Genomic DNA, 57,671 nt, shown 5'->3' on the forward strand with positions numbered 1-57,671 from the left:
TTATCCGTTTTGACTGACAAAATTGGCTTTGTTGACACAAGATTGTCAGACAATGTCATGTTCAATTAGGTTGCTTATCGTTTCTAATGCAAATAGATTGAGTGTAAATCTGAACATTGCATCTTATAAAAAAAAGATAGGAACAGTATGCAACAACAAGAAGCGGACAGTTTGTCAGAACAAATTGCCAAACACATCGGTGAACAAATCATTCGCGGTGAGTTGGTCGAAGGCGAGCGTATTCAGGAACTCAGAATTGCGGCCGAATTGGATGTGAGCCGTGGCTCTGTTCGTGAAGCTTTATTGATTTTAGAACGGACCCAGCTCATTGAAATCTACCCACGCCGTGGCGCCTTAGTCTCTGAAATGTCGGCTTTACAAGTGCGCTCATTATTTGATATTGCAGCATTATTGTTGGGTCAAATTGTGCATCGTATGGCGGAAACGTGGCGCAGCCATGAAGCTGAGCGTATTCAGTTATTACTTGAACAATTAGACGTGGAAACTCGCCAAGGCAATACTGAAAAGTTTTATGATCTGATTTTTCAGGGCATGGCTCGTCAGCATGAAATGGTGGGAAATACCTACCTGATGCGTTATTACCAAGAATTGTTGCCATCACTCAGACGCAGTTATTTTCTGACACTGAATATTTCACGACGTGAACTACAAGAATCTTTTGATTTGTTTAAATTAGTGACTGATGCAGTTTTAATCAGAAAATCACATCAAGCCACTTTATTTATGGAAGATTTTTGTCGACACTTACGCAACCTTGTGTTGGAATCACTAACACGGATGAAACAAATCGAATTAGCGTGGGCGAGACGTTCACGCCGCTGATCAGGACATTATGCGTTTAAGCAGCTTAAAACTTTCCGGCTTCAAATCTTTTGCCGATAGCACAACTCTAAAATTTGAAGGCAACCGTAGTGCGGTTGTTGGACCGAACGGCTGTGGTAAATCCAATGTGATTGATGCCATTCGTTGGGTTATGGGTGAATCCAGTGCCCGTCAATTGCGTGGTGGTACCATGCAAGATGTTATTTTTACCGGAACGGCAAAGCGTAAACCAGTCGGGATGGCGAGTGTTGAACTGCGTTTTGATAACACCTATGGCAAGTTAGGTGGTGCTTATAATGCCTATACTGAACTAGCAGTTCGTCGTCAGGTCAATCGTGATGGTAAATCCGAATATTTCCTCAATGGCACCAAATGCCGCCGTCGTGATATTACCGATATTTTCTTAGGTACCGGTTTAGGTCCACGTTCGTATGCGATTATTGAACAGGGCATGATCAACCGTTTGGTCGATGCCAAACCTGAAGAAATGCGTGTGTATATTGAAGAAGCCGCTGGGGTTTCTCGCTATCAAGCTCGTCGTCGTGAAACTTTACAGCATCTAGAACACACCACTCAAAACTTAGAACGTCTCGAAGACATTGCATCAGAACTGAAATCTCAGCTGAAAACCTTAAAACGCCAGTCTGAAACGGCGGTGCAATACAAAGAATTAGAAACCCAAATTCGTACTTTTAAGATCGAAGTGTTGTCTTTCCAATGTGAACAAAGCACGCGTTTACAACAAGAATATACGGTTCAAATGAACGATTTAGGTGAAAACTTTAAATTGGTTCGTTCTGAGCTGAATACTTTAGAGCATGACTTATCTTCCACTAATGCTTTATTTCAACGGCTTATTCAGCAGTCCACCCCCTTACAAAGTGAATGGCAACAGGCGGAAAAGAAACTGTCTGAGTTGAAAATGACACTGGAGCAAAAACAGGGTTTATTTGCACAAAATTCGGCAAGTTTGGTGGAGCTTGAAAAGCAAAAAGCTCAAACCAAAGAACGTTTACAGTTATTGGAGTTACAACTGGAAACGCTGCAAGAACAGCAAGATGGATTTGTTGAACAATTACAGCGTCAAGAAAGCAGTAGTCAAGATCAGACTCAACAATTGGCCGATTTGAAAGCTCAGCATCAACAAGCAGTTCAACAATTTGAACAATGCCGTGGGCAAGTCGAAAAGCAGCAACAGCAAAAGCTACAGATGTTGGCGCAGAGTGAACAATTGACCAAAAATATTGGTCGTATTGAGCAACAACGTGAGACTCTGCAACAGCAACGAGGTCAAATTCAGCATCAGGCGCAGCAAGATGAGTTGGAGCAGTATCAGCAAGATAAGCAGCAGCTCGAACAGCAAATTGTACAACAAGAGCTGGTGATTGCCGAAACTCAAGCACAGCTTGCAGCTGCACAAGAACAGCAGGCACAGCACAAAAATACGGTGTTGCAGCTAAAGTCAGAAATACAGGTGCTGTTGTCAGAGCAGAAAAACCTAAATCAATTAATGATTAAAGCTAGTCCAAAGCAGCAAAGCCAGCGTCAACATTTAATGCAGCAGTTGCAGTTGAGCACACAAGGTAAACAGCATGCACAACTGGTCGAGAAATTTTTGTCTAAATGGCTGAGTGCCCAAGTCTTGGGACACAGTGATAATTTTCAAGACGGTATTGCACGTCAGGTCAAAGGCAATCATCACACAGCAGTACAAATCGTTGGATTAGACGCTTTGGCGAGGTGGATTGAAGCACCACAACTTTCGATCTGGCAGCAGGTCGCGATTGCTGAAACATTGACGGTGGCATTGAGCCATCAGGCTAAACTGGCCGCAGGTCAGTCAATACTCACGCTCGATGGTTATCATGTTGGTGCGGATTGGGTGATTGGTCTGAACTATGACGAGGACAGCCAAGCAGGCCAAGGTGCATTGAGCCATCGTATTCGCTTAGATGAATTGACTGAATTACTTGCAGCGCAGCAGCCAAAGCTGACACAACTAGAAGGCCAATTGCCTGAGTTGCAAAATGCCGTACAGGCTTTACAGCAAAGTCTGCAACAGCAACACAGCCAATTAAAAACTTGGCAAAAAGACATTCAAAATACTGATGTTGCCATTGCGAAGGTACAAAGTTCCAATCAGGCTTTTGCTTTACAAAAGCAGCAGTTAGAAGATCAATTGCAGCAACTTGAAGCACAGCTTGAAGAAGATGCCATGCAAAAAGACGATTTGGAAATTGATCTGCATGCGCTGACAATGAAGCTTGAGCAAGCCTTGCCCAATTATAAAACCTTGCAATTCCAAGTTGAGGAATTGAGTCTAGCGCTGGAAAGTGCTCAACAATTGGCATTACACAGTCAGCAAGAATTGGAAATCGTGCGTCGTCAGTCTGTACAGACGAAACAACAGATTGAATTATTAGAAAAAGACACGGTCTTTTTGAAAGCGCAAACTCAGCAAATTATTGGACAGATGGAGCAGGCAAAGAAATTTGTCGATCCGGTACAGTTAGAATTGCCTGCGCTTGAGTCACAGTATTCTGAACAGGCCCAAGTCACTGAACGTTTACAAAAAACCTGGAATGACTGGCAGCTTGAACTCAATAATGTTCAGAGCAAACAACAGACATTGACGGAACAACGCCATTCACATCAACAGCAAGATGAAAAATTGCGTACGCAATTGGAAGAAAAGCGTCTGGCTTGGCAATCCGCGCAGTCTGATTTACAGCATTATTCTGAACAGCTAAAAGAAATGAACAGCGAAATGCTGACAGGTTTAAGCATTGATGTGGTATCCCATCAGCAAAAACTAGAAAAAGCACAGCAGCAGTTTGATAAATTGGGTGCAGTCAACTTGGCTGCGGCAGAAGAATATACTGAAGTTTCTAAACGCTTTGATGATTTAAGCCACCAAATTGATGACTTGCAAAAGACCGTTGAACAACTGCAAGCTGCGATGAAAAGCATTGATCAGGAAACGCGGAAGCTGTTTATGACCACTTTTGATAAGGTTAATGCTGAACTTCAAGCGTTATTTCCGAAAGTATTTAATGGTGGTGAAGCAAGCTTAAGCCTTGAAGATGGTTGGCAATCGGGTGTAAAACTGATGGCACGACCACCGGGTAAACGAAACAGCTCTTTGGCATTATTGTCGGGTGGTGAAAAGGCATTGACCGCATTGGCTTTGGTTTTTGCGATTTTCCGCCTAAATCCTGCGCCATTTTGCGTTTTAGACGAAGTCGATGCACCTTTAGACGATGCAAATGTAGGAAGATTTTGTAATCTTGTAAAAGAGCTTTCAGAACAAGTGCAATTTATCTACATTACACACAATAAACTGGCAATGACAATGGCAACTGACTTACTTGGTGTGACCATGCCAGAACCAGGAACTTCAAAATTAGTGACTGTGAATATTGAGCAGGCCAAAGAATACGGTTTAGCTGCGGAGGCATAACATGGAAATCACCACTATAGCTGGGATTGTAATCGCTGTAATTATCATGGTTGTGGGCATTCGAATGATGTTTCGTAAACCTGCGGATGCAGCGCCATCACTTGACACCGAATTACATATTAATCCTGATAGTCAGCAACCTGTTATTCCGCGCCATGTACGAAATCAGTTAAATACACCTGAAACCACGCCACGTGTAGAGCCGACTTTGGCTGAGAAAAAAGTTACAGCGGTTGAAGCGACTGAAACTGTTCAAGCGAATGTAACGCCAGAAGCAACTGCAACGGAACAAGCAGAGCAGAGCGTTGAGGCTACGGCAAAGACTGAGACGACAACGACGGATCCCGTTTCAGTTGAAAACGCTCAAACTGCAACAGAAGACAGTACTTTGTCTACCGAAGCAACAGAATCTACAACGGTTGCATCTGTAGCCGCCGATGCCAATGACGCCGCGACTCCTGCGACGAACGTTCAGGCAGACGCTGTTCCTGTAGAAAAAGCGCCAGAATTTAGTGTAAATAGCGCAATTGAAAAAGCTGAAATCAGCGATTTTGATGAAGAAAGCAGTATTTTGGATGCGCATTTACATGAACAAAAAATTGTTGATGAAGAAAGTGCTTTAGCGACTGCGGAAACCTATATCGCCTTAAATGTGTTCCCGGATAGCCGTGCCTTGTCGGGTGAAAAAGCATTAAAAGTGTTACTGAAATACGGTTTACGCTTTGGCGAAATGGCTTGTTTCCATCGCTATGATGAAGAAGGTACAAAGTTATTATTCTCTGTATTGCAAATGAATAATGATGGCGCTGCGCAAGGTTTTGATCTTGAAACTTTATCGACTGAAGAAGTAAAAGGTTTGGCTTTCTTCTTAGCGCTGCCACACAGCGATGTACAAAATGCCTTTGATACCATGGATAGCATTTCACGTCTAATTGCCCGTGAAATTGACGGTACTGTGTATGATCAAAATAACCAAGAATTTACACCGCAGATGCGTGAACATTGGCGTCATCAAGCCATTGATTATCGTCAAGGTCAAGCTATCGAAGTCTAAGCGTCTTTGATTGAAACTCACCGAGTGGGTTTCTATAATAGCAACAGATAATGAAATTTGAGGGCGGAGCATGAACCGCCCTTTTTTATGGTGAATGTATGACACAACAATCCACTGTCGTTGCACAGATGCGACAACTGATTCAACTCTTGGCGAAGCATAACCATGCCTACTATGTCATGGACACGCCAGAAATTGAGGACAGTGAATATGATCAACTTTTTCACCAATTAAAAGCTTTAGAAGAGCAATACCCTGATTTAGTACAATCTGATACACCAACTACAAAAGTGGGTGGAAAGGCCTTGTCTAAGTTTGAATCTGTAACCCATGCAGTGCCTATGTTGTCATTAGGTAATGTGTTTAATGCAGAAGATTTATTTGCCTTTGCCCGTCGTGCAGAAGAGCGCTTACCGAATCAAAAAATTGAATATGATGTCGAATTAAAATTTGATGGGCTGGCCATTTCTCTTTGGTATGAAAATGGCATTTTAGTCCGTGGTGTGACACGGGGCGATGGTGAAACAGGGGAAGACATTACCCAAAATGTAAAAACCATTCGTAATTTGCCTAAAGTACTGACCTCTACACAGACTGAAATTCCAAGTCTGCTTGAAGTCCGTGGTGAAGTTCTGATGCCAAAATCAGGCTTTGAAAAGCTTAATGCTGAAAATGAAGCTAAAGGTGAAAAAACCTTTGCCAATCCACGAAATGCAGCAGCAGGAAGCTTACGTCAACTCGATCCTGCAATTGCGGCTTCGCGTCCTTTGGCTTTTTATGCCTATGGCATTGCACAGTGTGAACCACATCATGGGCAAACCACCATGTCTGCAAGTCTTGAGTGGCTGACACAGTTTGGTTTTGCTGTCGGTGAACGTCACTTTATATGTGACAGCATTCAGGACGTACAAGCTGCATATGAGCAAATGATCATTGATCGTCCAAGCCTGAGCGTTGAAATTGATGGCATGGTGATTAAGGTAAACAGCCTGAAGCAACAGCAAACACTGGGCTTTTTAAGTCGTGAACCGCGCTGGGCAACGGCATATAAATTCCCTGCAGTTGCAGCGCTCACGACGGTTGAAAATATTGATTGGCAAGTGGGGCGTACAGGCACTTTAACTCCAGTCGCACGTTTAAATCCTGTTGCAGTCGGTGGCGTAACGGTTTCCAATGTCACTCTTCATAATATTGGTGAAATTCACCGCCTAGATGTCCGTGTAGGCGATACCGTGAGTGTTTACCGTAGTGGTGATGTGATTCCCAAAGTGGAAAAAGTTTGGCCTGAATTTCGACCTGTAGAAACAGTTGAAGTTCAATTGCCCGAATGTTGTCCTGTCTGTTCTTCACCTGTGGTGATGCCCGAAGGTGAAGCCTTGGCACGTTGTTCAGGTGGTTTGTACTGTGCTGCACAGCGTATTGAGGCGATTCGTCACTTTGTATCGCGTAAAGCTATGGACATTGAGGGCTTAGGCGACCGTTGGGCAGAATCTCTTTTACATCTGGATCTGCTTAAAGATGTTGCTGATATTTATAGCTTGCCTGAGCATCGTGAAAAATTACTGACCATTGAAAAAATGGGTGAAAAGTCGGTTCAAAACCTCATCGATTCTATTGAAAATAGTAAGAAAACGACACTAGGCGCATTTATTTATGCACTTGGCATTCGAGGCGTGGGTGAAACCACGGCACGCATGCTCGCCAATACCTTCCAAACCTTTGATGCGATTCGCCATGCAGATCTCGAATCCTTGAAAAAAACGCCAGACGTTGGTGATATTACCGCTGAATGGATTGTCGACTTTTTCCAAGCGCCGCATAACCTCGAAGTGGTTGATCGTTTGTTGGCAGCTGGGATTCATTGGGATGCACCTGTTGCACCAAGTCGTCAGCCGCTGAATGGCGAGAGTTGGGTGATTACTGGAACATTGAGTACCATGGGGCGTGATGAAGCGACGCAAATGCTTCAAGCCTTAGGCGCACGTGTCAGTGGTAGTGTTTCGGGTAAAACCAAATGTGTGGTTGCGGGTGAAAAGGCAGGTTCTAAATTAGAAAAGGCTGAAAAACTGGGTATTCCGGTGATGAGCGAAGACGAGTTTATTGCCTTTGTACAACAGCATAATGCTTCTTAAGTATTGAAAATCAAACCTGAAAAGGTTGTGACTTTTGAACAAACGCCTGATGCATTGCATTGGGCGTTTTTATTTTGCTGCTTAACATGATTGCGTCAGCCTATCAGTTGTTGATGATAGATCAGACATCATTCCTCAACATCACTCACGAAATATTTTGTTAAAGCGTGAATGTATTGAGATACAATTTTAGCCATAAAAAAAAGCAGCTTAGGAGCTGCTTTTTTTTATTCAGTGATCACATTATTCTTGATCAACTTTCATTGGTTTTACATCCATTTCTTGATATGAAACCAACTTGGTTTTGTGTTTCCACTTATAACCAAACCAAATGGCAAGGAATAAGAAAATACCAATATAGGTAGAAACAACGGCTAACCACTCACCATCTAAAACGGCTTGATAGTTCTGACCAAGGACCACGATGGCACACAAAATAAAGGCAAACCAAGGTGCAAATGGGAAGAATTTTGCACGGTAAGCAAGATCTTCCAATTTATTGCCTTGAGCCAAGTAGCCTTTACGGAAGCGATAATGTGAAACTGCAATACCGAGCCACACAATAAAGCCACACATACCAGACATGTTCAGTAACCAGTTAAAGACCGCTTGTTCACCGATAAAGGTGGTTAAGAAGCACAGTGCCGCAATCGCTGTTGTTGCATAAAGTGCATTCATTGGTACACCACGTGAATCTAAGCGACCAAAGACTTTCGGCGCACTGCCTTTACGTGCCATATCAAAGAGCATACGGGTAGAGGAGTACATACCAGAGTTACCCGCTGATAAAATCGCGGTTAAGATCACTGCATTCATTACTGATGCAGCAAAGGCAAAACCTGCTTTTTCATACAGTAAGGTAAATGGTGATAGTGCAATATTTTCAGTAGATGCCGCTTGTAATAAACGTGGGTCATCATAGGCAATGAGTGTACCGATAATGAAAATACACACGATATAAAACAACAAGATACGCCAGAAAATTTGCTTAATGGCAATAGGGATGGTCTTTTCAGGATCTTTCGATTCACCAGCAGCCACACCAACCATTTCAGTCCCTTGGAAAGAGAAACCGGCAATCATGGCTACACCAATCAAGGCAGATAAACCGCCGACAAATGGGGCTTCACCCTTGCTCCAGTTGGCAAATGTTTCTACGCCCGGTGTCAGCATGATTTTGCCAATCATAAACAAACCGATAATGATAAAGGCAACAATTGCGAGCACTTTAACTAGGGAGAAGAAGAATTCTGATTCACCAAAGCCTTTTACGGTCAGTGCATTAATGGCAAAGACGATTGCGAGGAAAATCGCACTCCAGTAGAAGCCCGGAATATCTGGAAACCAGAATTTCATAATGAATTGGACTGCAACCAATTCAAATGCCACGGTAATCGCCCAGTTATACCAATAGTTCCAACCCAAAGCGAAGCCGAAACCACCCTCGACATATTTGGTGCCGTAGGTAAAGAATGCACCCGAAGTTGGATTATGTGTTGCAAGCTCACCTAGACTGGTCATCAAGAAGTAAATCATGATACCAATTAAGCAGTATGCAAGCAGGGCGCCACCCGGGCCTGCATTGGCAATGGTTGCACCTGAGGCAAGGAATAAACCTGTACCAATTGATCCACCAATTGCAATCATGTTGAGATGGCGAGCACCCAACTTACGCTGAAGCTGAGCTGGTTTTTGAGTTTCGCTCATCATTGTTCCTTAAGATTTTTTTGCGTGCTCGCAAACAAGACTTTAAATCCTTGTTGGTCGGCTTTGATTGTACATTGACCGTAATGTTGCTCAATTAAAGTCGGATAATTGAGGAATCGGTTGGCAACAATCCAAAGCTCACCCCCAGACTTCAAATGTCTGCGCGAAGTTTTGCATAGATTTTCACTGGCATTGTAGTCGGTTTGAATCCCTTGATGGAAGGGTGGATTGCTGACTATGGCATGTAAAAATAATGGAGCATCCTCGATTCCTGTGACCGCTTTAATCTCAAGTTGTTCAGGTTCAAGCAAATTTTGTTCAAATGTCATTTGTGTAGACGCTAGTGCAAAGGCATCTACATCCATGGCAAAGATACGATTTTTAGGATTCAGTTTGGCTAAATAAGCACTGATAACACCCGCACCACAGCCAAAATCTGCAATTTTGCCAGAAGTCACCTGTGACAAATAAGGCAATAATGTAGCCGTACCCACATCTAAACGGTTCTGGCTAAATACACCCGGCAGTGCGCAAATCGTAAGCTCACCATTTGGGGTCTCTACTGGATATTTTTGCACCCAATCTTGCAGTGGCTTCAGTGTGACAGTTTTTTCCAATAGGGTTTGCCACATTTGACAGTGACGCGCACTATCAATTTTTAGGGTTTTACCAAAGGGTTGTAATTGTTTTGCTGCGCGTTCAACACCGCCTTTTTTCTCACCCACGAGGAAAATAGACGCACCTTGAGCAAGATGACTTGCGACATTGTGTAATAAATAATTCAGCAGTTCTTTTGATTTCGGAACAAAAATAACCGCTTGATCAAACTGACCTTCAGGAAAATCGACACCAAAATGGACGTTTGACTGTTGATTTTGAAAGTACTGAAAATCATTAAAATTCCAGCACCAAATCGATGGCTTAATATTGTCATTCAATTGACTGAGTAAGTCATCTGTCGGTGCATTTACGAAAAGCACGCGATCTTGTAATAAATCGATCTGTCGTATAACGACTTCACTTGTGAGATCCATAGATTTCTCCATCATAAAAAACACTGCCTAGGGCGGAACCTAGGCAGTGTTCTTTGACAAATGAACTTACTTCTTCACTTCAGGAAGAACAATATTCAAAATAAGGGCAGCGATACCACCAGTGGCAACGCCTGAACTGAAGATATTACGGAACAATTCAGGAAGATGTTCAAGGATTTGTGGTACTTGTGCAACACCTAGACCCAATGCCAATGAAATCGCAATGATTAATAGTGCGCGGCGGTCTAAATGAATGCCTGACAAGATATTAATACCCGAGGCAGCCACGGCACCGAACATGACCATTACAGCACCACCAAGCACGGCTTGTGGAACTGCCTGAATGACACCTGCTACAGCAGGAAGTAAGCCTAAAATAACCAATAGGGCAGCAATCCAAATGCCTACATAGCGGCTTGCAACACCTGTTAACTGAATAACACCGTTGTTTTGCGCAAATACAGAACTTGGGAATGTGTTAAAGATACCGGCAAGGAATGAGTTTGCACCATTCACCAATACACCACCTTTAATACGCTTCATCCATTCAGGGCCATCTACAGCTTGATTTGAAAGCTTAGAAGTCGCGGTAATATCGCCAATCGCTTCCAAAGATGTCACAAGGTAGATAAATGCCATTGGAATAAACAAGCTCCAAGAGAAGCTTAAGCCAAAGTGCATCGGTGTTGGAATTTGAACCAGTGGCGCATCTTTTAAACCATCAAAGTTTAAATGACCCATAAAGCCTGCAAGGATGTAACCCACGACTAAGGCAATGAGGATGGCAGAACTTTTTACCCATGTAATACGCACACGGTTCAATAAAATGATCAGTGCCAAAACGGTACATGACATGATGAGGTTGTCTGTATTGGCAAATGTTTTATCGCCCATGGCTTGATAACCACCACCCATGCTGATCAGGCCTTCTTTAATTAAAGTCAGACCAATCAATAGCACCACAATACCTGTTACCAATGGGGTAATCAGTTTTTTCACCCACGGTAAGATCCGTGACACACCCATTTCAATGAATGAACCTGCGATCACGACACCAAAAATTGCCGCCATAACTGCTTCTACAGGTGTACCTGCCGCAACCATTGCAGAACCAATACCGATAATAGGACCAATAAAGTTAAAGCTGGTTCCTTGTACAATCAGGAGACCTGCACCAAATGGACCGACTTTTTTACATTGTAAAAAGGTTGCGATACCAGAGATCACCAATGACATCGACAGAATCATATTGGTGTCTTCTTTTGACACACCAAGTGCCAAACAGATCAGCAGACCCGGCGTCACAATTGGGACAATAATGGCCAATAAATGTTGAAACGCAGCGAGAAAAGCAATAAAAGGTTTTGGTCGATCATTCAATCCATAGACTAAATCGAGTTGATCTTTTGCTTCGGGAGATTGGTTTAAATCAGACATGCGGCACTGAAAATTAAGGCTAGGTGGCGCTATTCTAATCTGTTTACACAGCTTTACAAAACCAAAAGCGTGCCAGTCGTCAAAAAAAATGCGATTGTCAATAAACTGTCACTACTAAAATCTATATTTTTTCTGTATAATTTGCCCTCAAACTTTAGGCGTATCGAATTCACATGTCAGATATTAAAACTCTCCGTAACATTGCCATCATCGCGCACGTCGACCATGGTAAAACTACTCTTGTAGACAAACTTTTACAGCAATCAGGTGCTCTTGGCGATCGCGCAGGCGAGATCGAACGTGTAATGGATTCTGGCGCTATTGAAAGTGAACGTGGTATTACCATTCTTGCAAAAAACACTGCAATCAAATGGTTAGACAAGCGTACTAACACTGAATACCGTATCAATATTGTGGATACCCCGGGACACGCCGACTTCGGTGGTGAAGTAGAACGTGTAATGTCAATGGTTGACTGCGTACTTCTTCTTGTTGACTCTCAAGAAGGCCCAATGCCACAAACTCGTTTTGTAACGCAAAAAGCGTTCGCACGTGGTTTGAAACCAATCGTAATTATTAACAAAGTCGACAAGCCAAACGCTCGTCCAGACTGGGTAATTGACCAAGTATTTGATTTGTTCGACAACCTTGGTGGTTCTGACGAACAGTTAGACTTCCCAGTTGTATATGCTTCAGGTCTTCGTGGTGTGGCTGGTCCATCTCCAGAAGAACTTGCTGAAGACATGACTCCATTGTTCGAAACAATTGTAGACATCGTTGAACCACCAGCGGTTGACGTTGACGGTCCATTCCAAATGCAAGTGTCTTCACTTGACTATAACAGCTTCGTAGGTGTTATCGGTGTTGGTCGTATTCAACGTGGTTCAGTGAAATTAAACACTCCTGTAACTGTAATCGACAAAGACGGTAAAACACGTAACGGTCGTATCTTAAAAATCATGGGTTACCATGGATTAGAGCGTATCGATGTTGAATCAGCTTCTGCTGGTGACATCGTTTGTGTAACGGGTATTGATGAACTTCATATCTCTGACACAATCTGTGATCCAAAAGCAGTTGAAGCTTTACCTGCACTTTCTGTAGACGAACCTACAGTATCGATGACTTTCCAAGTAAACAACTCACCGTTTGCTGGTAAAGAAGGTAAATTCGTAACTTCACGTAATATCCGTGAACGTCTAGATCGCGAATTGATTCACAACGTAGCATTACGTGTTGAAGATACTGATAGTCCTGACCGTTTCAAAGTGTCTGGTCGTGGTGAGCTTCACCTTTCAGTTCTTATTGAAAACATGCGTCGTGAAGGCTTCGAAATGGGCGTATCACGTCCACAAGTAATCATCAAAGAAATTGATGGTGAAAAACAAGAGCCATACGAAAACGTAACTTTTGACGTTGAAGAGCAGCACCAAGGCGCTGTAATGGAACAAATGGGTCACCGTAAAGGTGAAATGACCAATATGGAAGTTGACGGTAAAGGCCGTATCCGTATTGAAGCAACTGTTCCTTCACGTGGTTTGATTGGTTTCCGTTCTGAATTCTTAACAATGACTTCAGGTACAGGTATCATGACTTCAAGCTTCTCGCACTACGGTCCAATGAAACAAGGTACTGTTGCGAAACGTCAAAATGGTGTGTTGATTTCTATGGTTCAAGGTACTTGCTTGGGCTATGCACTATTCAGCTTACAAGACCGTGGCCGTCTATTCGCTAAACCTCAGTTAGAAGTTTATGAAGGTATGATCGTTGGTATTAACTCACGTTCAGACGACATGACTGTTAACCCAACTAAAGCGAAACAGCTAACTAACGTACGTGCTTCTGGTACTGATGATGCGTTGACTCTTGTTCCGCACATTGAATTTACGCTTGAACAAGCGCTTGAATTCATTGAAGACGACGAATTAGTTGAAGTAACACCTAAGTCAATCCGTATCCGTAAACGCTGGTTGACTGAAAACGAACGTAAACGTAACCGTAACGGTTAATTTTACAGTTTCAAAAAAACCGCTGACTTAGGTTAGCGGTTTTTTTATGCATGGGTGTTTTGAATAAAAATGCAAAAATTGAATGACTTTATTCATTTGATCCGACATACAAAATTTTGATAAATCCTTTTTAATAGAGTGAATTACTATAGTGAAAAATGTTTTGTGTGAATTTTTATACATGGCATTTAGAATCCAATAAAAACCAAGTAAATTAGGTGGAAATAGTTATACAGATATAATGTATACTTCGTCACAAAATTAAAGCTGAAAAAAATTTCTGGAGATCACATGAGTATTATTCAAGAATTTAAAGAATTTGCCGTGAAAGGCAACGTGATGGACTTGGCTGTCGGTGTCATCATTGGTGGTGCTTTCGGTAAAATCATCGATTCCATGGTAAAAGACATTATCATGCCTTTTATTTCTTGGATCCTTGGTGGTGAAGTTGATTATTCAAATTGGTTCTTAGTATTGGGCGATAACCCAAACAATTTAACCACGCTAAAAGCAGCACAGGATGCAGGCCTTAATGTTTTGGCTTACGGTAACTTCTTAACTATCTTAATCAACTTCTTGCTTTTGGCATGGGTCGTATTCTGGTTAGTGAAATTGATGAACAAATTGCGCCGTCAAAAAGTTGAAGAGCCAGCTCCAGAGGCGACTCCAGAAGATATCGAATTACTTCGTGAAATTCGTGATGAATTAAAACGTAAAGGTTAATCCTTTAGCATTTAAAACGGCACTTTGAAGTGCCGTTTTTATTAGGGTGTGTTGACATTTACAGCCGATAAATTGAGCTAAAGAGGCAACCATATAAATATACAAGCTAAAGCAACAGCGCTTTGATAGTTACGTTTTATAGCCAAATCCTAAAAACTATAGAACAATAGAGATATGGGATATTCAAAAGATTTTAAAGACAAAGTCATAGAAATTATGATTCGAGATGAAATGTCTGTGCGAAAAGCAGCACAGCATTTTAACATCTGTATACAAACGATTCAGAACTGGAAAAAGTCCACTACAAACAAACCTATTCCTGGCCGTCCAGCTAAAATTAGCAGAGAGCAAATATTGAAGGATGTTGAACAATATCCTGATGATTATCAGTATGAGCGAGCTGAACGTTTAGGAGTAAGCACTCATGCGGTATTTAATGCATTACATGCCGCAGGAATATCGCGTAAAAAAAGACGTTAAAGCATCCTAAAGCAGATCAAAATCAACGTCAGCAATTTCAAAATCTCATAGAGTGTTTAGAAGGGAAATTGCCTCTGATTTACATAGATGAAAGTGGTTTTCAAAGTGAAAGTACCAGAACTCATAGTTATAGCCTTCAAGGAACACGTGCTGAAGGTGAATTTAACTGGCAGTTGAAGAATTGCAGTAATGCGATCGGTGCAATTATCGAAAATAGATTGTTGACAGTTGGTGTGTTTAATTGTTCTGTGAATACAGAAGTATTTGAATGTTGGATTGAACAGGATTTATTACCTAAGTTGAAAGAAAGCAGTGTTTTGATTATGGACAATGCGACCTTTCACAAAGGGAAAAGACTTCAGGAGTTGATACGTTGTGCAGGCCATTACATTGTGTGGCTTCCTAAATATAGTCCAGATTTAAATCCAATAGAAAATATGTGGTCACGAGTCAAGGCGATTCGAACTAAGTTTAGAGTTAAAGATATTGATAAATTATTTAAAGATTACTGTAATGATTTATTTGGTATTTAGCTATAGCTTATCGTATCTTGTGGCAATTCCTTTAAATTGTTTTAATCTACAAAATGCATTTTCAACTAAATGTCTGATTTTATACATATACCAGTCCATATCATCATTGCTAGATTTGGCATTTGATCTTCGAGGAATGTTTGCTTTCGTATTACTTTCTCTAATTTTCTTTCTGAAACTTTCTGAATCATAGCCTTTATCTGCACATAGCATTTCTGACTCTGTTAAATCTAATTTTGATACAAGATCAGGTGCAACCTTAATATCATGTGAAGTTCCATCTGAAATAATAAATTCAATAGGATTACCATTTGAATCGATTGCTAAATGTATTTTTGAACTATTACCACCAATACTTTTGGAAATACTTTGATTCTTAATACCAGCTGAATGTTGATGCGCTCGTACATGGCTCCCATCGATAAAAATCCACTCTTTATCAGCATGCTGGCTGAATAATTTAAAAATATTCATAAACTTACTATTTTTAGACCATCGATTATATTTCTTAAAAATAGAATTTGATTTACCAAACTCTTGAGGTAAATCACGCCAAGGACAGCCTGTTCTAATTCGAAATAAAATCGCTTCAATAAAATTCCGTAAATTTAATTTGAGATAAATATTAAAGTGACGGAAAATAGCAAGTAACTTGGACCAGTGTTGATCATTTAGCATTGTTCGAGGCATAGCGAGTGTAAAATTGGGTTTGGCGATTTAATTTTACTATCTCGCTATTTTTTTAATCAACAAATGTCAACAGATCCTAATCTTAGAATTAAATAAAAATTTGAAAATATATATGGAAAAAATTATAAATATTGTATTGTTAGGCTGCTCAATTGTAATAGTTACAAATGCTTTTGCTGCACAAAATTCTGAAAATAAAGATTTTATAAATTATTTTCCTGAAGCTATGAGAGAGTCTGTTCAAGAAATTTGCCAAAACTTGAATAACACGGATAATGAAAATGGTATTTACTATAGTCGATCGAACTTAGACAAATACAAAATTTTAAGCCTTAAAAATAATCATTATAATATTTATATTTTTAACAGAGATTGGCGTTCTGATGCTGTTAAATTAGTTTTTTTTTGCTAATGGATTATATAAAAGAGATGGGTATAAGATTGCATTAGAAACATCATCAAGACCCAACGATAATAATATTTATGATCATCGCGAATTAACTTGGGTTAAAGATGAGAACAACAGTTATTTAATTAATGATCTTAAAGATAGTGCATCAAGTATTTCTTGGAATAAAACCCTAGGTAGACCTTCAGAATTTTTGAAGAGAATTGATTGTAATATCAATTCAATTCGTGCATATAAAGGTGATGATGAAATTGCACCAGACTATAAAAAATTACCACATGATTTAGCACAGTATGTATTAGAAAAACCATTACATTTAGAAATAGCATATGCTTTTGATGTTAGTAAGGAAATAGCAAAACAAACAGATTCTGAAGCTTATACTGTACAAGTTGTAAAATTTAAAATTAATGACATAAGCAAGTTATCACTAAATCAGCCTGTTTGTATTTTATTCGGGAGGTCTAAAGGTGCTGTGGGACATTTAAAAAAATCCAGAGTCTCCTATTTCAAAAGCATGGTTTTCATATTATAAAGCGAATGTAAATGAGAGAACTACCTTTCCCCAAAAAGGGGATATTTTGACAACTTCAAAATTTGAATGCGATCAAATAACTATTAAAAATCCATCCGAAACTTAATTTCTAACAAATGCCAGCCAAACTGGCTTTTGATCGGGCCATGCAGTTCACGTTCGGGTAGGGTAAATACCGCCTTATCAATTGGACCAACCAGTTGGCCTTTTTTAATGTCGCCAAGCTCACCGCCTTTTTTACCCGAAGGGCATGTCGAATGCTGCTTTGCAATTTTGGCAAAGTCCGCACCGCCTTTGATTTTCTTTTTTAGTTGCTCACATAGTTCTTTATCTTTGACTAAGATGTGGCGAACAATCGCAGACTTCATGCGTTATTTCCTTTCACGGTTTTCTCAGTCAGCATTTTAACCTTTTTTAAAGGCTGACACTCTGGGCAAAACACCGATGCACGTTGCCCTAGTTTGATATTTTGCAAGATGGTTTCACAGTTGATGCACATTTCACCGGCACGTCCGTAGGCGAGCAGAGTTTGTTGGAAATAACCATTTTCGCCCGTCGCATTGGTGTAATCACGTAAAGTCGAACCGCCTAAATCAATTGCCTGTTTTAAAATACGTTTGATTTCGATGACCATTTTTTCAACTTGTTCAAAACTCAAACTCGATGCTGGCTGCGCAGGGTGTATGCCGAGGTTAAACAGGCTTTCCGTTGCATAAATATTGCCGACACCGACTACGATATGATTGTCCATGATCGATACTTTGATACCGGTCTGCTTATTTTTAAATTTTTGGAATAAGTATTCAGCATTAAACGCATCACTCAGCGGTTCAGGGCCAAGCGTGTCAATCAGTTTGCTTTGAGATGATGCATCTAACCATAAAATACAGCCAAAGCGGCGTGGATCGTGATAGCGTAATTGCATATCTTCAAAATGAATCACCAGATGGTCATGCTTTCGTAATGCTTCATGACCTTCACAAATCCGAAAACTGCCAGACATGCCCAAATGCCACAGCATGCTGTCCTGTTCAAATTCAGCCAAAATATATTTTGATCGACGGCTGAGCTGAAGCAGCTTTTGTCCGACGAGTTTTTGAATGTCGTCAGGAATAGGCCAACGCAGACTCGACTGAAAAACCTCAACTTTGAGAACCTTTTCATTCAATAATGGCAATAAACTGGTTTTAGTGGTTTCTACTTCTGGTAATTCAGGCATAAAGGTCGAAGCAATGGATCATTCAAGTTATGCATACTATTGGGTCTAGCCCTACAGAATGCAAGTTTCATCGCGGCCTGAGGGAGTGTATGAATAGGTTGTTGATTAATAATTGTGAGAATAATAAACCAATAAGTCACGATAATGAGTTTAAACAAGAGATCGGAATTTTAAAATTTGAATTTTAAAAAAACATAAGATATTGAAAAATATAAATTAAAAATATTACATAACAATAGATTTATTTAAAATCATTTATTGATAAATTAAAGTTTGGTGAATGATAAAAATAATGCTGAGATAGAACGTGAAAAATTATGTAATTTTTGTGACATTAGATTTCAAGCCTTGTGGCTTGTCTAGAGACTCTCTCCAGATTTAGGTTTTACCATGAAAAAATACAGTCTAGCTCTTCTACCTGCATTTGTTGCAGCAGCCATGACACATGTTCACGCCGCAGAAGCATTCGACACTAAAGGTCAGTACATGCTCGGGGATTGGGATGGTAAACGTACCGAACTTGCACAACAAGGTGTGAAGTTTGAGGCCAATATTGCTGCTGATGCTGCCTATCTTGCCGATGGCGGTCGTAATCCGGGACATTCAGCAACGGTAGCCAGCCAATTGTGGTTAGGTACACAGCTTGATATGGAAAAACTCGCAGGTTGGGATAGCGTGACTGTGCGTGCTGTAATGACTGCTCGTCAAGGTCAAAGTACCTCAGTTCGTGATTTGCAAGGGGATGTTCCTCAATTGGCAAATGCACAAGCCAATTTTGGTCGTGGTAATCAGGACAGTCGCTTAACTGAATTATCGATTGAAAAGAATTTTAAAGAACAAGGTATTAGTGTTAAAGCCGGTCGTCTTGGTGTCGGTATGGACTTTAACGTGATGGCGTGTGATTTTGCCAGCAATGCCTTTTGTGCTGCACAAATGGGTAAATGGCAAGGTTCTATGTGGATGAATACCCCAGTTTCACAATGGGGTGGACGTGTGAAATACCAAGCGACACCAGAACTTGCGGCACAAGTCGGTGTTTATGAATTTAACCCTGACAATGGTAATGCCAAAGCAGAAGGTCAAGGTTGGAGTCTAGATACAGATCATGCTGATGGCGTAACCATTCCCGTAGAATTGGTTTGGACACCAAAATCATTGGTCAATGGCTTACCGGGCAGCTACCGCTTTGGTGCGATGTACAACACTGCAGATAATGTAAAAAATCAAAAAGACATTATTTCGGGTGAAGCAGAAGATCGTACCTTTGGTGGTTGGGTTGCGATTGAGCAACAGTTAACGTCTACAGGTGAAGGCAAACGTGGTTTGCATAGCTTTGCCAATTTTACTTGGCATGATCGTGTCACCACAAAAGTTGATAACTCACAGCAGCTGGGTTTGAAATACATTGGATTGGCCGATCGTTTACCAAACGATATGGTTGGCTTGGGCGTGAACCGTGTGCATGTAAATGATCGACTTTCTGCTGAGAAATTTGATGCAAGTGCGGAATATAATGTCGAGTTGAACTATAGCCATAACCCTACGAAATGGTTGATGATTCGCCCAAGTTTACAATATGTGATTAACCCAGGCTCAACAAATCGGGTTGATGATGCTTTCCTAATTGGTTTAAGCTCTAAGGTAATATTCTAATGTCAAAATAGGTGCTCTATGCAAAGTAAATTTAACGTCACATCATTTAAGACACATTTACTTTGCCTAACGGCATGTATTAGCCAGCAGCTGTATGCAGAAACAGGTTCTACGGAACCTGTTTTACTTCCTGAGATTACCATTGAAGCACCACGAACCAATACCACGTGGTTAAAAACACCTGCATCGGTATACCGTGTACAGCAGGCTGAAAATAATAACAATACGGGTGTGAATCTGTCTGAAACCTTAAAAGGTGTGCCCGGACTACAACTCAATAACCGTGAAAACTATGCACAAGACTTGCAACTGTCTATGCGAGGCTTTGGCGCACGTTCAACATTTGGTGTGCGTGGTATCCGTTTATATGTTGATGGAATCCCTGCGACCATGCCGGATGGGCAAGGACAGACGTCAAACATCGATATGAGTAGCTTAAATCATATCGAGGTATTGGGCGGGCCATTTTCTTCTTTATATGGCAACTCTTCGGGTGGGGCAATCTTAACAACAACCAAGCAAGGTACTGGAAAAGACTCGATCGAACTCGGCTATTCGGGCGGCAGTCATCATAAAAGCCGTGCTGATATTGTGCTGCAAGGTGGCTCAGAACAGGCCAATGAACCTAGCTATGTTGTCAGTTCTTCTTATTTTGAAACCGATGGGTACCGTGATCATAGTGCCGCAAATAAGGTACTTAGCAATGCAAAACTGACTTGGGATCTGGATGATGGTTCCAAGGTCAATTGGATTGTGAATCATGTGGATATCAATGCCGATGATCCACAAGGGTTGACTCGGGAGAAATTGCGTCAAAATCCGAAACAGCAAGTAGCATTTTTAAAGCAGTTTGATGTACGTAAAGAAATTAACCAAACTCAAACGGGCTTAACATGGAAAAAACCATTGAATGATCAGCATGAACTTAATGCAATGGTGTATATGGGGCAACGTGATGTAACCCAGTATCAATCGATTCCTAAAGGTGATTATTCAATCAATTTAGGCTTAGATGAAGATGGAAATCCAATATCATCAACAAGTCAAAGAAACCCTCGCCATGCAGGCGGTGTGATTGATTTTAGCCGTGACTATTATGGAACAGATATTCGCTGGACAGGCAAAGACCTCTTGCCGAATACGCGTTTAACTGCAGGCCTTGCCTTTGATTACATGGATGAAGACCGTAAGGGCTATGAAAATTTTGATGCCAATGACAATTATGGCGTGAAAGGTGATTTACGCCGTGATGAAAATAATACCTTGTGGAATTTAGATCCCTATGTACAAGCTTCGTGGAATTTTTTACCCAATTGGACTTTAGATACAGGGCTACGATATAGCAATGTACACTATGAGTCTAAAGATCATTATCAGCAGCAAGCAGTATATGCAGCAGATAAAGACAATGGTGACGACAGCGGTAAAACTGACTATGACAAAGTTTTACCTTCAGCAGCGTTAAGCTGGAATATTGCACCTCAACTGAATGCCTATGTCAGTTATGCCAAAGGTTTTGAAACACCGACCTTTACAGAAATGGCCTATTCTAAAGATGACGGCATGAATTTTGATTTAAAACCGGCCAGTAGCGATAACTACGAGCTTGGGCTTAAATCACAAAATGCATGGGGGAATTTCACTGCAGCAGTGTTCCAAAGTAAAACCCAAGATGACATCGTCTCTGCAGGAAGTATCAATGGTCGTGCAACCTATAAAAATGCCGATAAAACCTTACGTGAAGGTGTTGAGCTTTCGTGGAATAAACAGCTATGGCGAGATTTAAGCGCGCAAGCAAGCTACAGTTATATCGATGCCACTTTTGATGCCGCAATTCCTGACAGTGATGTCGTCAAAGGCACTTATATACCGGGTATCGCCAAAAACCAAGCGTTTGCCGCACTGAATTGGCAGCCAGATATTGGCTTTAATGCCGGCCTAGATGTTCGCTATATGGATAAAGTCTATGTCGATGATGCCAACAGTGATGCCGCGTCGAGCTATACCGTGGTTTCTGCCAACGCAGGTTATGTGTGGAAACAAGCAGATTGGAAAGTCAAAACCTATGTACGTGCAGATAATTTGTTTGATGAGAACTATGTCGGTTCAGTGATCGTCAATGATGGAAACGGACGCTTCTTTGAACCCGCAGATGGTTTGAATTGGAGTGCAGGATTAAGTGTGACCAAAGCCTTCTAAAAGGAGAGTGATGTGGCGTTGTTATTTCAACCAATTCAGTTTGGAACATTGGGGCTGAGTAATCGAATCGTGATTGCACCCATGTGTCAATATTCTGCCAATGAGCAAGGGGAGTTAAGCTATTGGCATGAGCAACAATGGGCGAATTATGCCTTGTCAGGTGCCGGACTTTGTATCATCGAGGCAACAGCTGTACAGGCAGAGGGGCGCATTAGCTATGCAGACCTCGGCCTTTGGAATGATATGCAACGCGCGCAGATGAAGGCACTATTGGCCAAGGTGAAATCACTTTCACCTATGCCATTTGCTATCCAACTGGCACATGCGGGTCGTAAGGCATCGACAGATAAACCTTGGGCAGGACGTGGACAATTACCCCCAGATCATCCTCAAGGATGGCAAACTGTGTCAGCCAGTGATTTGCCCTTTAATGCCACAGATCATGTACCCCATGCTTTAAGCCGAGATGAAATCCAGCAGATCATTCAAGACTTTGCCGATTCAGCAAAACGCGCGGTAGATGCAGGCTTTGACTTAATTGAGCTACATGCCGCACATGGTTATTTGCTGCATCAATTTATGTCGCCATTGTCGAATCAGCGTAGCGATGAATATGGTGGCAGTCTGGAAAATCGCATTCGACTGACGCTTGAAGTGTTCCAAGCCATGAAAAATACCGTTCCTGAAGATTATCCAATTGGGGTACGTATTTCTGCAACTGACTGGATGGAATATACTGAAGCACCGAGTTGGGATCTAGACTCGGCTGTTGGTTTGTCAAAAGCGCTTGCACAACTAGGCACAGCCTATATTCATGTTTCTAGTGGCGGCTTAGATGTTGCGCAAAAAATTCAATTACAAGCCAGTTATCAAGTGCCTTTCGCTGAAGCCATTAAGCAAGCCGTTCAGGTTCCCGTAATTGCTGTGGGTTTAATTACCGAAGCAATGCAAGCCGAAGGCATCTTACAATATGGCATGGCAGATGCGATTGGTCTTGCTCGTGCAATTCAATATGACCCGCGTTGGCCATGGCATGCCGCTGCTGAACTCGGTGAAAATTTAAAAATTTCTCCGCAGTATTTACGCTGTCAGCCGCATGCACAAAGAAGTCAATTTACGGCTTTCTAATTTTCAAAATTTATAGCGGTCCTATCTACACTCTCAGGTTGAGGGTGTGGATAGAAGAGTCTATTACACAGGATATTTCGTATGGTCTTTGAGGTGATTGGTCCAATCTTTTTTCTTTTGGCCTTGGGATATCTGTCTGTAAAATGCAGTTTATTGAGTAAAGAACAGGTCGGAACCATTGGTGCATTTGTGATTAAGATTGCACTGCCGGCTTTGTTTTTTCAGTCATTAGCTTCTAAAGATTTGCATCAAATTTGGTATCCCGGCTATTTCTTTGTTTATACCGGAGTCACGTTTTTACTGTATGGTATGGCCTATTGGCTATTGTCGACACATTTTAAAAATAATATGTCGCAAACAGCGGTACTGTCATTAGGCGCTGGCATGTCAAATACAGGCTTAATTGGCACTGCAGTGCTAAGCTTGTTGGTCGGTCAAAATGCGATGACCTATACCTCACTAATCGTCATTATTGAAAGTGTGCTGCTGATTCCAACGGTACTGGTCCTTGCGCAATTAGGAAGTTCACAGCAAAAAGCCAATATTGGCGACATCATCAAAAATACCTTAATGACCCTGTTAAAAAATCCACTCTTTGCAGGGGTAATGCTAGGGATTGGGTTTGCAATTTTCCAAATTCGTTTGCCTCATCAAATCAATGATGTACTAGCGATGTTAGGTCAAACGGCTTCACCACTGGCACTGTTTGCAATTGGTGGAGGGATTGTCGGTATGAGCTTAAAGTATGTGAATGCTCAGAGCTTCTATTTGGTGATTTCAAGCAACTTGGTGATGCCTTTACTGACTTATTTAGGCTTACGTTATTTGACCGATGTCAGCCAAGAGATGTTATATGCAGGGACGATTATTGCCGCATTACCGATGCCGACGATTTTTGCCATGCTTGGACAAGTTTATGGCTTAAATGAAAAGACCTTAACGCCTTTGTTGATGAGTACTATCTTGGGCTTTGTCGTAACAGGTGTATTAATCAGTCTGTGGTGGGCGTGATTTTGATCAGCTCAAGATTTGCTTAAACCCATGAAAAAGCCCTGCATGTGCAGGGCTTTTTTTAATGCTCAATTAACTCTTTTTCGCATTGGCTTTAGGTGCTTTGGTTTGTTCAGCAATCATTTTATCCACGGTTGCCAAAGATTCTTTGGCTTGTGGAATATTTTCTTTGGCTAATGCACTGAATATTTTTTTAGCTTCAGGCAAATTTTGCGGGATGATATTGCCATTTACAAACATATTGCCCACCGCCATCAATGCAGGGACATAGCCTTTTTTTGCTAACTCTTGAATGCTATTTAGACCTTGCTGAATAGGCTTTTCATTTTTAGCTTTAAAGCCCGCACTGATGTCATAAAGTGCTTTGGCATGAATCGCAGGGTAGTTGCCTTTTTTAATCAGCGGATCAAGTTTGCTGAGTGCCAATTTATCTGACTCAGGTTTATTTTCTGCAAAAAGTAAAATGGCATAGTCGATGGAGGCATCGTCAAAACCTGCCGAAGATGCGCGTTCTAAATATTGTTTGGCCTTATTGGTGTCTTGTTTTAAGCCCAGTGTGCCCGTTGCATAATTTTTACCTAAAACATAGTTAGCAACAGGGTAGCCTTTGGCTGCAGCCTGTTCATAGAGTTGGATGGCTTTTTTCTCATCCTTCGCTACGCCTTGACCTGTTTGAGTAAGATAGCCCAAATTATAAATGGCCTGAGCATTACCTTTTGCTGCAAGCTTGCTCAGTGTTTGGTAGGCGCCATTCATATCTTTGGCCTTGACCATGGCTTCCACTTTAGCAAATTCAGGATCGACGGCATCTGTTTTAGTTTCAGCAAAAGCGAATTGAGTGCTCATTGCCAAAATGCTTGCAAGTAGGATTTTTTTCATCTTAAAACCTTTTTTAAATCATGCACATAATTCCATTTATGTGTTTTGGTGGTTATTTTTGTCGGTTTTTACATCATAGGTAGATTTACGTAAATGTAAAGTGAGGAATTGTGATTTAAAGCGTTTTTATAAAATAATGTTGATTGCCGTTAGCACTTTAAATGCCATGACTTTATTGCATCAAAAGCCTTTGCAAAAAAGCAGGACTCTGATTTAATCGCGCATTGTTATTTTCTCAGAGGCAGCGCGATGTTTATTAAAGGCATTAAACGCAATTACGATAAAATTAATGCAGATGAATCGATTGCAGATGAAGATAAAATTGATGCGCTTTTGATGAAACTGGGTGCAGAGTTTTTAGTCAGTAAAGAGGATCGTGTTTATATTTTCAAAAAAGGCGATTTAGAAGCTAAATTTGATGCCAAACATGCGCGCGCCTATCATTTTAAAGAATATGTATGCAAAGACATGAATAAGTTGTTTCATGGATTTTGATTAAGATCATGATTTAAAAACGAAAACGTGAGGGGGAATAAAGTTCCTCCTTATTTTTGATTGTTGTGTACTGCAACAGCGTATGTAATTTAAAAAATCTTTATTTTCAAAAGTATAATATTTTCTAAAAATATAAATTGAATAAAATAGATACAAGGCATCTATGATGAATACAGATATACATGATTCATTGAGATGTATTTAAATATGATAAAAATAAGCGCCATCTTGATCCTTGGTTTCGTCTGTTCAATGACCAGTTGGGCTCAACAACCCAAGCTTGTACCGCATCCAATCCATTTAAAAAATGGCAAGCAGTTTTCATTAAATTTGCCTGCGCAGTATGAAATTATTCCTGCTGCCGAAGGTCTCAAACGTGTTCGTTTTTTAGCGCAAGCACCTGATCGCAGAATGTTTGTCACGGATATGTATGATCTAACAGATAATAAAAAAGGTACTGTATATATATTGGATGATTGGAATGCTGACACAGGTAAATTTGGCAAAATCATTCCTTATCTGACCGGTTTGAGAAATCCAAATTCAGTTCAGTTTTATACCGATGCTCAAGGACAGGATTGGCTCTATTTGGCGGAAACGCACCAACTGACACGGCAAAAATTCAACAGAGGTGAAACTCAGCCTTCGAGTAAGGCTGAAGTTTTAGCGACATTTCCTGATTATGGTTTGAGTTATAAATACGGCGGTTGGCATCTGACGCGGACGATTGCAGTCGGTGGAAATGGAAAGATTTATGTGTCGGTTGGCTCGAGTTGTAACGCCTGTGTAGAAAAAGAAAAAGTGCGAGCATCCGTCATCGAGATGAATCCTAATGGTTCAGAGCAACGGATTTATGCGACAGGTTTGCGTAATGCTGTTGGTCTAAAATGGATCGGTAGATTTCTATTTGCAACTAATCAAGGTTCTGATCATTTGGGAAGTAAAAAGCCAGATGAAACTTTTTATGCGCTAAAACAGGATGTCGATTATGGTTGGCCCGCATGTTATTCATGGCAGGGCAAAGTCTTGGCGGATGCTAAATTTAAACGTGCATCAGGCTGTAAAAATGTTCCATCGCCCTATGCTTATTTCCCTTCGCATTCCTCAGCACTGGGTTTTGATTATTTTGATCATCCAGACACAGATGCCACCATTAAAAATGCATTTTTAGTGGCCTTGCATGGCTCTACCGACGAAGCGATTGGCCATGGCTATCAAATTGCAATTATGCGTAAAGGACAAAAACTTGAAACCTTTATGGATGGTTTTTTAGTCGGTAAAAAGGTGTATGGGCGACCTGCTGATATTTATAAGATCGATGAAAAATCTTTTTATTTTTCAGATGATCGGGCAGGGGTGATTTATTATGTGAGGGAAAAAATGAGTGATTAAAAAGCCAAAGTTTTTAGGCTTTGGCTTTGAGTGATTGGATTTAAAAAAATTAATCTTTAATCGTCACGTCGTTTTAGGTATTACCATGAACCCGATGCGCCGCCGCCGCCTGAGCTGCCTCCTGAATCTCGTGAGGAAGATGAGGAAGATGAGGAAGAACTACTTGAGCTGCTTCCTGATGAAGAACTGCTGCTTGACGATGAAGAGCTGTAACTAGAGGAAGAAGACTGACTTGATTCGCTCGTTTTATTGAAAGGATTTAAACGCTCATATTGTTCATCCAACATTTTTTGACGTGCTTTTTCTTGTAAATATTGATTATAAAAAGCGGTGAGATAGGTATTTTCAGTCCCTGCTCTGAATCGATATAAAAACACTGCATATCTTAATAAAAGTAAAATAAAACAAGTGGTTATGGATTTTAATATAATGAATGATATTTGAGGATAGAATTCGATGAAGTAAAAAATGCCGAAGCCAAATAAAGCAAAAATCTGAAGTGGTAAGCTGTATAAAATAGTTTTAAGTAATCTGTATGGTTCATTGAAGGGAAGAAATATAGTCAACATAAAAGGGGCATAAAGAGGAATAGATGCGCAAAGTAAAAATGCAATTTTTCCAAAATTTAAATAACCAAAAATCAAAAGATGAATAAAAATTTCAAAGATAAGGAGTCCAATAAAAGCACCTAAGGCACCATTAGTACCAAATTTAATAATCACTTTTGTGTAACACCAATAGAGTGGGATACACAATAAGAATGATAGAGATATTCCAGCTATTGTTTTTAGAATGTGATCTATTTTTTGATCTTCGTTTTTAGGTTTACCAAGAGTAATTGATTTATCTAGTAACTTTTTTTGTGTTTCTTTAAAGCCATTAAAATAGTCATTATTTTGGAAATTTGGAGCGAGGGTGTGTCGAATTATGCGCCCAGCTTCTATATCAGTTAAATCTCCCTCTAAACCATAACCTACCTCGAACCGCATTTTACGATCATCTTTTGCAACCAAAAGTAGTAAGCCGTTATCGAGCTTTTCATTGCCAATTTTAAGTTTATTGAATATCTCAAGTGCATATTGATCAATAGCTTTTCCATTGGTCGAGGGAATCATCAAAATTTTAAAGTCGATATGCTTTTGCTGATAAAGCTGCTCGTTTTGCTTTTTCAACTGGACAATTTCATCGCGGGAAAGCGAGTTGGTTTGATCGACCACATTGCTATTTTTTAGCTCTTCCAATACCGCTGAATTTATCTCGGCATAAATATTTGGCGATATAAAACAACTGAAGAGAATGAGGCAATTTAATAAGAAAAAGCGAAATGGGAAAGGGATGAGCATTTTTATAAATCTTTATAGTTTGTTGTAATTTTAAATAGTAATCAGAATAAGAGCCAAACAGCTTTTGTAATTTGGCTCTTATTTAAAAATTAAGATGCTTAAGCAGGACGTGCCACATCACCATTTAATGCTTCAGGCAAGGCTAAAACAGTTACATCTAACTCTTCTAAAGCTTCTGGGCGTGCCACAACTAAAGCCACGTAACCATTTTCAACAGCCGCGCTATTGACCACTTGTACGCCTTTATTCAGCTGTTCGCCTTGTGCAGGAGCAGTACCTGTACCTGAAATCGCATGCAACCAAGCTTTCGGTTTGGCTTTAAACCATAAACGTGCAATCACTTCCTGACCCAAATAACAACCTTTGTCATAGTGGACGCCTTCACGCTGATGTAGACGTAACTCTTGAGGTTGGAACACATGTTCAATGGCTTGGTCAATATAGGCCTGACCCGCTTGAATGGCTTGAACTTCCCATGCTGCAATATCCGTCGGCGCCGAAGCAAAAGTCGTGTCATCACCGGCTAAACTTGGAAAAACTGCACCAGTTTCTTCAAGTTTCATCTTAGAAAATGCACCAAATTTTTTAATATGTTTGGTAAATTCTTCGGCTTGATCTGCTGTAGTGACAATAGAAAAACTTTCAGCACTGTGTTTGGTGAGCCATAAACCAAAGTGAATACGGCCTTTGAGGTCGCAGATTGCAGTATAACGTGTTGCATTTTCTTCAAGGCGTTCAACATGCAAAGTCACTTGCCCTTGTAGAAATTTTTGTGCATCGACACCGTTGAGAGAAAAAGATGTGAATGCCATAGACGTTGTCATGACCAGCCTCAGTATAAATTTTAGATATCATTAATCATGTTATTTTGCAGCAAGCCGCAGTGTTAGGCAAACAAAAAGCCCATATTGATACGGGCTTTTGTACAGCAGAGATCGGTCTTAGTGATTGTGTGTAGGCATATCGCTTGCAGTCATATCCATAGTGGAATGATGCGAAGGCGGTTCACTATTACAATCATATTGATCGCCACAAATACGCACGGTTTCCATCATGCCTTGATCTTCATGGTCTAAAATATGGCAGTGCAGCACAAAGTCGCCTTCAAATTTTTCGTATTTACTGCGTACAAAGATTTTATAGCCCTGTTTAACAAAGAGTGTATCTTTCCAAACGCCTTTCATTCCATGATATTGCGAGTCAATATTTCCTGCACCATCTTTATCTGAGCTGCCGATCGCACTGACATCGACACCATTTTCATTCAATATTTTCACCACTTGGAATGGATTGACATGAATATGGAAGGGATGACTGGCAACATTACTGCTTAACTCCCACTCTTGAGTTTGCCCGATTGGAAGCTTGCGGACATAGCTATGGTGGGTATGGTCTTCATCATGGTAGGCATCGCCAAAGCTGATCAAGGTACCTTCTTCGGCATGACGAATACCAAATTTAAAGCTGCCATCTGTATTGAACAGAATGTCAAAGTTGGTGATTTGCTTCGTCATCGTTTTGAGCATTTCATCGACTTCAGCAGTCATTAAACTCGCATGAGAGATAAAGGCTGATAAATCACCCTGTTCGAGCTGTGCAATCACTTCTGGTGCCAGTTTTAGTTGGGTGGCCTGACTTTTTAAAAAGTTAAACGGCGTTTGCTGCGGTAGTTGAGTTGCTTGCACATTGACCCAACCGAGGAGCTGTGTATTGAGTTTTTCTTCTGGTGCACGACGAAGTAACGGACTTGATTCAGGCGCATTAATTTCATCTTCTAGATTCAGCTTGGTATCGTATACACAGTATTTATTGGTGGTCGGGAAGGAGAGCATGGCATCAAAGCGATAACCCGGTTGAAAAATTTCAACCCCTTGCTTTTGGATTTTTCCCATGGTCAAGCCGTCTTGTGCAAGGGTATATAACGGTAATGTTTTCAGTGTTTTAAACTGTGAAGACATCGACTTGCTTTGATACTTTTGACATTCACTAAGGGTTTGCTCTGCGGTAAAGTGCGCAGAATCAGGTAGTTCTTTGATGGTCAAACCAATGGTGTCACGGATACCGCCGTGAATCATGCGCCAGCGGTGGTATTGGTTCTGATCCACCTTAATTTCACCAAACATTTTGCCATTGATACTGGTAAAACGATTTTCATCCGCCCATGAGGTGGGTATATCGAGTTTTGAATAATCTTCTAAGCTATAGATGCAGGGTGTACCATTCACTTGGCTTAAATTGCTGTCGCAATCTTCATTGTATTGAATCTGCTGGAATAGCATGATTTTTTCATGGTCATACTGCTGGGTTTTTTGATTTTTCCATAAGATGTCCAAATCTCCAGTCTGCTGAATTTGCCCCTGACGAATGACAGGTTTTCGCTCTCCCTCAATAATCAAAGGGCCAGCCATGCCACTTGAGACCTGAATCGCGGTTGAACCATGCACATGCGAGTGATACCAAAATGTTCCCGCAGGATGATTCGGTTCGATCTTAAATTCGTAATGAAAATCTTGCTGAGGTTTTAAGCTCAAAAATACGTTGTCACTATTTCCTTGCGGGCTAACCCAAAGACCATGTGTATGTAAATTTGTGGTGTTAAAACAGTTCCCTTGGTTAATATTGGTCACTGGACTTGGACAGGTCTCCGTCGATTCAACAGGGAGGTGATTGACCAGATGAATTTTTAAATTGTCACCTTGTTTCGCACGAATTTGTGGGCCAACCAGTACATCAGAGACACTGCCATCGCTATTTTTCGAGTTCCAGAGTTCAGGTTGAGTCAGATAGCCTCTGACCTGTAATAGGTCATTTTCACCCGTTTCAGGGTCGTATAAGGCTTGGCGTTTATAGGCAATTAGCAGTTCATGCTCACCTTGTGCATTGGCTTTCAAACGTGGTGGATTCGAGACGACAGTCGGTGAGTCCGCTTCCTCTTCTTGAATCGTCGAATCTGTTGTCGATTGGTCGTTGTCGCCACAGGCAATGAAGCTGAGACAGCTTAAGAGGCAGCCAGCCCCAATGATGGTTTTAAATTTTGTCATGATCTTTCCCCAAAGCATAATGACGGTAGAACAGTAGTCGCTGATTTATTTAGCTAAGGTTTTGTATATATTGTGATTATTTTGGCGAGTACAGCGAATTACTGTGCTTGTATGTCGTGCTTTTATTATCTGAGAGAGGAGTGATTCGACGCTATCCCTGCAAATAGGGATAAATTGAGAATTAAGATGAAATAAATGATAAAACAGTGTTTTGATTCACATTGTGACTTTGAGGCGCAATGAGCTAATGAAGTAATTTAATACCTTGATTATTAAATACTAAAATTGATAAGACTGATTTTTAATCAATTTGGTTGATATTTAGATTAAATATTATGCAGTGCAATTTTTCTTAGACTAAAGAATGAGGCGGATTTGCAGCTATTTTTCAAAAAAATTCACATTTAGAGAGAATATTCCAAAGTTAGTGTAACTAAATATTTCAAAAACCCCTATTTTTATATTTAACTCTATGAAATATATGAGATTTGGGAAATGGGTTTTCGGCAGTGTAGTATGCCTATCGAACAAAGATGAATTGTCTATGAAAAAGACAACGCAAAAAAATGAAAGACCGAGGGCAGGAACGCTATGAACAACAACTACCGTAAACCGCTGCAAGGCACCCAGCTAGAATACTTCGATGTACGTCAAGCCGTAGAAGATATTCAGCCAGGCGCATACGCAAAACTCCCATATACATCTAAAGTTCTTGCAGAGCAGTTGGTTCGTAAATGCGACCCTGCAATCTTAGAGCAGTCTTTAAAAGAACTGATTAACCGTAAACAAGACCACGATTTCCCTTGGTACCCTGCACGTGTGGTGTGCCATGACATCTTAGGTCAAACAGCATTGGTTGACCTTGCAGGCTTACGTGATGCGATTGCTGACCAAGGCGGCGACCCGTCAAAAGTCAATCCTGTTGTTCCAACGCAGCTCATCGTTGACCATTCTCTAGCTGTAGAATTTGGCGGTTTTGACCCTGACGCATTTGAGAAAAACCGCGCAATTGAAGATCGTCGCAACGAAGACCGTTTCCATTTCATTGAATGGACCAAAACAGCATTTGAAAATGTTGATGTGATCCCTGCGGGCAACGGTATCATGCATCAAATCAACTTGGAGAAAATGTCTCCAGTGATTCAAAACCGTGATGGTTTAGCTTTCCCTGATACTTGCGTGGGTACAGACTCACATACGCCGCATACTGATGCATTGGGTGTGATTTCTGTCGGTGTCGGCGGTCTAGAAGCTGAAAACGTGATGCTCGGCCGTGCATCTTGGATGCGTCTGCCAGACATCATTGGTGTAGAACTGGTGGGCCAGCGTCAAGCGGGCATTACTGCAACTGATATCGTGTTAGCGCTTACAGAATTCTTGCGTAAAGAACGTGTCGTCGGTGCTTATTTAGAGTTCTTCGGTGAAGGTGCAGACAGCATGTCTGTAGGTGACCGTGCAACGATCTCGAATATGACCCCTGAATATGGCGCAACGGCAGCGATGTTCTACATCGACCAAAACACCATTGATTACCTGACTTTGACAGGCCGTGAAGCGGATCAAGTGAAATTGGTTGAAAGCTATGCCAAAGAAATTGGTCTTTGGGCGTCGGATATGACAGCGGCAGAATACCCGCGTGTACTACGTTTTGATTTATCACAAGTCACTCGTAATATTGCAGGTCCATCGAACCCGCATGCGCGTGTATCGACGGCTGACTTAAAAGCCAAAGGCATTGCAGGAAACTTAGAAGCAGCACGTGCGCAAGAAGCAGAAGGTTTAATGCCAGATGGCGCGGTGATTATTGCTGCCATTACCTCTTGTACCAATACCTCTAACCCCCGTAATACCGTTGCGGCAGGTTTGTTGGCACGTAAAGCAAATGAATTAGGTTTAGTGCGTAAACCTTGGGTGAAATCATCATTTGCACCGGGTTCTAAAGCAGCCGCTTTATACCTAGAAGAAGCAGGTGTACTCGGTGATTTAGAAAAACTGGGCTTTGGTATCGTGGCATATGCATGTACCACGTGTAATGGTATGTCAGGTGCGCTCGATCCAGTGATTCAGCAAGAAATTATTGATCGTGATTTGTACGCAACTGCGGTACTTTCAGGTAACCGTAACTTCGATGGTCGTATCCATCCTTATGCAAAACAAGCGTTCTTGGCTTCGCCTCCACTCGTTGTGGCGTATGCCATTGCAGGGACGATTCGTTTTGATATCGAAACCGATTCACTGGGTAATGACAAAGACGGTAATCCAATTTACTTAAAAGACATTTGGCCGTCTGATGCTGAAATTGATGCATTGGTGAAAGAAGCGGTTAAACCTGAACAGTTTAAGAAAGTGTATATCCCAATGTTTGATCTGGGTGAGCGTGAAAAAGCGGCAAGTCCACTATACGACTGGCGTCCGCAAAGTACTTATATTCGCCGTCCGCCGTATTGGGAAGGAGCTTTGGCTGCACCGCGTACCTTGACTAACATGCGTCCCTTGGCGATCTTGCCGGATAACATCACCACCGACCATTTATCGCCATCGAATGCGATTATCATGGATTCTGCTGCGGGTGAATACCTGCACAAAATGGGCGTGCCTGAGGAAGACTTTAACTCCTATGCAACGCACCGTGGCGACCACTTGACTGCACAGCGTGCGACTTTAGCGAATCCTAAACTGTTCAATGAAATGGTGGTTCGTGCTGACGGCACCATCAAGCAGGGTTCAAAAGCGCGTGTAGAGCCTGAAGGCGAAGTGATGCGTATGTGGGAAGCGATTGAAACTTATATGAATCGTAAGCAGCCACTGATCATCATTGCAGGTAAAGACTACGGTCAAGGTTCGAGCCGAGACTGGGCTGCCAAAGGTGTGCGCCTTGCAGGTGTAGAAGTGATCGTGGCAGAAGGTTTTGAGCGTATTCACCGTACTAACTTGGTGGGTATGGGGGTGTTACCGCTTGAGTTTAAAGCAGGGACTGACCGTAAAACTTTGAAGCTGGATGGTACTGAGCTTTATAGCGTGATTGGTAATATTGCACCGCGTTCTGACCTGACTTTGGTGGTTGAGCGTTCAACAGCAGACGGCAAAAATGAAATCATTAAAGTGCCTGTGACGTGCCGTTTGGATACTGAAGAAGAAGTACATGTGTATGAGGCTGGTGGTGTATTGCAGCGCTTTGCACAGGATTTCTTGGAAGGTAGCTTGAACTGATAATTAATTGATTTCTATATCAAAGAGCCCATATTGTGTGGGCTCTTTTTTTATATTGGAGGGGATGATGGGGTTTAATGATCGTATGGATGAGATCACTGCATATTCATTAAGTTTTATTGAGAAAAGCATATGTTTCAATTGTATAGCTGATGATTATTTGGCTGAAATAATTAAATCAAATGCGACTCAAAAAAAATGCTCATATTGCTTGAGTATTGGAAATAAGAATATTGCATGTGAATACAAACTTGTAGCTCAAAAAATATATGATCGAATATTTCTCTCTTATAAAGATGCGCAAGATACGGGGATGCCTTATGTTGAAGGTGAATGGTTAATAGAACAAGTTTTTATACAAGATGTAATTAATGACTTTGATCCTGGATGGAATGATCAGTTTATAGAAGACTTATGTGAATCTGCCGATCCCAATTTATATTTAGTTCAACATGTCCAAAATGATTGGGTTGGAGTTCCTGAGAGTGCTGTTTTGAGTTATGGGTGGCAAGGTTTTAAAGAACAAATTTTATATAAAACACGCTATCTATTTTTAACTCAGAAATCTTCAGGATATGATGATTTTTATTCGGTTCCTTTAACTTCTATGTTAGATCGATTGGGGGATTTATCTAATAGATTGGGCTTGATTAGAGAAATTCCAAAATATTCAAATTTTTATAGAGTTAGGGCGCATAAGAAAGGTCAAGAATTTACTGAGTTTGAAGAAATAGGAGTTGCACCAAAAAGATTGGCTGGTGCTGGGCGTATGAATCCAGCAGGTATTCCTTATTTTTATATCGCATTTATGTCAGAGACAGCAAAACTTGAAGTGATTGATGATCAGAAATATTGGTCATTGGCTAAATTAAAATTATTAAATAATATTCAAGTTCTAGATTTAACAGGGTTACCCCCAGTTCCTAGTATTTTTGATATACCACAGCATAGTGTTAGAGAGGAAATTTTATTTCTCTATGAGTTTGTTGAGGATTTATTGAAACCGGTTGCTAAAGATGGAAAAGAGCATATTGACTATGTGCCTACACAGGTCGTTTCAGAATATTTTAGATATGTATTTGAACCAAAATTACAAGGAATTATGTATCCAAGTGTCAAACATTCAGGAGGAGTCAATATAGCTTTTTTTGAATCTGATAATGATGGAATTCAAAAAATTTTTAATTTGGAAGAAATTATTGAGTGTGAAAATACTGAAAGTTAAGCTTAATTTTTGGCCCAACTGTCATAAAGTCATAGCAAAAGCTTTCTCTTTTTAATAAGTTAGATCGAAAATAGTCCAGCTGATTCTATATTAGATCAGTTACTTTTTTCTTCTTCTTATAGATTTTATTTCTAAAAATAAGTATTAAATACGGATAATGATTTGATTGAAAAACACTCAAAAAATACCTATCATAAGATATATATCAAAACTTATGGAGTCGCTTCATGACTACAGCAAAAGTTTTTATGACAGGTCGTAGTCAAGCTATTCGCTTACCTAAAGAATTTCGCTTTGAAGGCAAGGAAGTTGAAATCTTCCGCCGTGGTGATGAGGTTATACTGCGAGAAAAACCAGTCACAGCAGAACAGTTATTTAAGGTTTTGGCACAAATGCCAGACGACTTTTATGCAGAAACAAGAGTGGATGAACCACCGCAAGAACGAGAAGAGTTCTAATGCCAACACAATATTTATTAGATACCAATATTTGTATTTATATCACCAAGCATCAACCCGAAATTGTCCGTCAGCATTTTGAAAAACATTTACCTGACGGCAATATTTTTATTTCAGTGATTACTTTGGGGGAACTTCGCTTTGGTGCGGAAAAAAGCCAATGGAAAGACAAAGCTTTCAAAGTTATCGATGAATTAACTTCAATCATTCCTGTTATAGAGTTAGATGAACACACCGCCGTACACTATGCTCAAATTCGAAAACAGTTAGCGCTTCAGGGACAAATGATTGGCAATAACGATTTATGGCTAGCTGCGCACGCACGATCGAATAATTGGGTCATGGTCACAAACAATGAAAAAGAATTTCTGCGTGTAGACGAACTGCAAGTAGAAAACTGGCTGAGCAAATCGCTGTAAACCCACCAAAATTTCCATTCGAAATTATGCTTTGCCTAAATGCCATTATCAATTGTCGAAATGACCAATAGACATTCATCACAAGAGGGTTATACTGAATCTACCATTTCTAAAAAACACATGGAGAACAAAAATGGTTACTGCTGGTCAAAAACCCGGAACAGGCTTCTATTTTTGTGTTCAATGCGGACACCGCGTCTACTTAGAAATTGGTACTGATCGTTTACCACCGTGTACCAAATGCCAAGGCAATCAATTTAACAATAAGAATGCCTAAGCTGCAAAACACTAACAGTTATCCGCTGTTTAGAAAGAAAAGCCCTATCACTCGATAGGGCTTTTTGCTAACGTATAACACAGCATATATAAAAACAAATTGTACGTTTAACCGTTCGGAGAAGCCCATGGAAACAATATTAGGACTGTGTATCGGTATTGGCTTAAGTGCTGCCTGTGGCTTCCGTGTCTTTGTACCTTTATTGGTGATGAGTGTTGCTTCCATTTTAGGACTATTCGAACCAATGAAAGGATTCGAATGGTTGTCTATGCCTGCGGTTTGTATTGGCTTAGCAATTGCGACGGTTTGTGAAATCGCCGCGTACTATATTCCTTGGGTAGACAATGCCCTCGACACCATTTCAACACCCGCAGCTATGATTGCAGGGACCATCGCCACAATGGCAGTAAGCTCAGGTGAAATGTCACAGTTTGCCAGTTGGGCGGCAGCAATTATCGTCGGTGGTGGTACAGCAACAGCAGTGCAAATGAGTACCGTCGCTGCGCGTGGTGTCTCTACCGCAACCACAGGTGGCGTTGCAAATCCGATCTTATCTACAGGGGAATGGATTGGTGCTGCGGTCTTGTCAGTATTGGCATTTTTAGTCCCATTTTTCGTGGTGATCTTAGTGATTGCGATCGTGATCTGGTTGGTTCGACGTATTCGCTATAAACGAGCTGTACAGGTCGATACCCCTTTATAAACCAGTCAAGATTCCACTCTAAAATGAATCCATCTTTTAGAGTGAGTGATCTGCGTGTTTGCTTAATAAATATAGAAATAAAAATCCGAAACTGAGTTTTTGGCAGCGTTTGATAAAGATTATAAGAAGTACATTTGATACACAGACCTTCATACAATTAGCGACGAGTAATATAGGTTGTCTGATTTGGACGCCGTATTTGTTAATGCCAGTTCGGGTGAAAATACTTTTATTTAACATTCCAAGCACTTGGCTTAAGCGCAAAAAATGAAATCGAGCAATCCCACCTATCCATCCTAAAAGAGCACATCATTCTGCGTTTAAGTTATCCAAGAGACGACTAAAAAAATCTTTAAATACCGATTGATTCTTGAACAATAAAGGCATAATTTTTGTATGTGATTATAAATCACATAGTTTTTATATGGATTTATTAATCTTTCAATTTTATAAAAAATAATGAGGGGAATGGTAGATGATTAAATTTATAGTCGATGAAAATGCCTTAACGAATGGCTCACATTTAATTCACAATGGTACGCAAGGATGTGTAGACATGCCGCAATTTGACCAGCAAATATTGATTGGTTATTTTGCCAATTTCGAACTCGCTTATAAGCGTGCACGAATGAGTTGGCCAACAGAAAAAGTTGTCGGTTGCGATAAATGCTGTAGTCAAAGCTAGAAATTCAACATGCATTAACCTTGAAATAACGCTGTATATCCAGGAAAAATGGCGCAGAAATTGCTAACTAAAACAGGTAATCGCGTTATTAACAGGATATACAGCATGACCACAGAAACCATCCGTTCTACAAAATATCCAGCAGAGGCGCATGCCTATGCAGCATGGCCTTTGATCTTGATCATCATTGGTGGTGCGATTGGACTGGTATATGCTGTGATTGCTTATTTGATCAATCTCAAAATATATGCATCAGACCTCAGCCGAATGAATAAAATTTTGGCCAATTTACTCTGTGGTATGGCAGCATGTAGTGGTTGGTGGTTTAGCGCACAGTGGGTACAAAGCTATTTAGCTCAATGACCAATCATGCGTTGAATAGATCATCCATTAAATAACTGATGTTACACACTTAAAAGTAGTTTTGCACTTTTAAAATGATTTTTAATTCTATTCGACGGCGTCTTATATCTAGGGATTGAATAAAGGGATTAGCCTTCGGCTGGAGGTACTTTTACGAAACGTTGTTTCTCATTCGGCAAAATGAGAAGCGAAGCTTCGCAAGGAAACCATCTTGCGGAGCAATGCTCCTCACCGCAAAACTCGCTCATTACCGTCAAATTATTCACAGTATCGCAAAACATTTTTGATTAAAAGTAGCTCTTTCTCAAACACTTGCGGATGACGTTAGCGCGTATCGTTCATTTATTTGAATCAAATTGCGCTTTTGATGTTACTGCGTAACATCAGTTCAATAAGTAGAACAAAGATAGATCTAGATCATTAGTTACTCATTGAGCGGTGTTTTGTGAGTCATAATCAATGTAGATAATTGAACCGGAGGGGGAATGTTCAGCGGCGATATATTTTTAAATTTGACGCTGTGTTTGGACGTTTTGTCTGTTGTAAAAGAAAATTTTCTTATAATTGGGCAAATCTGCAGATAAAAAACGCTGAAATGAGCTAAAAAGATAAAATATCCTGCTAAACCTAAAATGGCTGAAAAAATTTGCTGAATTTGCAGAAAATTAGAAAAACTTAGGAAATTAATCCCGATGCCCTTTGGTTAAAGTATATCTCAAGGGTGTGATAGAGATTGAAAAGAGTAGCATGCTGTCAGTGGTGCAAAACACGTGTACAGTACTCACCCAAAAGGTCTCGATTCAGCTTAGGACGCTATAAACCAGAAGTTTATAGGCTATAAGATCATGACTTACAAAGTGATGATAGTTGAAGTAAACAATATTGTTTTCTCTTATACCACCCCAAAAATTTAAGCCAAAATAAAAAAGAATAATGAATCATTACTCCTTTAATCCGCATAAAACAAACCACACCCGTTTAATCACCATAAGCTTAAAGATCATCAGGCATCTCCCGTAAAAATAGTCCTAAGCCAAGTGTTAAATCTGAAGGAATTTCATTTTCATCACATTTTCATCGCATTGAATAGCCTCTGTACTTTTTGCTACTTTTTTCAAGCACACCTCAATTTTCAAATCTCGCTGTGGTATGCATTATTGACTCTTAATCCAGTTGGAGAACTCATTTCAATACAAGTTCTCATTGGTTAAAAGTCCTGTCTAAAATTCAAATGATCCCGATGGTTTGAGTGCTAAGCTATGGCGAAAATTCTCGGTAAAAGTCATTTATCAGATGGAAAAAATGCTAAAACATGATGCAAGAAGAAAATATTTTCAATATATCTTTAAATGTGAAAAATATTTTTAAAATAAGCCAAAAATAGTAATTTTCAGGGAAACAATCCCTCATCGAAATCACTACTATATATCTCAAGGGTGTGATAGAGATTGAAAAGAGTAGCATGCTGTCAGTGGTGCAAAACACGTGTACAGTACTCACCCAAAAGGTCTCGATTCAGCTTAGGACGCTATAAACCAGAAGTTTATAGGCTATAAGATCATGACTTACAAAGTGATGATAGTTGAAGTAAACAATACTGTTTTCTCTTACACCCTAAAAAATTTTTAAGAATTCAATCAATAATAAATTTTTCCATCTTTTTCAAAATTCCAAAAAACTTTGATCACTGCTGATGTAATAAATATCACGCAGAACAACTCAAACTTAATCTAAGCTTCGGATTGTCCTTTTTCACAAAGTTGTTATGCTTAACTATCTAAATTTTAAATAATTTTGTTATGGGTTATCTTGATCAATTGATACAGGATTGTCTGCAGGCACAGCAGACTAAAGCTGAGCGTATATTTGAGTTTTCAAGTTTTGATGATCTTGCTCTACACGCACATTATATTTATGTGATAGAGCAGGTTGGTGGCGATATACAGCAGACATATCAGGATTATGCCGCATTTAAGGCATTGAAAACCCATGCTTGCGCCAAGTTAAATCAACCCAATCACATTCTGTATGTTGGATCATCACGGACAGGTATAAAGAACCGTTTAAAACAACATCTAGGTCTTGGGCCTAAACAAACTTATGCCTTGCATTTGTCACAGTGGTTTCAGGGCAAATATCGCATCACACTACATCAGTATCCATCAACCACGAGTGCAAGCATCTTACAGTTACTGGAGGATGATTTGTCTCATTCATTAGCACCAGCCTTTGGTAAATTGGGGACCAATAATCGTTAGGGTTAGACCTGATCGGCCAAAGTCGATTGACAGCGAATTAGTCAGTTGTTATTTTGCCGACATTCTCCCAGTACACAGTCTGTCCATGCCTTTAGATCCCAACTTTGTCTATGCGCCGCCTCAAGGTCCTCTACGTATTTTGTATGAAGATGCAGACTTGGTTGTCATCGAAAAACCAGCGGAATTGTTGTCGGTTCCAGGACGTTTGCCTGAGCATCATGACAGTGCCTATCTTCGTGTTTTGGAGCAGTATCCTGCTGCAAAAATTACCCATCGTTTAGACATGGCAACATCAGGCATTTTGATGTTTGCGAAACACCGCGATGCAGAAGTGGCGGTGAGTAAAATGTTCCAAGCGAGGACGGTTCAAAAGCAATATGTGGCTTTGGTTCAAGGCAAACTCGAAGGTGAGGGCAGTGTTGAAGTGCCCCTCATTACGGACTGGGAAAATCGCCCACGACAGATGGTGCATTTTGAATTGGGCAAACCTTCAAAAACCTTGTATCAAGCCATCAGCTATGACGCAAGCAAGGATATTAGCCGAGTATTATTAACACCAGTGACTGGGCGTTCTCATCAGCTACGTGTACACATGATGCATATTGGGCACCCAATTACAGGGGATCAACTGTATCACCCGAATGCAAAACAGAGCTCACTCGGACGGATGGCGTTACATGCTTGCGATCTGGCATTTACCCAGCCTTTAACTCAACAAGCTGTTCATATTCATTGTGCGGCAGAATTTTAAAGCATATTCATGTGAATGCTCATTGTTCATAAAAACTGCTGCATTGAATTAAAACCTTTGGGACTCGTAAAAAGCGCAGAATATCTACAGCTTTAAATAGGTTTTTCTGCTTAAAAATGATTCATGATATACACTATATCCCCAATTCTGGGGATATATAAATAATTTAAATATCTCTATAAAGTATGTGAAAAATTTAGAAAGATTGATATTAAATTTCTTTGTAGCTTTTAGTAAATAAACGCCATTTTTAAGGTTTTATTATATTTTCTAATGAATATTGAATGATTACTTTTTTAATATAAAAATATTTTATTAAAATGATTTAAAACAGCATTTTAGTTAAATTGTGTGCAAGTGTGTATTTGGTCAGATAAATACAGTTTTTTGCATTTATTCTGCTAATATGAAATAAATTATTGATTTTAATTTTTATAAATTAGGTTTGTTTTGGGGAATAAACTTAAATTATTGAAGCTTATTTTGAGGATTGGCAAATGATCAATATTGCTTTAATCGTCCTTATCATCCTATTAATTGTGGCTCTCCTTTTTGTTTATAACCGCAAATTGAAAAATGATAAAACCCTACGTTCACTGCAGGAAAACTTCGACCGTACGCGGCTAAAACTGGCTGAAACAGAGTCTCAGCAAGATGAATTGAATTATGAAATCAGTCAATTACGTATTCAAAACTGTGGGCTCAAAATCCAAGTCGATAAAGTAGCAAAATATCAACATATTGTAGAGATTGAACAATATGTTGAGTATCGAACTTTACAGGCTGATGGTTTGGTGGAAGTCACCAAAGCCAATGCCGATATTATGTTGAATGATATTCGCGCACAGATTGAACAAGTACGTCAGTATTTGAGCAAATATCAAGAAAGAGCTAAATCACAAATACAGGAACAAGCCCGTGCCGAGTTAAAGGGTTTGTATAGCCAAGCGCTGGATCAGCAGCATTTGGAAAACATCAACCGTGCTTTGGACAACAAAATACGGGGCTATCAGTCAGCATTCTTTTTACCTTTACAGAGTATTTTAGATCAGCTGATGGATGGCATGAATGAATCTGCGGCAAACCAAAATTTGACTGCGGTACGTTGCAAAATGATTGATGCAATGGAGCAGCAATCGACTGCAAAATGTAATTATGTTGATGAAGAACGTCGTTTGGCTGCGATGCAATTATTTACATTGGTGTTTAATAGTCGTGCTGATTTGTATTTAGCCCAATTAAATACCAAAAACTTAGGTGAGCTATTGCAGGCTTTGGCGGATGATTTCACCTTGCTCAATGCGCATGGTGTACATTTTAGTCAGGCACGGGTACTCGACAGTTATCTACAATTACGCTTAGAAGAATTGAAAATGGCAGCTTTGGTTTTACATCTTAAAGAAACTCAGGCCCACATGGATGTTGTGGTTTAATTTGAATGGTTATCAGAAAGATCACTTCGGCGGTCTATTTCTGATTAAAGAGATTTAGCTAATGCAAATTGCAACAATTATCCGTTAATCTAAGTCAACAGAATAAAATTCATAAACGATAAGGGAAAGTACAATGACTCGTGATTTTAAACAATTTCCAGATGATGATAATGGCAATGTGCTGTGGCAGATGCAGCAAGATGGTGACGATCTATCTGTGCCGCACGAAATCGAATATTCAATTGCCTTTTCGACTCAAGAGCAGGCTGAACAGTGTGCATTGTACTTATTGAAAGAAGAGCAAAAAATTTCATTGTTCCAAGATGAAGAATCAGATCGCGTGGAATGGATTATCACGGTCTATGTTTATATGGAACCTGATTATGAAGATATCGTTGATTTAGAGCAGTGGTTTATTAAAATTGCGGAACAACATTCGGGCGAATATGACGGCTGGGGTTGTATGGCTTATATCTATGAAGATGATGATCTGGAAGAAGATGAAGCACAATTGAGCTAAGTCTCACTATTGCATCTTTAGCAACAAGAACCCAGTCTTTCAACTGGGTTTTTTATTATTTAAATTTTAGAGAAATTGTGTAAAATTTTGATTTTTCAATATTTTTATAAAAATCAATATGAATGCAGCTCACAAAACATAACACGGCATTGCGTTAAAGTGATGGGATCAATCTGTAGGATTCACTATAGTATTGAACAGCAATGACCTTTCTCGCATGTCTCAAAGCTGTTTCATTTAGAACGTTTCAGTGTGATAAAAATGGACGATAAAGCGAGGGTGAATGCATGTGGATGATTCAGTGAAAACAATGACAAAAGGACATCATCATGAGCAATACTGTTCGATTACATCGTGTTTTTAGTGCGCCTGTAGAGCGCGTTTATCGTGCCTTTGTGGAGCCAGATGCTTTAGTGAAATGGATGGCACCGCATGGATTTACGGCCCATGTGGAACATTCGGATGTGCGTGTAGGTGGCTCGTACCGCATGTCATTTCAAAATTTTTCAACGGGAACCACACACGCTTTTCATGGTGATTATCATGAAGTCGTGCCGAATCATTTACTGCGCTATACAGACCAATTTGATATGCCAGAGTTGGCCGGTGAAATCGAAGTCACTGTTGAGTTTAAAGCGGTATCAGTAGGAACCGAAGTGACGATTGTACAGGCAGGGTTGCCGAGCGTTATTCCACCTGATGCCTGTTATTTGGGTTGGCAGGAGTCTTTACAGTTACTGGCTTTTTTAGTGAATCCAGCGATCCCCGATGAATAATCTGACGAATGATTGAAAAACTGCAAATAGGCGAAGGAGGGCTTAATGACTGTACACATTAAACGTATTTATGATGAGATAAGCCCAGACGACGGTAAACGCATATTAGTCGATCGCTTGTGGCCGCGTGGTATCAGTAAAGTGAGCGCAGAGCTAGATTTGTGGCCGAAGGCATTGACGCCATCTACAGATTTACGTCGTTGGTATCATCAAGACGAAGCAATGGCTTCTCGTTGGGACGAGTTTAAACAGCGCTATTTGCAAGAAATACAACCCCATCAAGCCGAGTTAGAACAACTGCGCGCATGGGAAAAAGAGGAGCCCCTGACCTTACTCACAGCGGCCAAACATATAGATAAAAATCATGCGCATATCTTAAAAGCGTTGATATTAAACACCTCATTAGAGATCTAAAATTTAAACCGATTAGTACTGTGGCGTTGTGTTATGTACATCGTCATAACTTCACTAAACCATACGATATTTATGGTTTTTAAGTTTATGAAATACATAAAAATGTTATATTAAGTTTTTATGGATTTTTGCGTCCATCTTTTTTGAGGTCTTTTATGTCTTTACCCAATTGTCCCCAATGTAATTCTGAATATGCCTATAATGATGGTGATTTACTGATTTGTCCTGAATGTTCACATGAATGGCGTGAAGGCGAAAGAGCTGCAGATGAACAGATAGTGATTAAAGATGCCAATGGCAATGTATTGACCGATGGTGACACGGTTACTGTGGTGAAAGACCTTAAAATTAAAGGTTCATCTTCAGTAGTGAAAGTTGGCACCAAAGTTAAAAATATCCGTCTTTTAGCTGATGCAACAGATGGTCATGACATTGACTGTAAAATTGATGGTATCGGAGCAATGAAACTCAAATCTGAATACGTGAAAAAAGTTTAAGTTTCGTTTTTGTTCGCTCTAAAGCAGCCTTCAATCATCCTAAGCGAAGTCAACACTTGGCTTAGGATGTCTACTTAAACATGAAATAGATAACTAATCCGCTATAGATTTTATTTTTCAGCCTGCATAATAGAAGCATTACAGGTTTGAAATGTCTTTACTATGCCGCATATTCATTTGGAATATTCTAACAACCTTGAGCTTGAGGCTCGTCCTTTACTTAAAGCGCTGAACGCTGCCTTATTTGAATCGGGTCATGTCAGTGCCATCAATGATATTAAGAGCCGCGCTGTCGCTCAGGAAGAGTTTGTTGTGGGTTTGGATGAACACGCTCAACATGCGTATATGCATGCCAAAGTTTCATTATTGACGGGTAGAACGGTTGAAGTTCAAAAGCAAATTTCATTGTTGTTATTGGACGTGTTGAAACAACATGTCACAGCTTCAGCAATAGAAGTGCAACTTTGTGTGGAAATATTAGAAATGAATAAAGCGACGTATTCAAAGCAGATCGTCAGTCCTTAAAGCCTTTATTCAATGCGTTGAGTAATGCAACTCTATTCACAAATTCAGCATGATGAAAGAATGATGAAATCCGACTTCGGTCGGATTATTTTTTATTGGAATTATTTATTGAAAATCATTTTCTTAGTGATTAAATTTTAAGCCTTTACACTGATCAAAAAAGACATTGAAAAATGTGACCGAGTTCATTTATATTCTGTAGATCAGGTTGAATTTCCAACAACAAATCCTGATCGAATAATAGATAAAACAATGAAAATGAAGGGGTAACATATGTCGGGATGGTACGAGATCAGTCATTCTAATGATCAGCAGTTTCGTTTTGTATTAAAAGCAGGGAACGGTGAAATCATTTTAACGAGTGAATTATATAAAGCGAAAGCATCAGCCCAAAACGGGATTGAGTCTGTACAAAAGAACAGTTCAGATGACAGTCGTTTTGAACGACTGACGGCCAAAAATGGCAAACCATATTTTAATTTGAAAGCGGCAAACCATCAAATTATTGGGACCAGCCAATTTTATGCCAGTGAGCAATCACGCGATAAAGGCATTGAATCAGTTAAAACCAATGGTGCAAGTACCCAAATTAAAGATCTAACTGCTTAAATTTGAAACAACCTGATCGAGACAGTCAACGCGGGATAAACAAAACCTGAAGGCTCGTCAAAATCACTAGGTCAAAAGCAATATGGTTCTCAGATAAGTGCTGTTGGGTTGGACGCTATTCAATCAGATCAGGCTTATTTGACGGTACAAGGAAGTACCACAACTTCACTGGCTAGAGTGGTGAACGATGAATAAGCAGAATCATATTTTGTATTATGGGCTCATTACGATTTTGATCATCGTCATGGGTTGGATGATTGCGTCTCCGTATTGGGTGTTGTATCAAATACGTCAAGCCTATGAGCACAATCAACCTGAAAAAATTGCTCAATATATCGATTTTGCGGCAGTCAAATCGAGTCTAAAACCACAAGTTGAAGACCTCATTCAACAGAAAACTGGGCTACAGCATTTACCCGAATTTGCCCAGTCTTGGGGTGGGCAGCTCAGCACAGTCCTCAGTGCAACGCTAGTCGACAGTCTGGTCAATCCAACCAGTATCATGCTGCTTTTACAAGGCAAAGCATTAAAAGAGTCGATCCAACTACCAGAAATAACCAAACTGACCAATCCGAGCATGATTAGCCCAGGGATTGAACTATTCACGCATGCTGAAAATAAGGTCGCAGAACAACCTTATGCGTCAACACTATCCAAAAATGACGAAACTGCAACCGCTGTTGCTTTAAAGCAAAGCCAGCCACTTGAACCCAAAGCCAGCTATAGCGCTTGGAATCGATTTGATCTGTATGTGCCGCTCCAAGGCCTAAGCGAAGAAAAATATACCGTATTTAGTATGCAACGCCGCGGTTGGAGCTGGAAGATCGTTAAAATTCAACTTCCAAACGCCGCCCAGAACAATGCTTCATAAAAAATAAAATAAATAGGTGCCAGAGATGCAAGATAAAATCAAAATAGTTGGTGACCAACAGGCCGCTGATGAAATTCTGCAATTTTTAGCCAATTGGGATGAGGTCATCTGCCAATTGAAAATTGAAAATATTGCTGAATCCTGCGCAGCAGATGTGTACTTTTTTGATGCCAGTTGTGAAATGCGTGGCTTAATGGCATATCAAAAAATGTGGGAATTTTATCGGGAGTATTTTCGTGAAGGCTTAAAGGTATTTAGGCGGGAATTGGTCATCCATGCAGATCCTGATATTGCCTTTCTGCACTGTTATTCCAAAATTGATGATCAGAGCGGGATACCGACGCCGGGGATCTCGTGGTGTCGTAATACCATTGGGATGAAAAAAACGCAGTCTCAATGGAAGATCGTTCATCAACATATTTCTGTTCCCGTGGATATTGTGACTCATCAAAGTAAAGTGATTACCTTTTAATTCCTCTCGAAACGCAGTATGAAAACAGAGCTATAAAGCTCTGTTTTTTTCTTTGCAAATCATTACATGAAATGCGTATGCAGCCCTAAAACTTCAGCCTAAATTAAAAATAATGACCATCGTTCAGAAGGGCTTTGTTGCACAAATATTTAAAATGAATACTTCCTCAATTTACTAAAATTTAAGTCACAACTCGGGTAACCGCATTCGCTTTTATACAGGCGTTGCGCTTAGAGGTCGTAATAGTGTTGCGTTGTGAAGTTTCTATATTTTAAATCGGCAGCCGAATCAAATGGCTGCAAATGACTATAGATGATATGAGTCTCTTAAAAGGACTGGCGGCAGATTTGATGAATACGCTCAGTGATGAAAATGTGAAGCGAAAAAAATGTGAGGAGATACAGCAACTGAATGATTCGTCTTCATAATTTCAAATGATGCAGCAGATCTTTTTAGACTGGAGTTTCAGTGAAAAGCATTTTAAGATGGTTCTAATATAATTATTTTGAGCCAAAGACATGAACAAAAATAATGTCATCTGGCAACTTCTATTAGGCTACGTTGCTGCATTGGGTTGTAGTGTGAGCTTAGCTCAAATTCAAGGAAACTATTTTTCACATAAGGATTGGGAAATCGCTTGTGATAATACGGGGACTTGTCGCGTTGCAGGTTATCAAGCGGAGGGCAATCAGCCAGCTATTTCTGTGTTATTACAACGTGCTGCGGGAGCTCAAGCGCAAGTCAGCGCACGAGTAAAACTCGATCCTGAAACCTTCAATGCGGCAAATCAACCACTTCAACTTTATATTTTAGGTAAAAATCAGGGAACTGTGCAGCTTGATGCCAAGACTGCGGAAGGTCAGTTAAATGCAGCTCAAACTCAAAAACTGATTCAAGCCTTACAAGCCAATCAACCGATTGTGTGGAAAGGCAACAACAAAACATGGTTATTGTCCGTACAAGGTGCTAGTGCGGTTTTGCTCCGTATGGATGATTTTCAAAAGCGAATAGGGACAAATTCAGCATTATTACGTAAAGCCAATAGTAGTTCGGCCAATGTACTCAAACCGAAAAGTATTCCGAAAGTGAATATTCAAAATTACAGTAAAGGCTTACAAACACGGTATGCCGTCAATGCGCCCACCGCCAAACAATTATTTGGATTGATAAAGAAGAAAACGACAGTGGAAGATTGTCCTCAACTCTTTGATGCAAATTTTTTAGAGGATGATCGGGTCGTGGTGTTTCCAATCAATGGGAAAAATGCCTTGGTCGAAGTGCCATGTTGGCGTGGGGCATATAATAGTGGTAATGGTTATTGGTTGATGGATCGCAACTTAAAGCAAATCAAACAATCCGTGACCTTTTCTGGAAGTGGTTTTAGCGAAGGGCAAATTTTTTCCAATCAACGTGGGCGAGGCATTGGTGACTGTCATAGTACGGGGGGAGTGGTCTTGGAATGGTCAGCGTTTTATCCAAACCTATATGGCAAAAACCACACAGTGCAAAGGATTTGCTGGTGGTGCATGGGAAATTCCAACCTTAGTATATCGCGTTCAACTCGACTCTTAATTTGAAAAAGCCCTGATATTCAGGGCTTTAAATGATGCAGCGTTTTATTCTATCGGGTTTAAATAAATAACCGAGTACTTTAAAAACGTTTTGGAATTTTCTGTCCTCCGACAACTGGTGATTCAGCGATTTTCAACACACCAAATAGCCATGTTTCGGCATGATGAACAGCCGTTTTGAGCTCATCACCTAAGGCTAAACGCCCTGCAATAAAACTCGCCAATGAACAGCCCGAACCATGATATTCCCCATCCAGTCGTGGACAACGGGTTTCAGAGACTAATTCACCCTGAACATATAACGAGTTTTGGATATAGTCAGGCGTATTTTCATGCCCACCTTTTACTAATACCGCTTGAGCACCCATCGCAAAAAGCTGCGCAGTTGCCTTAGAGATATCCTCTTCACCTGTGAGCGCACGTAATTCTACGGTATTGGGTGTAAGCACCGTGGCAAGAGGAATCAGTTCTGCAAAGGCTTTGACCAACGTTGCTTGATCGCCCAAAGAGCCACCACTATTGGCAACTAAAACGGGGTCGAGAACATAGTGATATTCGGGATGTTCACGTAAAAACTCAGCGAGAGCCGCGATATTTTCAGTCGTTCCTAACATTCCTGATTTTACACAGCGAATAGGGAGGTCACCGACGACGGCATGTGCTTGAGCCAGCAATAACTCACGAGAGGTTGCTTCAAACGAATACACTTGTTGTGAGTTTTGAACGGTTAATGCTGTACACGCAATGGCAGCATGTGCGCCACTTTGACCAATGGCTTCAATGTCCGCTTGCAGTCCTGCACCACCTGAAGGGTCAAGACCTGAAAAGCACAGTACAGTAGGGCGCACAATGATGTCCTTATTACACAAAATTTGCGATAGTATAGGCAACTTTGAGCGAACACTCGATAGTATTTTTGCAGAAGTGAATGGATAAGGTAAAAGCTGTGATTAAGAATATATTGATCGATCTCGATGGAACATTAACAGATCCAAAAGTTGGCATTACCACTTCAGCACGCTATGGACTGGCGAAAATTGGACATCCCATATCGGATGAGACCAATATCGATTGGATCATTGGACCACCTTTGAAAGCCTCTTTGGCCAAAATCCTCAATGTCGATATGCATAATGTACTTGCAGATCAGGCTTTACTTGGTTATCGCGAGCGCTTTGCCGTTACGGGCTTATTTGAAAATAAAGTGTATCCTGCGGTTGCCGACACTCTAGCAACTTTACAACAGCAAGGCTTTCACTTGTACGTCGCTACAGCAAAGCCGACGGTCTATGCCCGCCAAATTTTAGAACATTTTGATTTGGCAAAATATTTTACTGTGATCTATGGCAGTGAACTGAACGGTGAGCGAACCAACAAAGGCGATTTAATTGAATACATTTTGCAGCAAGAACAGTTGGATGCGAAGGAATGTGTGATGGTGGGAGACCGTGAGTACGATATTTTAGGCGCGCGCCGTAATGCTGTGCCGAGTATTGCTGTGAGCTATGGTTATGGTAGTACAGAAGAAATTCAAATGGCTGCACCAGCGCTAGTAATTGACGGTTTTAACGATTTGATTTCGAGTATTGAGCAATTGCAGCAGCAGAAAGTGTCGTAGTTGCACCGAACCTAATGAATGATGCTGATTATTTAAAGATAATCAGCAAAATGAGCAAGATCACCCCACAGAAAAGCCATTTGAGCAAAGGAGACTCATCATTTTTGATGGTTTCTGCTTCGAGTGCGATACCATGTTTGTCGTAAACAAATACAAAATGTGCATTTGCGCTTAGAGCCATTTCTTGAATGGCTTGTAGCTCGAGTGCGCTGACTTCTTCACTTAAGCGTTCTTTTAACTGAATAAAAATAACCGGCTGTCCAAACTCATACCACTTGAAGTGGATCTGTTGTATGAGTTGGTTGAAGCACTGTTCTGCAACATGATAGTTTCGGACAAAACTTCCACGTTCTATAAAAGCCAGAGGGCAGTTTTGTTCAGCTACAATTTGATGATCACGCGTTAAAACTTGCATTTGATCATAATGAATCTGTACCCAAACTGCGTCAGGAAAAGACGCTAATTTTTCTTCTAACATTACTTTTAGGTTTCATTATTATTTTAGTGGATAGCAGTATGTCATTAAAATTTAGAGAAAAATATAGCTGAGATATAAAAAACACATCGATCTATCGAGTTTTTATCTTAAAACGTCTTTCGCAGTTTTGTCACTTTGAATTTTTAACTTCTACAATTGAAATATCTAAATCTTAAGTGTGTTTTTAAAGCCATTATCCTTTTTCTAGAAAACTGTTTCTCATCTGATTTATGTAATCGATCTTGTAACTGTTTCAGGCTTTTGAAAAAATTCAGACAGAAAACAATAAAGCTGAATGCTATGTCCAAATCATTTTTATTCCCTAGTCAGTGGCTCAAACCTTTGCACCCACGTGATCCACATGAGCATCATCGTGTCGCGACCTCTTTAGAATTGCTTTTTGACTTGATCTTTGTCGTGGCGATCGCAACCGCAGGGCAGCAACTGCATCATGCCATTGTTGAAAATCATTTGGCTCAGGGTTTAACGCTGTATGGCATGGTGTTTTTTGCTTTGTGGTGGGCGTGGATGAACTTTAGTTGGTTTGCTTCGGCGTATGATAATGATGATGCGCTCTATCGAATCTTAACTTTTGTTCAGATTATTGGCTCTTTGGTCATTGCTGCTGGTATTCCAAGCGCTTTTCAAAAGCAGGATTTTGACGTAATTGTGATTGGTTACGCCATTATGCGTCTCGGCTTAGTTACGCAGTGGTTTCGCGTTGCAAAGCATGATCTGTCCCGTCGAAAAACTGCATTACGCTATGCTTTTGGCATAATACTGGTACAAGTGGGGTGGCTGTTCTTTCATTTTTCACCGCTGCATTTCACCGTTTATCTTTTCATTTTACTTGCAATTGCTGAACTGTCTGTGCCAGTTTTTGCAGAAGCTGCAAGCCGTACACCTTGGCATGCGCATCATATTGCAGAGCGATATTCACTGCTCACCATTATCGTTTTAGGCGAATCTATTGTCGGCTGTTCGATTGCGATGACTGATGCATTAACGAATCAACGTTTTAGTACTGAACTGATCTTTTTGATGGTAGGCGGCCTGATGATGATGTTCACCATGTGGTGGTCTTATTTTGATACCAGTATTGCAGAGCGTTTAAATAGCCGAAAAATGGCATTTACTTGGGGGTATGGACATTTCTTTGTTTTTATTAGTATCGCGGCGATTGGTGCAGGTTTAGCTGCCGCAGTCGATGTGGTTTCGCATGAGGCACTGATTAGTTCTGAAAAAGAAAGCTACTTTGTGGCGATCAGCCTTGTGATTTATACGACAAGTTTATATTTACTCCATGAATTGCATCATCAAAGTGGTTTTAGAAAACTTTTATATCCTTTAACCGTGGTGATTGTTTTGTGTATTCCGTTGTTTATCACACCCGCAGGTTATGCAATATTTGCGATGGCAGTGGTATATGCATTGAGGTTGATGTTTACAAAATGCTATTTAAAATGAAGGTTTATTGTCATGGTTCCGTCTGCGATGAAGGGACTATGACCTTGGTTTGATGATGGTATTCGTCCGTAATCTTCATAACGACAGTTATTTTTAGCTTGTCTATTGTGTAGTTTGAATGTGAGGAAGGTGTGATTTGAACAAATAAGAAAAATAAATATATCTCTTAATGGTGTACTCCCAAATGAAAAAGGAGAGAAATAAGCTAACAGGTACGTAAAGAAAATAGCTGTTTTCTAATCTCGATAGAAAAGCCAATGGAATAGTGAATAAAATTACTAAATAGAGTAAAGGCAGGTGATATTTTCGTTGCCATATTCTCCCGTGGATCAATTCATGGTCAAGACTGAATTGGTCTCTATTGGAAATTACTGTAGGGATCGACTGGATAAAATTAGGTTGTTTGAGCAGCGTTTTAATTTTCTTTTGTACAAGATATCCATCAATTAAACAGTAGCTTATGAAGATAATCGAAATTGTATGATTAAAAATTATAAGTGGGTAAAAGCATATGCTGAATATGACCAAGCTATTAAATGTTAGTGCTTTAAAATAGCAGTGATGACATGTTCTTGTTGCAGCAATGAGTGTTACTGGAAGCGTAATGATGATTGCGATAATGAGTAGGTAAAAGCGTTGTATGAACAGGTAATACATGCCGAAAAGAAGCCCCATAATAATGATGCATATCCACGACCTATAAATCAGTGAATTTTCTTTTGTTGTTGTATTTATTATTATTTCCATGCTTTATTCTCAAAAAATAAACCCTCCGAAGAGGGTTTAAATATTTATCAATTACCAGCTTAACGCGCCACCAGTTTGGTAATCCGTTACGCGAGTTTCAAAGAAGTTCTTCTCTTTACGTAAGTCCATCATTTCTGACATCCACTGGAATGGGTTATTCACACCAGCAAATTGTTCAGGCAAACCCAATTGGCTCAAACGACGGTTACAGATGAACTTCAAGTATTCTTCCATCATGCCTGCATTCATACCCAATACACCGCGTGGCATAGTGTCACGAGCATATTCGATTTCAAGCATAGTACCTTCAAGAATCATTTGAATGATTTCTTCTTGGAACTCAGCAGTCCATAGGTGAGGGTTCTCGATCTTGATTTGGTTAATCATGTCGATACCAAAGTTCAAGTGCATAGATTCATCACGTAAGATGTATTGGAATTGCTCAGCAACACCATTCATCTTGTTACGACGACCCATAGACAAGATTTGGCTGAAACCACAGTAGAAGAAGATACCTTCAAGTACGCAGTAGAACGCGATCAAGTTGCGAAGCAAGATTTGGTCGTTTTCAGGTGTACCTGTTTTGAAAGTAGGATCACTTAAAGATTGTGTATATTTCAGACCCCAAGCTGCTTTACGAGCCACTGAAGGAATTTCACGGTACATGTTGAAGACTTCGCCTTCGTCCATGCCTAAAGATTCGATACAGTATTGGTAAGCGTGCGTGTGAATCGCTTCTTCAAATGATTGACGTAAGATGTACTGACGGCATTCAGGGTTGGTAATGTGACGGTAGATTGCAAGAACTAAGTTGTTTGCAACCAAAGAATCCGCAGTCGAGAAGAAACCTAAAGAACGCATAACAATGGTACGCTCATCTTCGGTTAAGCCATTTTCAGACTTCCAAAGTGCGATGTCATGGTTCATGTTCACTTCTTGCGGCATCCAGTGGTTTGCACAACCGTCTAGATATTTTTGCCAAGCCCATTCGTATTTGAACGGTACAAGTTGGTTTAAGTCAGCGCGGCAGTTGATCATCGCTTTATCATCAACTTGAACACGCTGAGCACCCATTTCTAGCTCTTCTAAGCCTGGTGCAACGTCTAGATTTTCTAGAGCGTTAGATGCTCTTGCCAACGGATCGGTTGGATCTGTTGGTCGATTTGTACTGGTTCGAGCGGGTTGTGCAGCTGCCAAATTCGGCGATGAGTGCTGTGCATTAGATACCACTTGCGAATCAGTCGTTTTTTGCGGTTCGACGGGCGCAGGCTGGTGAGCTTGTGCAGCTTGTTTCGGTTCATCATCTTCGAAATCGTCCCAACTTAGGATAGACATAACAGTTCTCTCTTCGTTGCTTTATATCTTTTATAGACATCCAGCGTCGCTGAGATGTCCTACTATACGCTCAATTTGTGTAAGCAAAATTAAGTTTTGTCGATCACTGCTCTAAAAGTGTTCGGTAGAGCAACTATCCCCACTACTTATTTTGATTACGCGATTTATATGCCTTGAACCAGAAATAGGCGATCGGGACATAAAAAGTCAAAATAAAGGAAACCACCAAGGCAACAAGTCCTAACTGATAGTTATGGGTCATATGTGGCATGGTGGTGTCCTTTATTTCATTGGTAATTCTTAGTCGAGACTAAGAATTACATTAAAATCATTTTTTAGATGATTTAGTTGGCTTCACGGTTTCAACAACAGTAGTTTTAGGATGCTTTTTAGCATATTCCAAAGTTACATATTGACCCGTGATAGCACTTCGAGCAGCTTTATTCGCCATGGCTAAGTACCTCATAATACTTGCTTAGATGACTTCTACTGGCTCGATTGTAAATTCAATGATAGAATTACTATCGCATTCTCTAATGCCAGCCTCGGGGTGACCTCTTAGCAATGCCACATCGAGATTGAAAGCCTTCTAGTTAGTTTTGACGGACGCTAGAGGGCTTTTTTATTGCCTAAATTTTTAATCCCCCTAAATCCCCCTTTTGCAAAGGGGGACTTGCATCCCGCCATTTGCTTCGAGGAATCTCCCTCCTTTATTAAAGGAGGGTTGGGGAGGATTTAAAACCTGTCAGATTACTGACAAGCCTCACAATCAGGGTTGTCAATTGAACATGCCATTGGCACTGGAGCCGCTTGACCAAAACCTTCTTCTTCAGCAGCAACTTCAGCTTTAGGTTCTTCTTTTGCAACTGCAGTTACAGGTGCTGCAACAGTAGCAGGCTTAACCGCGTTCAATGCACCAGTGTTAATGGTTGATTTCTCAGCAGAAGTCGCACCCAATGCACGTAGGTAATAAGTAGTTTTTAGACCACGTAACCATGCCATTTTATACGTCATGTCGAGTTTCTTACCGTTTGCACCAGAGATGTAAAGGTTAAGAGACTGAGCTTGGTCGATCCATTTTTGACGACGTGATGCAGCATCAACAATCCAACGTGGCTCAACTTCAAAGGCAGTCGCGAAGATTGCTTTAAGCTCTTCAGGAATACGTGCGATTTTTTGAACCGAACCTTCGAAGTGTTTCAGGTCGTTGACCATTACAGAATCCCAAAGACCGCGATCTTTTAACGCACGTACTAGGTACGGGTTGATCACTGTGAATTCACCAGAAAGGTTAGATTTCACATACAAGTTTTGGAAAGTTGGTTCGATTGACTGTGATACGCCACAAATGTTCGAAATGGTTGCAGTCGGTGCAATCGCCATCACGTTTGAGTTACGCATACCGTCTTTTTGAACTTTAGTACGTAAAGTATCCCAGTCCAAACGTGTTGTACGGTCAACTTCGAACATACGGTCAGGACGAGCTTTTTGTACGATATCTAAAGAGTCAATTGGCAAGATACCTTGATCCCAAAGTGAACCTTTAAATGTCTCGTAAGTACCACGTTCAAGTGCCAAGTCGCTAGATGTTTGAATCGCGTAGTAAGAAATCACTTCCATAGATTCATCAGCGAACTCAACCGCAGCATCAGAACCATAAGCCAATTTCATTTCGTATAAAGCATCTTGGAAGCCCATGATACCCATACCCACTGGACGGTGTTTCAAGTTCGAGTTGCGTGCTTGAGGAACAGCGTAGTAGTTGATGTCAATCACGTTGTCGAGCATTCGAACAGCAGTTTTAACTGTACGAGCAAGCTTTTCACGATCTAACACACCGCCTTGCACGTGTTGTACAAGGTTGATTGAACCTAAGTTACATACTGCGATTTCATCTTCGTTCGTGTTCAGCGTAATTTCTGTACACAAGTTAGAAGAGTGAACTACACCAACGTGTTGTTGTGGTGAACGTAAGTTACATACGTCTTTGAATGTGATCCAAGGGTGACCAGTTTCAAACAACATAGACAACATTTTGCGCCATAAGTCTTTCGCACGGACTTTCTTATGTAGCATGTTGGTTTCTTTCGCAATGCCTTCATAGTAAGCATAGCGTTCAGCAAATTCTGCACCTGTTAGGTCATGCAAATCAGGTGTTTCAGATGGTGTGAATAGAGTCCATTCAGCATCTTCGAATACACGTTGCATAAACAAGTCAGGAACCCAGTTCGCTGTGTTCATGTCATGGGTACGACGACGGTCATCACCGGTGTTCTTACGAAGCTCTAGGAATTCTTCGATGTCCAAGTGCCAAGTTTCAAGATATGCACATACTGCACCTTTACGTTTACCACCTTGGTTGACTGCAACAGCAGTATCGTTGGCAACTTTAAGGAACGGTACAACACCTTGTGACTTACCATTCGTACCTTTGATGTACGAGTTAAGCGCACGAACTGGCGTCCAGTCATTACCTAAACCGCCCGCCCATTTAGACAACATTGCGTTATCACGCATTGCGCCATAAATGTTGTAAAGGTCATCTGAAATGGTTGTTAAGTAACAGCTAGATAACTGTGGACG

The 57,671-nt window shown here is 40.4% G+C and carries 53 protein-coding genes (1 of these 53 only partly in view); 38 read left to right on the top strand and 15 right to left on the bottom strand.

What is annotated here, in order from left to right; genetic code table 11:
• Positions 1-147 precede the first annotated feature (147 nt).
• The 4 genes from AC4CU0_RS03355 (at position 148) to ligA (ending at position 7,489) form a co-directional block, all read left to right on the top strand.
• Positions 148-843 carry a GntR family transcriptional regulator gene (locus AC4CU0_RS03355; protein WP_078191157.1) on the top strand — a complete coding sequence of 232 codons (696 nt, stop codon included), beginning with the start codon at positions 148-150 and terminating at the stop codon, positions 841-843.
• Between the two features lie 10 nt (positions 844-853).
• On the top strand, positions 854-4,303 hold the full coding sequence (gene smc, locus AC4CU0_RS03360) for a chromosome segregation protein SMC (protein WP_490742461.1): 3,450 nt from the start codon (positions 854-856) through the stop codon (positions 4,301-4,303).
• 1 nt (position 4,304) lies between these two features.
• Positions 4,305-5,357 (top strand): cell division protein ZipA C-terminal FtsZ-binding domain-containing protein, encoded by a 1,053-nt coding sequence (locus tag AC4CU0_RS03365; RefSeq protein WP_490742462.1) that lies wholly within the window; start codon positions 4,305-4,307, stop codon positions 5,355-5,357.
• A 98-nt stretch (positions 5,358-5,455) separates the two neighbouring features.
• Entirely contained in the window at positions 5,456-7,489 is a 2,034-nt protein-coding gene (gene ligA / locus AC4CU0_RS03370; RefSeq protein ID WP_490742463.1) for an NAD-dependent DNA ligase LigA, read from the top strand.
• A 243-nt stretch (positions 7,490-7,732) separates the two neighbouring features.
• Here the strand turns inward: ligA and AC4CU0_RS03375 are convergent, their stop codons facing one another.
• The 3 genes from AC4CU0_RS03375 to AC4CU0_RS03385 form a co-directional block, all read right to left on the bottom strand.
• Complete coding sequence (locus tag AC4CU0_RS03375) at positions 7,733-9,196, bottom strand: amino acid permease (protein WP_180009892.1); 1,464 nt, start codon at positions 9,194-9,196, stop codon at positions 7,733-7,735.
• Positions 9,196-10,230, bottom strand: coding sequence for a methyltransferase (locus AC4CU0_RS03380; RefSeq protein WP_078192341.1), 1,035 nt, complete (start codon positions 10,228-10,230; stop codon positions 9,196-9,198). Before AC4CU0_RS03380 ends, AC4CU0_RS03375 begins: the two co-directional genes overlap by 1 nt.
• Before the next feature lie 66 nt (positions 10,231-10,296).
• Complete coding sequence (locus AC4CU0_RS03385) at positions 10,297-11,667, bottom strand: uracil-xanthine permease family protein (protein ID WP_180009891.1); 1,371 nt, start codon at positions 11,665-11,667, stop codon at positions 10,297-10,299.
• Between the two features lie 173 nt (positions 11,668-11,840).
• On the opposite strand from AC4CU0_RS03385, the gene typA reads away from it, so the two are divergent.
• The 4 genes from typA (at position 11,841) to AC4CU0_RS03405 (ending at position 15,412) form a co-directional block, all read left to right on the top strand.
• Positions 11,841-13,676 carry a translational GTPase TypA gene (typA, locus tag AC4CU0_RS03390; protein WP_111884800.1) on the top strand — a complete coding sequence of 612 codons (1,836 nt, stop codon included), beginning with the start codon at positions 11,841-11,843 and terminating at the stop codon, positions 13,674-13,676.
• 291 nt (positions 13,677-13,967) lie between these two features.
• The gene (gene mscL, locus AC4CU0_RS03395) at positions 13,968-14,399 is read left to right on the top strand and encodes a large conductance mechanosensitive channel protein MscL (protein ID WP_490742464.1); all 432 of its coding nucleotides are present in this window, start codon (positions 13,968-13,970) and stop codon (positions 14,397-14,399) included.
• 174 nt (positions 14,400-14,573) lie between these two features.
• A complete protein-coding gene (locus tag AC4CU0_RS03400) occupies positions 14,574-14,879 on the top strand; it encodes an IS630 transposase-related protein (protein ID WP_087547287.1) in 306 nt (101 codons plus the stop codon).
• A gap of 47 nt (positions 14,880-14,926) precedes the next feature.
• On the top strand, positions 14,927-15,412 hold the full coding sequence (locus AC4CU0_RS03405) for a transposase (protein WP_227554803.1): 486 nt from the start codon (positions 14,927-14,929) through the stop codon (positions 15,410-15,412).
• Here AC4CU0_RS03405 and AC4CU0_RS03410 read toward each other — a convergent pair whose 3' ends face one another.
• Positions 15,413-16,102, bottom strand: coding sequence for an IS5 family transposase (locus AC4CU0_RS03410; protein WP_490742465.1), 690 nt, complete (start codon positions 16,100-16,102; stop codon positions 15,413-15,415).
• 112 nt (positions 16,103-16,214) lie between these two features.
• Here AC4CU0_RS03410 and AC4CU0_RS03415 point away from each other — a divergent pair, with 112 nt between their 5' ends.
• A complete protein-coding gene (locus AC4CU0_RS03415; protein WP_490742466.1) occupies positions 16,215-16,514 on the top strand; it encodes a hypothetical protein in 300 nt (99 codons plus the stop codon).
• A gap of 190 nt (positions 16,515-16,704) precedes the next feature.
• Positions 16,705-17,046 carry a hypothetical protein gene (locus tag AC4CU0_RS03420; protein WP_490742467.1) on the top strand — a complete coding sequence of 114 codons (342 nt, stop codon included), beginning with the start codon at positions 16,705-16,707 and terminating at the stop codon, positions 17,044-17,046.
• 83 nt (positions 17,047-17,129) lie between these two features.
• Here AC4CU0_RS03420 and AC4CU0_RS03425 read toward each other — a convergent pair whose 3' ends face one another.
• Both AC4CU0_RS03425 and mutM read right to left on the bottom strand, forming a co-directional pair.
• The gene (locus AC4CU0_RS03425) at positions 17,130-17,414 is read right to left on the bottom strand and encodes a peptidylprolyl isomerase (RefSeq protein ID WP_086198859.1); all 285 of its coding nucleotides are present in this window, start codon (positions 17,412-17,414) and stop codon (positions 17,130-17,132) included.
• The gene (gene mutM / locus AC4CU0_RS03430) at positions 17,411-18,265 is read right to left on the bottom strand and encodes a bifunctional DNA-formamidopyrimidine glycosylase/DNA-(apurinic or apyrimidinic site) lyase (RefSeq protein ID WP_490742468.1); all 855 of its coding nucleotides are present in this window, start codon (positions 18,263-18,265) and stop codon (positions 17,411-17,413) included. Before mutM ends, AC4CU0_RS03425 begins: the two co-directional genes overlap by 4 nt.
• Before the next feature lie 390 nt (positions 18,266-18,655).
• Between mutM and AC4CU0_RS03435 the strand changes: the two genes are divergently transcribed.
• The 4 genes from AC4CU0_RS03435 (at position 18,656) to AC4CU0_RS03450 (ending at position 24,256) form a co-directional block, all read left to right on the top strand.
• Positions 18,656-19,918, top strand: coding sequence for a carbohydrate porin (locus AC4CU0_RS03435; RefSeq protein ID WP_490742470.1), 1,263 nt, complete (start codon positions 18,656-18,658; stop codon positions 19,916-19,918).
• A gap of 18 nt (positions 19,919-19,936) precedes the next feature.
• Positions 19,937-22,117, top strand: a complete 2,181-nt coding sequence (locus tag AC4CU0_RS03440; RefSeq protein ID WP_490742471.1) for a TonB-dependent receptor domain-containing protein — start codon at positions 19,937-19,939, stop codon at positions 22,115-22,117.
• A gap of 12 nt (positions 22,118-22,129) precedes the next feature.
• Complete coding sequence (locus AC4CU0_RS03445) at positions 22,130-23,245, top strand: NADH:flavin oxidoreductase/NADH oxidase (RefSeq protein WP_490742472.1); 1,116 nt, start codon at positions 22,130-22,132, stop codon at positions 23,243-23,245.
• Positions 23,246-23,326: 81 nt separating this feature from the next.
• The gene (locus tag AC4CU0_RS03450) at positions 23,327-24,256 is read left to right on the top strand and encodes an AEC family transporter (protein WP_180027265.1); all 930 of its coding nucleotides are present in this window, start codon (positions 23,327-23,329) and stop codon (positions 24,254-24,256) included.
• Positions 24,257-24,328: 72 nt separating this feature from the next.
• On the opposite strand, the gene AC4CU0_RS03455 is transcribed toward AC4CU0_RS03450, so the two are convergent.
• Positions 24,329-25,135 (bottom strand): tetratricopeptide repeat protein, encoded by an 807-nt coding sequence (locus AC4CU0_RS03455; RefSeq protein WP_490742473.1) that lies wholly within the window; start codon positions 25,133-25,135, stop codon positions 24,329-24,331.
• Between the two features lie 249 nt (positions 25,136-25,384).
• On the opposite strand from AC4CU0_RS03455, the gene AC4CU0_RS03460 reads away from it, so the two are divergent.
• Both AC4CU0_RS03460 and AC4CU0_RS03465 read left to right on the top strand, forming a co-directional pair.
• A complete protein-coding gene (locus AC4CU0_RS03460; protein ID WP_078191141.1) occupies positions 25,385-25,630 on the top strand; it encodes a hypothetical protein in 246 nt (81 codons plus the stop codon).
• A gap of 207 nt (positions 25,631-25,837) precedes the next feature.
• Complete coding sequence (locus tag AC4CU0_RS03465; protein ID WP_180008486.1) at positions 25,838-27,022, top strand: PQQ-dependent sugar dehydrogenase; 1,185 nt, start codon at positions 25,838-25,840, stop codon at positions 27,020-27,022.
• A gap of 80 nt (positions 27,023-27,102) precedes the next feature.
• Here the strand turns inward: AC4CU0_RS03465 and AC4CU0_RS03470 are convergent, their stop codons facing one another.
• From AC4CU0_RS03470 to AC4CU0_RS03480, 3 genes are all read right to left on the bottom strand, one after another.
• Complete coding sequence (locus AC4CU0_RS03470; RefSeq protein WP_180048977.1) at positions 27,103-28,365, bottom strand: TPM domain-containing protein; 1,263 nt, start codon at positions 28,363-28,365, stop codon at positions 27,103-27,105.
• A gap of 98 nt (positions 28,366-28,463) precedes the next feature.
• Positions 28,464-29,189, bottom strand: a complete 726-nt coding sequence (gene ygfZ / locus AC4CU0_RS03475) for a CAF17-like 4Fe-4S cluster assembly/insertion protein YgfZ (RefSeq protein ID WP_490742474.1) — start codon at positions 29,187-29,189, stop codon at positions 28,464-28,466.
• Between the two features lie 117 nt (positions 29,190-29,306).
• Positions 29,307-31,406, bottom strand: a complete 2,100-nt coding sequence (locus AC4CU0_RS03480) for a multicopper oxidase family protein (protein ID WP_180008482.1) — start codon at positions 31,404-31,406, stop codon at positions 29,307-29,309.
• A gap of 591 nt (positions 31,407-31,997) precedes the next feature.
• Here AC4CU0_RS03480 and acnD point away from each other — a divergent pair.
• From acnD to AC4CU0_RS03580, 20 genes are all read left to right on the top strand, one after another.
• On the top strand, positions 31,998-34,616 hold the full coding sequence (gene acnD / locus AC4CU0_RS03485; protein ID WP_490742475.1) for a Fe/S-dependent 2-methylisocitrate dehydratase AcnD: 2,619 nt from the start codon (positions 31,998-32,000) through the stop codon (positions 34,614-34,616).
• Between the two features lie 67 nt (positions 34,617-34,683).
• Positions 34,684-35,841, top strand: coding sequence for an RES domain-containing protein (locus AC4CU0_RS03490; RefSeq protein ID WP_180183224.1), 1,158 nt, complete (start codon positions 34,684-34,686; stop codon positions 35,839-35,841).
• A gap of 227 nt (positions 35,842-36,068) precedes the next feature.
• Positions 36,069-36,299: an antitoxin gene (locus AC4CU0_RS03495; RefSeq protein WP_180073868.1), complete on the top strand. Its 231-nt coding sequence runs from the start codon at positions 36,069-36,071 to the stop codon at positions 36,297-36,299.
• Positions 36,299-36,718, top strand: a complete 420-nt coding sequence (gene vapC, locus AC4CU0_RS03500) for a type II toxin-antitoxin system tRNA(fMet)-specific endonuclease VapC (protein ID WP_180117047.1) — start codon at positions 36,299-36,301, stop codon at positions 36,716-36,718. Before AC4CU0_RS03495 ends, vapC begins: the two co-directional genes overlap by 1 nt.
• A 133-nt stretch (positions 36,719-36,851) precedes the next feature.
• Positions 36,852-36,995 (top strand): zinc ribbon-containing protein, encoded by a 144-nt coding sequence (locus AC4CU0_RS03505; protein WP_078191132.1) that lies wholly within the window; start codon positions 36,852-36,854, stop codon positions 36,993-36,995.
• A gap of 127 nt (positions 36,996-37,122) precedes the next feature.
• Positions 37,123-37,698: a DUF4126 domain-containing protein gene (locus AC4CU0_RS03510; RefSeq protein ID WP_490742476.1), complete on the top strand. Its 576-nt coding sequence runs from the start codon at positions 37,123-37,125 to the stop codon at positions 37,696-37,698.
• Positions 37,699-38,173: 475 nt separating this feature from the next.
• Positions 38,174-38,383, top strand: coding sequence for a hypothetical protein (locus AC4CU0_RS03515; protein ID WP_078191130.1), 210 nt, complete (start codon positions 38,174-38,176; stop codon positions 38,381-38,383).
• A gap of 105 nt (positions 38,384-38,488) precedes the next feature.
• Positions 38,489-38,746: a hypothetical protein gene (locus AC4CU0_RS03520; RefSeq protein ID WP_180171161.1), complete on the top strand. Its 258-nt coding sequence runs from the start codon at positions 38,489-38,491 to the stop codon at positions 38,744-38,746.
• Positions 38,747-40,545: 1,799 nt separating this feature from the next.
• A complete protein-coding gene (locus AC4CU0_RS03525) occupies positions 40,546-41,004 on the top strand; it encodes a hypothetical protein (protein ID WP_490742477.1) in 459 nt (152 codons plus the stop codon).
• An 85-nt stretch (positions 41,005-41,089) separates the two neighbouring features.
• Positions 41,090-41,755, top strand: a complete 666-nt coding sequence (locus AC4CU0_RS03530) for a pseudouridine synthase (RefSeq protein ID WP_078191125.1) — start codon at positions 41,090-41,092, stop codon at positions 41,753-41,755.
• A gap of 497 nt (positions 41,756-42,252) precedes the next feature.
• Positions 42,253-43,188: an SNIPE associated domain-containing protein gene (locus AC4CU0_RS03535; RefSeq protein WP_490742478.1), complete on the top strand. Its 936-nt coding sequence runs from the start codon at positions 42,253-42,255 to the stop codon at positions 43,186-43,188.
• 133 nt (positions 43,189-43,321) lie between these two features.
• Positions 43,322-43,708, top strand: a complete 387-nt coding sequence (locus tag AC4CU0_RS03540; RefSeq protein ID WP_180041517.1) for a ribonuclease E inhibitor RraB — start codon at positions 43,322-43,324, stop codon at positions 43,706-43,708.
• Between the two features lie 329 nt (positions 43,709-44,037).
• Complete coding sequence (locus tag AC4CU0_RS03545) at positions 44,038-44,484, top strand: SRPBCC family protein (protein ID WP_078191122.1); 447 nt, start codon at positions 44,038-44,040, stop codon at positions 44,482-44,484.
• Between the two features lie 45 nt (positions 44,485-44,529).
• A complete protein-coding gene (locus AC4CU0_RS03550; protein WP_490742479.1) occupies positions 44,530-44,898 on the top strand; it encodes a DUF488 domain-containing protein in 369 nt (122 codons plus the stop codon).
• Positions 44,899-45,053: 155 nt separating this feature from the next.
• Positions 45,054-45,395, top strand: coding sequence for a zinc ribbon domain-containing protein YjdM (locus AC4CU0_RS03555; protein WP_490742480.1), 342 nt, complete (start codon positions 45,054-45,056; stop codon positions 45,393-45,395).
• Positions 45,396-45,557: 162 nt separating this feature from the next.
• The gene (locus AC4CU0_RS03560; RefSeq protein ID WP_180009870.1) at positions 45,558-45,920 is read left to right on the top strand and encodes a 5-carboxymethyl-2-hydroxymuconate Delta-isomerase; all 363 of its coding nucleotides are present in this window, start codon (positions 45,558-45,560) and stop codon (positions 45,918-45,920) included.
• A gap of 273 nt (positions 45,921-46,193) precedes the next feature.
• Positions 46,194-46,529: a YegP family protein gene (locus tag AC4CU0_RS03565; RefSeq protein WP_168378556.1), complete on the top strand. Its 336-nt coding sequence runs from the start codon at positions 46,194-46,196 to the stop codon at positions 46,527-46,529.
• 187 nt (positions 46,530-46,716) lie between these two features.
• Entirely contained in the window at positions 46,717-47,400 is a 684-nt protein-coding gene (locus AC4CU0_RS03570) for a DUF2939 domain-containing protein (RefSeq protein WP_180004734.1), read from the top strand.
• 25 nt (positions 47,401-47,425) lie between these two features.
• Positions 47,426-47,872 (top strand): YybH family protein, encoded by a 447-nt coding sequence (locus tag AC4CU0_RS03575; protein WP_218946117.1) that lies wholly within the window; start codon positions 47,426-47,428, stop codon positions 47,870-47,872.
• Between the two features lie 518 nt (positions 47,873-48,390).
• On the top strand, positions 48,391-49,449 hold the full coding sequence (locus AC4CU0_RS03580) for a DUF1176 domain-containing protein (RefSeq protein WP_490742481.1): 1,059 nt from the start codon (positions 48,391-48,393) through the stop codon (positions 49,447-49,449).
• Positions 49,450-49,523: 74 nt separating this feature from the next.
• On the opposite strand, the gene AC4CU0_RS03585 is transcribed toward AC4CU0_RS03580, so the two are convergent.
• The gene (locus AC4CU0_RS03585; RefSeq protein WP_078191115.1) at positions 49,524-50,291 is read right to left on the bottom strand and encodes a hydroxymethylpyrimidine/phosphomethylpyrimidine kinase; all 768 of its coding nucleotides are present in this window, start codon (positions 50,289-50,291) and stop codon (positions 49,524-49,526) included.
• 98 nt (positions 50,292-50,389) lie between these two features.
• Here AC4CU0_RS03585 and AC4CU0_RS03590 point away from each other — a divergent pair, with 98 nt between their 5' ends.
• Positions 50,390-51,061 carry an HAD-IA family hydrolase gene (locus AC4CU0_RS03590; RefSeq protein WP_180009333.1) on the top strand — a complete coding sequence of 224 codons (672 nt, stop codon included), beginning with the start codon at positions 50,390-50,392 and terminating at the stop codon, positions 51,059-51,061.
• Between the two features lie 28 nt (positions 51,062-51,089).
• Here AC4CU0_RS03590 and AC4CU0_RS03595 read toward each other — a convergent pair whose 3' ends face one another.
• A complete protein-coding gene (locus AC4CU0_RS03595; RefSeq protein WP_180004736.1) occupies positions 51,090-51,539 on the bottom strand; it encodes a hypothetical protein in 450 nt (149 codons plus the stop codon).
• Positions 51,540-51,839: 300 nt separating this feature from the next.
• On the opposite strand from AC4CU0_RS03595, the gene AC4CU0_RS03600 reads away from it, so the two are divergent.
• A complete protein-coding gene (locus tag AC4CU0_RS03600; RefSeq protein ID WP_490742482.1) occupies positions 51,840-53,006 on the top strand; it encodes a low temperature requirement protein A in 1,167 nt (388 codons plus the stop codon).
• Between the two features lie 798 nt (positions 53,007-53,804).
• Here AC4CU0_RS03600 and AC4CU0_RS03605 read toward each other — a convergent pair.
• From AC4CU0_RS03605 to AC4CU0_RS03615, 3 genes are all read right to left on the bottom strand, one after another.
• Entirely contained in the window at positions 53,805-55,088 is a 1,284-nt protein-coding gene (locus AC4CU0_RS03605) for a ribonucleotide-diphosphate reductase subunit beta (protein WP_078191110.1), read from the bottom strand.
• Positions 55,089-55,416: 328 nt separating this feature from the next.
• Complete coding sequence (locus AC4CU0_RS03610) at positions 55,417-55,539, bottom strand: hypothetical protein (protein ID WP_265937026.1); 123 nt, start codon at positions 55,537-55,539, stop codon at positions 55,417-55,419.
• A 299-nt stretch (positions 55,540-55,838) separates the two neighbouring features.
• Positions 55,839-57,671, bottom strand: the 3' portion of a protein-coding gene (locus AC4CU0_RS03615) for a ribonucleoside-diphosphate reductase subunit alpha (RefSeq protein ID WP_180164137.1). It continues 999 nt past the right edge of the window; the window shows 1,833 of its 2,832 coding nt (coding positions 1,000-2,832); its start codon lies off the right edge, out of view — the gene reads right to left on this strand; it ends in the stop codon at positions 55,839-55,841.

It is taken from the genome of Acinetobacter sp. LipI_15 (assembly GCF_058242865.1).

What these genes read in the sequence shown, in the direction of transcription:
- AC4CU0_RS03355 (WP_078191157.1), top strand. Translation starts at nt 148, where the DNA reads ATGCAACAACAAGAAGCGGACAGTTTGTCAGAACAAATTGCCAAACAC.
- smc (WP_490742461.1), top strand. Translation starts at nt 854, where the DNA reads ATGCGTTTAAGCAGCTTAAAACTTTCCGGCTTCAAATCTTTTGCCGAT.
- AC4CU0_RS03365 (WP_490742462.1), top strand. Translation starts at nt 4,305, where the DNA reads ATGGAAATCACCACTATAGCTGGGATTGTAATCGCTGTAATTATCATG.
- ligA (WP_490742463.1), top strand. Translation starts at nt 5,456, where the DNA reads ATGACACAACAATCCACTGTCGTTGCACAGATGCGACAACTGATTCAA.
- AC4CU0_RS03375 (WP_180009892.1), bottom strand. Translation starts at nt 9,196, where the DNA reads ATGAGCGAAACTCAAAAACCAGCTCAGCTTCAGCGTAAGTTGGGTGCT.
- AC4CU0_RS03380 (WP_078192341.1), bottom strand. Translation starts at nt 10,230, where the DNA reads ATGGATCTCACAAGTGAAGTCGTTATACGACAGATCGATTTATTACAA.
- AC4CU0_RS03385 (WP_180009891.1), bottom strand. Translation starts at nt 11,667, where the DNA reads ATGTCTGATTTAAACCAATCTCCCGAAGCAAAAGATCAACTCGATTTA.
- typA (WP_111884800.1), top strand. Translation starts at nt 11,841, where the DNA reads ATGTCAGATATTAAAACTCTCCGTAACATTGCCATCATCGCGCACGTC.
- mscL (WP_490742464.1), top strand. Translation starts at nt 13,968, where the DNA reads ATGAGTATTATTCAAGAATTTAAAGAATTTGCCGTGAAAGGCAACGTG.
- AC4CU0_RS03400 (WP_087547287.1), top strand. Translation starts at nt 14,574, where the DNA reads ATGGGATATTCAAAAGATTTTAAAGACAAAGTCATAGAAATTATGATT.
- AC4CU0_RS03410 (WP_490742465.1), bottom strand. Translation starts at nt 16,102, where the DNA reads ATGCCTCGAACAATGCTAAATGATCAACACTGGTCCAAGTTACTTGCT.
- AC4CU0_RS03415 (WP_490742466.1), top strand. Translation starts at nt 16,215, where the DNA reads ATGGAAAAAATTATAAATATTGTATTGTTAGGCTGCTCAATTGTAATA.
- AC4CU0_RS03425 (WP_086198859.1), bottom strand. Translation starts at nt 17,414, where the DNA reads ATGAAGTCTGCGATTGTTCGCCACATCTTAGTCAAAGATAAAGAACTA.
- mutM (WP_490742468.1), bottom strand. Translation starts at nt 18,265, where the DNA reads ATGCCTGAATTACCAGAAGTAGAAACCACTAAAACCAGTTTATTGCCA.
- AC4CU0_RS03435 (WP_490742470.1), top strand. Translation starts at nt 18,656, where the DNA reads ATGAAAAAATACAGTCTAGCTCTTCTACCTGCATTTGTTGCAGCAGCC.
- AC4CU0_RS03440 (WP_490742471.1), top strand. Translation starts at nt 19,937, where the DNA reads ATGCAAAGTAAATTTAACGTCACATCATTTAAGACACATTTACTTTGC.
- AC4CU0_RS03450 (WP_180027265.1), top strand. Translation starts at nt 23,327, where the DNA reads ATGGTCTTTGAGGTGATTGGTCCAATCTTTTTTCTTTTGGCCTTGGGA.
- AC4CU0_RS03455 (WP_490742473.1), bottom strand. Translation starts at nt 25,135, where the DNA reads ATGAAAAAAATCCTACTTGCAAGCATTTTGGCAATGAGCACTCAATTC.
- AC4CU0_RS03460 (WP_078191141.1), top strand. Translation starts at nt 25,385, where the DNA reads ATGTTTATTAAAGGCATTAAACGCAATTACGATAAAATTAATGCAGAT.
- AC4CU0_RS03465 (WP_180008486.1), top strand. Translation starts at nt 25,838, where the DNA reads ATGATAAAAATAAGCGCCATCTTGATCCTTGGTTTCGTCTGTTCAATG.
- AC4CU0_RS03470 (WP_180048977.1), bottom strand. Translation starts at nt 28,365, where the DNA reads ATGCTCATCCCTTTCCCATTTCGCTTTTTCTTATTAAATTGCCTCATT.
- ygfZ (WP_490742474.1), bottom strand. Translation starts at nt 29,189, where the DNA reads ATGACAACGTCTATGGCATTCACATCTTTTTCTCTCAACGGTGTCGAT.
- AC4CU0_RS03480 (WP_180008482.1), bottom strand. Translation starts at nt 31,406, where the DNA reads ATGACAAAATTTAAAACCATCATTGGGGCTGGCTGCCTCTTAAGCTGT.
- acnD (WP_490742475.1), top strand. Translation starts at nt 31,998, where the DNA reads ATGAACAACAACTACCGTAAACCGCTGCAAGGCACCCAGCTAGAATAC.
- AC4CU0_RS03490 (WP_180183224.1), top strand. Translation starts at nt 34,684, where the DNA reads ATGGGGTTTAATGATCGTATGGATGAGATCACTGCATATTCATTAAGT.
- AC4CU0_RS03495 (WP_180073868.1), top strand. Translation starts at nt 36,069, where the DNA reads ATGACTACAGCAAAAGTTTTTATGACAGGTCGTAGTCAAGCTATTCGC.
- vapC (WP_180117047.1), top strand. Translation starts at nt 36,299, where the DNA reads ATGCCAACACAATATTTATTAGATACCAATATTTGTATTTATATCACC.
- AC4CU0_RS03505 (WP_078191132.1), top strand. Translation starts at nt 36,852, where the DNA reads ATGGTTACTGCTGGTCAAAAACCCGGAACAGGCTTCTATTTTTGTGTT.
- AC4CU0_RS03510 (WP_490742476.1), top strand. Translation starts at nt 37,123, where the DNA reads ATGGAAACAATATTAGGACTGTGTATCGGTATTGGCTTAAGTGCTGCC.
- AC4CU0_RS03515 (WP_078191130.1), top strand. Translation starts at nt 38,174, where the DNA reads ATGATTAAATTTATAGTCGATGAAAATGCCTTAACGAATGGCTCACAT.
- AC4CU0_RS03520 (WP_180171161.1), top strand. Translation starts at nt 38,489, where the DNA reads ATGACCACAGAAACCATCCGTTCTACAAAATATCCAGCAGAGGCGCAT.
- AC4CU0_RS03525 (WP_490742477.1), top strand. Translation starts at nt 40,546, where the DNA reads ATGGGTTATCTTGATCAATTGATACAGGATTGTCTGCAGGCACAGCAG.
- AC4CU0_RS03530 (WP_078191125.1), top strand. Translation starts at nt 41,090, where the DNA reads ATGCCTTTAGATCCCAACTTTGTCTATGCGCCGCCTCAAGGTCCTCTA.
- AC4CU0_RS03535 (WP_490742478.1), top strand. Translation starts at nt 42,253, where the DNA reads ATGATCAATATTGCTTTAATCGTCCTTATCATCCTATTAATTGTGGCT.
- AC4CU0_RS03540 (WP_180041517.1), top strand. Translation starts at nt 43,322, where the DNA reads ATGACTCGTGATTTTAAACAATTTCCAGATGATGATAATGGCAATGTG.
- AC4CU0_RS03545 (WP_078191122.1), top strand. Translation starts at nt 44,038, where the DNA reads ATGAGCAATACTGTTCGATTACATCGTGTTTTTAGTGCGCCTGTAGAG.
- AC4CU0_RS03550 (WP_490742479.1), top strand. Translation starts at nt 44,530, where the DNA reads ATGACTGTACACATTAAACGTATTTATGATGAGATAAGCCCAGACGAC.
- AC4CU0_RS03555 (WP_490742480.1), top strand. Translation starts at nt 45,054, where the DNA reads ATGTCTTTACCCAATTGTCCCCAATGTAATTCTGAATATGCCTATAAT.
- AC4CU0_RS03560 (WP_180009870.1), top strand. Translation starts at nt 45,558, where the DNA reads ATGCCGCATATTCATTTGGAATATTCTAACAACCTTGAGCTTGAGGCT.
- AC4CU0_RS03565 (WP_168378556.1), top strand. Translation starts at nt 46,194, where the DNA reads ATGTCGGGATGGTACGAGATCAGTCATTCTAATGATCAGCAGTTTCGT.
- AC4CU0_RS03570 (WP_180004734.1), top strand. Translation starts at nt 46,717, where the DNA reads ATGAATAAGCAGAATCATATTTTGTATTATGGGCTCATTACGATTTTG.
- AC4CU0_RS03575 (WP_218946117.1), top strand. Translation starts at nt 47,426, where the DNA reads ATGCAAGATAAAATCAAAATAGTTGGTGACCAACAGGCCGCTGATGAA.
- AC4CU0_RS03580 (WP_490742481.1), top strand. Translation starts at nt 48,391, where the DNA reads ATGAACAAAAATAATGTCATCTGGCAACTTCTATTAGGCTACGTTGCT.
- AC4CU0_RS03595 (WP_180004736.1), bottom strand. Translation starts at nt 51,539, where the DNA reads ATGTTAGAAGAAAAATTAGCGTCTTTTCCTGACGCAGTTTGGGTACAG.
- AC4CU0_RS03600 (WP_490742482.1), top strand. Translation starts at nt 51,840, where the DNA reads ATGTCCAAATCATTTTTATTCCCTAGTCAGTGGCTCAAACCTTTGCAC.
- AC4CU0_RS03605 (WP_078191110.1), bottom strand. Translation starts at nt 55,088, where the DNA reads ATGTCTATCCTAAGTTGGGACGATTTCGAAGATGATGAACCGAAACAA.
- AC4CU0_RS03610 (WP_265937026.1), bottom strand. Translation starts at nt 55,539, where the DNA reads ATGGCGAATAAAGCTGCTCGAAGTGCTATCACGGGTCAATATGTAACT.